Raw genomic sequence first — 57,671 nt, 5'->3', positions numbered from 1 at the left:
TTGTCTCAGGTAGCAACCATAGCGTATAAGTTGGGACCCGCACAGATCAGCCGTGAAGCGGGGAAACGCCGTATCGTAATCGGTTTCAATGTCGACGGACGTGACGTGCAGAGTGTGGTGACCGATATCCAGCAACAGTTGGCACAAAAGATCAAGCTGCCATCTGGCTACTACTTCACCTATGGTGGCCAGTTCGAAAACCTACAAAAGGCGAGCGCACGTTTGATGATCGCGGTACCAGTTTCATTACTTCTGATCTTTATGCTGCTCTATTTTACGTTTCGTTCGTTCAAACAGGCCATATTGATATTCACGGCTATTCCGATGAGTGCCATTGGAGGTGTCTTTGCGCTCATGTTGCGAGGTATGCCTTTTAGTATCAGTGCGGGGATCGGATTTATCGCGCTCTTTGGCGTAGCGGTACTCAACGGTATCGTATTGATAGGAACCTTTAACCAATTGAAAAAAGAGGGAATGGAAGATATATTAAAAAGGGTAAAAGAGGGGGCTATTACCCGTCTTCGCCCAGTGCTGATGACCGCCACGGTGGCCTCTCTTGGATTTTTGCCAATGGCCATCAGCTCCAGTGCAGGTGCCGAGGTACAAAGACCTTTGGCCACTGTAGTAATAGGTGGTCTGATCACCGCTACTTTCCTAACCCTATTCGTTCTGCCGTTGCTCTATATCATTTTTGATAGTGGTATGAAAATTAAGGGCAGATTGGGCAGGAAAACTGTTGTTGCGACAATGGTCTTGTTCTTGATCGGTGCGTCTTCAGCAAATGCCCAACAACGGATTTCGGTAGAAAATGCTGTTGGTACCGCTTTGAAGAGCAACCAACAGCTTGGTGTCAACGAGGCCGAGGTCAAAAGCGCAAGACTGAATACGAAAACAGCCTTTGAGATACCGAAGACGGGCATATTTGCAGAGAACGAAGATTATCGTCCTTCCGATAAAGTGGGTATCCTAAAGATCGGGGTTTCGCAGGCTATCGCATGGCCTGGTCTATATGCCGCCAGGAAGAACTATCTGAACGCACAGTTGAAATACGCGGAGCTTAATGGTGAGGTCATCAACGCCGCAATTAGGAGGGATGTCCGTACGGCCTATTACCAATTGTGGTTCCTACAGGATAGACAGATGCTCTATAAACGTCTGGACAGTGTTTACACCATGCTGTTCAAGACCACAGAAGTACGCGTAAAGACGGGAGATGTGGCACGTTTGGACAGGGTTGCCGCCGAAGCGAAGATGAGGGAGATACAGGCCCAGCTTTTGCAGAATACAAAGGAGATGACCATCCAGCAGCAGCAATTGATGATGTTGCTGAACCTCAACGAATGGATGTTGCCCGTTGCCCAACCGCTAGGTAAGGTTGGCGTGGAGACTACAGCTACTGCTGCCTCACATCCCTTATTGGCCCTACAGGAACAGAATGTGAATATCGCCAGTTCCAATGTTTCGGTTCAGAAGAATACCAACAGGCCCGAGTTTTCTGGAAGGTTCTTCAGCCAGCGCCTATGGGGTGCCAATGATCCCTTTACCGGATTTTCGGTAACTGCAGCAATTCCACTGTTTGGGGGAGGCGCCTATCGCAACAAGGTCAAGGTGGCCAATGCCGAAAGAGAGGTACAGGAAAAGACCTTGGCATACCAGACCCTACAGCTACAGACCCAACGCGCCAATGCGGTTGCCGATATAGAGAAGAGCCGTTCGCTGCTTGAATTTTATGAGACCTCTGGCCTGAAACAGGCCGAAGAGATCATTTCTGCGGCGACCCTCAGCTACAGGTCGGGCGAAATCAGTTTCGCTGAGCTAGGGCAGTTCCTTAGCCAGGCTATTGGTATCCGTCAGGGGTATCTTGACGTACTTAACCAATACAATCAATCAGCTATCCAATTCAATTACTACAATAATAAATAAGATGAAACTTGTTTTTAGAATATTATTCTTCGCCGTGACAGTAATCACACTGAACAGTTGTGGAGGAAAACAGACAGAAGGTGAAGGGAGCAAACCTGGCAAGGAAGCCGAAAAGCCCGCAGCTGCGAAAGAGGAAGGACATGGTGAAGAGGGGTCTTCGACGATTGCCTCCCTTACCCCGGAACAGATCAAATCGGTCGGTATCACAGTGGGGACCATTGAACTCAAGAACCTGACCGCTACCATCAAGGCAAACGGTGCCTTAAGGGTGCCGAATAACAACAAGGCCAATGCGACTTCGCTCTACGGTGGAGTGGTAAAAACCTTGAGGGTCCAACTGGGAGATTATGTCCGTAAGGGACAGGTGATTGCTACGATCGAGAATCCACAGTTTGTCCAATTGCAGGAAGAATATCTGACCATTGGCAGCAGGATTACATTGGCCGAACAGGAACTCCAACGCCAGCGTGAACTTAATGCAGGAAATGCGGGAGCTTTAAAGAACCTACAGAATGCTACGTCCGAACTTAACGCCCTAAAGGCGAGAAAGGCATCACTGTACAAACAGGTGCAGTTAATGGGGATCAACCCTACTTCGATCTCTGCAGCTACCCTGACCTCGGCGTTATCTGTAACCAGTCCGGTAAGCGGAACGGTAAGTGCGGAGTTTGCAAAGATCGGAAGCTACGTGGACGTTTCTTCGCCAGTAGTGGAAATCGTAGATAACGGTCTGATACATTTGGATCTGCAGGTGTTCGAAAGGGACCTTCCTTTCGTTAAGGTAGGCCAGCTGGTGAATTTTACGGTAACCAATAATCCACAGATAACCTACACGGCAAAGGTGTTCAATATCGGATCTTCCTTCGAGAATGAGAGCAAGACCATTGCGGTCCACTGTACGGTCACAGGAAATAAGGCCGGCCTTATTGATGGGATGAATATTACCGGTATGGTAAGCGTAGACAAGGCAATGACGCCAACTGTACCTAATGAGGCGATAGTGGAGGCAGATGGTAAGTTCTATATTTTCATACATACCGATAAACAGCCCGAAGCCGAAGGCGAAGGACAGGGAAAGACGGACGCGCATAAGGAAGGAGAGGAACATGACCATGTTGCGGAAAATAAAGGCCATAGTGCTAATATGAACTTTGAAAAAATTGAGGTTGCCAAAGGTGTTTCGGAGTTGGGCTATACTGCGATTACACCCGTCGTCCAATTGCCTAAAAATGTAAAGGTAGTAACCAAGGGCGCTTTCTTCATCAATGCCAAATTAAGCAATGCTGGGGGGCACGAACATTAGTGTTAGGTGCGAAGGGGGAAGGTGCCTTGTGCATCCTCCCCTAAATCGCTAATAAATTGATTTAATGGTGTGAACAGAACATGTATAATATAAAGTTGTTATCAGTAAGGTCTAGAAGTGGTAATCGGTAAATTGAAGATATAAAACTATAATTTATGTTATTGAACAAGAAAATATCGATCTGGTATTTCGTTAAAGGTATCGGCTCACAGCTAGCTCTGATCGTTGTATTTGCGGTCTCCATTGGCCTGTTGGATCTTCATCCAACATTCCAGAAAATAAGTCTTCCCCTTAGCATTCCCGCTTTGGTGGGGACAGCGGTTTCGCTTCTGCTCGCTTTCAGGACTGCGCAATCCTATGAACGCTGGTGGGAGGCCAGGACGGTATGGGGCGCGATAGTTAACGATTCACGCACGTTGATCAGGCAGGTACAACAGTTTGTTCCCGATAAACAGAAAGTAATCACAAAGGAATTTGTTCAGACACAGATTGTTTGGGTATATGCCCTTGGTGAGGCTTTGCGGAGACAGGAATTCTCTCCAAAAGTGAAAAGCTATCTGAATGCCCACCAGATCAGTGCCGTGAACATCCCCAATGCTTTATTGGACCAGCATTCCGAAAAGATCAGGGAGATGGCGGCCGAATCTATGATATCGGACTTCAAGCAGATACAACTCAATGAAACCGTGGCCAGGCTCTGTGATAGCATGGGGAAATGTGAACGTATCAAAAATACTGTATTTCCAAGGTCATATAGCGTGCTGGTACATACGCTGATCTATGTATTTGCTGCCATCTTGCCTTTTGGACTGGAAGATTCGCAACTCGCTGTTGAGATATTACTGACCATATTGGTGCCTTTGCTCTTTATCATGATCGAAAAGACAGCTATTATCATGCAGGATCCGTTCGAAAATACGCCGGTTGATACGCCCATGACCTCATTAGCACAGACCATAGAAATCAATCTGCTGGAAATGATCGGAGACAGGGACGTACCTGCGAAACCAAAGAATTACCAATATTTTGAAATGTAGTTAAAACTGGACCGATGGATATTGAATTTGAGCTGTTGCTTTCGGGCAAGATGTTTTTGGCCCTAATTCTTGGAGGGATTGTAGGTATTGAAAGGGAGAGGGAGCACCAGTATACAGGTATCAGGACATTTGCCTGTATCTGCGTGGCTGCCTGCCTTTTTGTTTCGGTAGCTGCCCATCTTACAGAGGATAAATCGGCCATTTCAAGGATGTTGGCGGCCATCGCCACAGGCTTGGGGTTTATCGGTGCAGGTATCATCTTTCGGGATGAGAGAAATACACCAAAGGGACTGACTACAGCTGCTGGACTTTGGTCCACTTCGGCAATAGGGGTGGCTATTGCATTGAATATGTTTGTCATTGCTGTCGCATCCACATTGATCATCCTGTTGATCTTTGCTATCAATAAATTTTCCTGGTACCAGCGCTTTCTGAAAGTCCTTTTCAAGAGTAAACAGAACGATGAAAACACTGAATTATAAATCAATAAAAACTAAATCACATGGAACATAAGCATAAGTATGATGCACAGGGCAAACAGCTCTGCTGCAACCAGACAGAGAAAATCTATGATAATGCGGGTGCAAAGGATTTGTTAAAAGATAAGCACCACGATGGTGATGGGCATGATCACGCTCATGAACATAGTGATGACGATGCTCACAACCACGATGTAACCGAAAAAAACACATTCCAACTTTTCCTGCCGTCCATCATTTCCTTAGTGTTGTTGCTGATCGGTATCGCCCTGGATAATTTTATTCCGCAGCCTTGGTTTACCGGGTGGGTGCGGGTTGCACTTTACGTAGCTGCCTACGCACCTGTAGGATTACCTGTCATCAAAGATGCTATTGGTAGTATCAGCAAGGGAGAAGTATTTTCGGAATTCTTTCTAATGAGTATTGCTACCTTAGGCGCATTTATCATCAAGGAATATCCTGAAGGCGTAGCGGTGATGTTGTTCTATGCCGTAGGGGAAGTTTTCCAGACGCTCGCTGTTTCTAGGGCAAAGAGTAACATCAAGGCCCTTTTGGATCAACGTCCGGATGAAGTGACAATATTGGAGGATGGAAAGCCCCGCCTGGTTAAAGCAGAGCAGGTCGAGATAGGAGCCATAATACAGCTTAAACCTGGGGAAAAGCTTGGATTGGACGGAGAGCTTATCTCAGAGTCCGCATCTTTCAATACAGCCGCCCTGACGGGGGAGAGTAAACCTGACACCAAAAATAAGGGTGAAACGGTACTTGCCGGTATGATCAATCTAAATACCGTTAGCCAGGTAAAGGTAGATACTGCCTACACAGACAGTAAGTTAAGCAAGATTCTTGAGCTGGTGCAGAATGCAACTGCACAAAAAGCTCCAACTGAACTTTTTATCCGCAAGTTTGCGAAAATCTATACCCCAATCGTGGTACTTCTTGCCATAGGGATCTGTGTGCTTCCCTATTTCTTTGTTGAAGGTTATGTGTTCAGGGATTGGCTATATAGGGCGTTGATATTCCTGGTAATTTCCTGTCCATGTGCACTGGTAATCTCTATACCTTTGGGATACTTTGGAGGAATTGGAGCTGCCAGTCGAAACGGTATTCTTTTCAAGGGCAGTAATTTCCTGGATATCCTTGCTACAGTAAAAAATGTGGTGATGGACAAGACCGGAACAATGACCGAGGGCGTTTTCAAGGTACAACAGGTAACCATTGAAGAGGGTTTTGATCAACAGGAAGTACTTAAGCTGGTGAATGCATTGGAAAGCCAAAGTACGCATCCCGTAGCCACGGCAATTCATAACCATGTTGGCGAAGTGGACAGTTCGGTAAAGCTGACCAATGTGGAGGAGATTGCCGGACATGGTCTTAAAGCCACAGTTGATGGAAAGGATCTTTTGGTCGGGAACTTCAAATTGATGGATAAATTCCAGATCAGGTACAGTTTAGATCCTTCTAAAATCGTGTATACCGTCATCGCCGTGGCCTACGGTGGGCAATTTGCGGGCTACATTACTATTGCCGACAGCATTAAGTCGGATTCTAAGCGGACTATAGAAAGACTGCATGAACTGGGTGTCAAGGCTACGATGCTGAGCGGGGATAAGAGTTCCGTAGTAGCCTACGTCGCTAAGCAGTTGGGCATAGATAATGCCTTCGGAGACCTTTTGCCCGAAGATAAGGTGAACAAGGTCAAGGAATTAAAAGCAAGAAACGAGAGCGTAGCTTTCGTAGGTGACGGAGTGAATGATGCACCGGTAGTCGCCCTGAGTGATGTTGGTATGGCGATGGGTGGTCTCGGTAGTGATGCGACGATAGAAACCGCTGACGTGGTTATACAGGATGATATGCCAAGCAAGATTCCAATGGCTATCAATATTGGCAAACAGACTAAAAAGATTGTCTGGCAGAATATTATACTTGCGTTTTCCGTGAAAGCTGTAGTTCTGGTACTCGGTGCTGGTGGACTAGCGACAATGTGGGAAGCGGTTTTTGCTGATGTTGGCGTAGCTCTGATTGCCATCCTAAATGCGGTGAGGATACAGAGGATGAAATTTGGATAGGTGGGATGAAGAAACGGAACAAGCGATATAAGGGAGGTTCAGAATTCGACCACCCACTGTTCAGGGCGCCAGGGACCAGAAATGAGAAAATGCCTGTCAAAAAATATCGGCTATGGAAAATCCTGTTAATGATGATAGCTGGACTGATTCTGCTTCTAGCGGTAATTTCAACAGCCAAACATTATTACGGGCACGTAAGTGGTGATTTGCAGCACAAGTCACATTGAGGCCGAGACTATGCTCAGGCAGTATATGTTAGGCTACTGCCTGAGCCTTTTATAGTGTTTGGGGTTAACCGTACAGGTGACAATGACTAAAGAAGAACTGAACCGATTGTTAGTCGGCATTGGAAAATTCTCTTCCAATGATGTCGATCTATTCAGAACAGAGGTGAGAACAAGGAATTTCAAAAAAGGGGACTGTCTTTTGGAAGTTGGGGATGTATGTCGGTCAATGTACTATGTCGTTTCCGGAAGTATCTGCGAATTTGGATTGTTGGAGGACAGAGAATTTATCCAAGGTTTTTATCTCGAAGGGGAATGGTGCCTGTGTCGTGCAAGCTTCAGTTTGACCAGTCCCTCCCTTACAACGATAAAGGCGCTTTCTGACCTGATAGTATGGGAACTTTCCAACGAATCCATTAGAAAGCTGATTGGCCTTTCTCCCGCTTTTTGTCAATTGGGGAAAATATTGCGAACCTAATCCTGTATGAAGAGAATACTCGTTGTAGATGATTATGAGGATATCCATTCGATATTTTCATTTATTTTCCAGGATGACAATGTCGAACTCAGGTTCCTGTCCGATCCTGCGGGGCTCGATGAACTGTTGATGGAATGGAATCCCGATCTACTAATGTTAGATGTCAGGCTTGGGAGTGTTGATGGCCGCGATATATGCAGACTGATCAAGGCTGACCAACGCTTTGTTCCCTTAAAGGTCGTTCTCATGTCGGCACTGTCCATCGATTGGAAAGATGATCTCAGCGGTGCAGATCTGATGATATGTAAGCCGTTTGATATTTTCGCTGTACGCAGGGATGTACTATATCTAATTAAAACCAATGGTAGTTTAGAAAAGTAGTGGAAGAAAATTTTAAATCAATTCGAAGAAATGAATTCTACAGCAAAAATCGTCAATGGTCTGAAAAGTGGTACCCGTTTGGGGATTTGTGGGGCGACTGCAGTCTGTAGTGGCCTTATCATCGGTATTACACAACCTGTCGCGGCAAGCAGCATGGCTGCGTGGGTTATATTTGCTATACTTTATTTGTCCCTATCTTGGATCACCGCCCTAACCTGCGAACCCCATGAAATCAATAAGATTGCCGACAAACAGGATGCCGGCAGGGCTACGGTCACCATCTTTATCCTTATTGCGGCGGCAGCAAGCCTGGTAGCTGTAGTGCTCCTGTATTCCTCGGCCAAAACCAAAACTGGACTGGACCTTATCCTACACATACTTTTCAGTCTACTCTCGGTTGCAGCCTCTTGGGTGCTGGTGCACACTACGCTGGCCTTCAAGTATGCACATCTGTATTATAGTAGACATGATACACCCCTGGAATTTCCCCGCACTGCCAAACCGGACTATATGGATTTTATGTACTTCTCTTTTGTGATTGGGTGCACCTTTCAGGTCTCGGATGTACAGATAGCTTCCAGACACGTCAGGAGGATCGCCATGTTGCACAGTGTTTTCTCATTTGCGTTCAATACATTGATCGTAGCACTTACGGTCAATATCGTATCTGGCCTGATCGACAACTAGCTATAGGTCTTTGTTTTGTCCGTCATTCATTTATTGGGACGGGAGTACAGTAGGAATAGGGCGACAAGTGCTAGGATTGTCCCTATTGCGGCTAATATATTTTTCAATAGTTTCATATGGGAACTTGCTGTATTAACTTCTGTTGTTGATATTTCATTTCGATAAAAATTCGCTTACGAAAATTAGATAGGCAATCCAAAGAAGACTTAAGAGGATGGCTTCAGTTCTATGTGAGAGGATAAATCCTTTCCAGGTTTTTTTATCTGGTCTATTATACGGTTCTTTGTTTTCTGACATTGTCAATAGTGATATTGCTGACATGGACGTGTTTGGATCTTGTTGCAAAATGAATGAGTACGATAATGCCAATGAAACCAAGGAGAAAAAACAAACCGTTAATATAATAACGGACTTTTTCTACTCGATGTCTTTGTTTTGCGGAATTTACCTTCTTAAGTCCGCTCCTTATTTTTTGCATATGTTCTGATGATCCCGCCAATGACAGGGATGGAATTTTGTCGGTTTAATAAAGTATTAAATGTATAGATCAGAAAAGGGCTTTCCATTCCGATTTATCATAGTCATTTATGGGAAATTTTGGCCAGGGGAACTTTTATGCCATTCCGCTTCATACCAGTGGACTTATAGATAGTTTTTCGTGGATATCGACGGTAAGTTGTATAGGAAGACGGTCTCCTCCTCCGATAAATTGGAAAAGAACGGTTCCAATGGGAACACAGAAATGGCTCGGCCTTTTATGAAATTGCGGGAGGGCCCCGGAGTTGATCTTGGTATCGGTAGTGATGATCGAATGGTCGTTTCTCACCGTTAGAATACTTGGCAGCGGATTTTCTGAATTGTTTGATGACCGATGATAGTGAGGGCATTACCGTAGGTAATGCATCAGCCTTCTTGATTAGGAGATTGCTGTTGTTTCCCGTACCTATATAGCTGTCAAGTCCCTGTCCATGGTCGAAATTGGAGAAAAGGAAATCTAAGATATCTTCCTCGAATTTTTGTTTCTGATTATCGTGATGATGGTTGTGGGCAAGGGCAGTCGCGGAACTGTGATTGTAGTGATGATGGTGATCGGCCAACGATGGTCCAAGTGTCAGTACCTTGGCCAGTAGTAGCAATATGGTTATGTAAATCCTCATCTGTTATCCAAAGATAGGGAAAGTTAGTATTGAGCGTAAATCCAGAGAGGTTTCAAGATTAGATTTAACAAAATGATAATATGAAAGGACAGGGTTTTATGCCCTGTCCTTTCATTAGACTACTTTTTGTTTTTGTCGTGATGTTCATTTTCATCGTGATGCTCAGACTCTGGATGATGTTCCTTTTCGTTATGGTGCTCCTTTTCATCATGATGTTCTTTTTCACGGTGATGCTCCATTTCATTAGCGTGGCCTGGACCTTCATGGTGCTCCTTATGTGGGTGGTGTTCCTGATGGTCATGGTGCTCCTTGTGCTGATGATGCTCTTTGTGCGGATGGTGTTCGTCGTGTTGATGGTTTTCTTTTTTTGAATTTTCAGTGTTCATAACATTAAAATTTAAGTAAATAATTGATTGTTTCCACGGAAATATTCCGTAGTATCTTAAGCTGAAAAGCAAAGCGATTTCATTTCATATCAGATAAACTGATATAAGGGATTAGAATTGGTCAGAATAGAATGTATTGTATCCTATATAAGGAAGGTGCGTGTTTGAAGATAGATCGGATTTGTTTTTACCAAAAGGTTTGGTTGGGGTAGATATGCTTCGGTCAACTTTTCTTTCGTAGGAACGGCAGAGTCTCTGATAATTAAAGTTGATGCTGCTAAGTGCTCGAAATGCAATAATGTATATGATACATTTTTATCGATCCTTGCCTGAACGTTTACAGACGAACAATCACAACATGGGACTTGACATCCATCGGACAGGCGTTCAACCAACAGCTCTGAAGATTGGTGGTCTGCTCCTCGCACATTATGGCTTTGCGACCCAATTTCCGCGACGAAAAGGAGTAGGTAGCTAAAGGCAAGAAGTGACGCAATAATTCTTCTCATGATTTTCCACGTTACCTATTTACTACAAATAAGTTTCGGTTTTGTTTTGGAATGTTTCGGAGAATGTTGTTCGCTGGTGCCAACCTGCAACAATTTTTGTGGGTGTCTCTGGTTCAGTGTAATTTCATCGGAGCGGTCAAGCCGTTATTTGTAAGGTAATTGTTCGGAATCCATCCGAGGTGTCACCAAAGCTGAGAGTTGCCGAAGAACTCCCCAAAGACCATGTTCGCTGTGTTTCGTTATCTTCTAGTTTCTTGAATTCTGTTACGTCTAATCTATTCTTGTAATCCTTGGGAAGGCCCAAAAGCTTGATGCATTTATTGAGTAAAAGATTGAACTCTGCGTACATCACGCCATGCCTGCGGCCCCTGGCAGACCGGAAAAGTAGCAAGTAGCTTTTTCCGGCATTGGAAATGGAAGACTGGAGACGATCAAAATAATTCAGTACCGGATACGGTAGCTTGATTACCTGTTGATTGCTCATAAGTGAATGATGTATAACAAATCCGTGCTTAAGGGAGTATTTGATTCCAGTAGCGAAAGAATTGAGGTCTTCTTCATTATTGAGCAAAAAGGGAGATTTAGCAACGAAGTCCTTCACCGTCAGGACTTGGGTGGCTATACCAAATATCTTATAGGTTATAAATGCTTTTGTCTGTACGCCTCTATCATCAGATACGAAATAATCTGTCATAGTTGCGAAGTAGGCATGAGCGGCATCTCTCTGCAGGTCCATGTAGCTATTTTTCTTTCTTTTGCCTCCCGATCGTTCTTCGGTGACGCCCAGAAATTCCAGCTGTACGTAGGTGTTGATAAATCGGTTGTAATCATCTTCGGGCCCAGCAGAAGTGCTTACGATGTCTACCAGTTCCGAAAAGCTTTTTCCGAAAGCGGTTTCCTTCATCCGCTCGTCAAAGTCAAAAGACCACACTTCATAACTGTATTCTTTTCGGTCAACGTATGACCTGAGGAACTGTTGGTGCTTTGCAAAGCTTTCCTTGTCGCTGATGAAACCACCAGCTTGGTTCAGGCCTTTTAAAGCATCTCTTATCGTACTTATCCCACTGAACTCTTGCCCCAGGCCCAAAGTCTCTAAGCTATTTGATAGTATTGGATCTTGCTTAGCTGTGTCAAAGAGAGGCATGTCCAGAAGTTGTTTAAACATGGGCTGCAGGGAACTTAGCTCTTCCATGCCAAAAGCTTCCTCGATAAAACCGTTCGGATCTTCCAAGATCTTTCTGGAAACTTCAAAATCTATGGAACTATAGGCTTCCCTGGGCGTTGCCAGGCTGATTTTGTCTGTTTTTTCGATATGGTCATGGTGGAAATAGTTGTTTTTGACATACTCCTCCATATGGGCAAGGTCTATTTGACGGTAGATATCCTCGGAATTCGATAGGTCGTTGAGATGGGCGTCGGAAAATATAAAAAGAAAAGCATCTTTCAATTTTTCTACCGCATTCAGCAGCTCTTGGTTCATGTGTTTGGAACCAGGCCTTATCTGCCTATAAATATTGCTGTCCAGGTATAGCCTCATCGATTGTATTCCCTTTCTCTAAAATTAATAATTTATTTTCAACGTTTGCCGAAGCACGCAAGGATTATTAACAGCCTGAACAAATTTATAGATAGCTTTAAGCCACTTTTCAATTTTACAAAATTAAGCTGTCCATTTTTGCTCTGGTGGAACCGATGAACTCCCAGACCTATTTAAAAGTTGTGAAGTGATAGTTAACACAATTGGTTAGCTGTGTTCCTAAGGGAAAGTAAAAACAAACCTGTGTTTAGGCAAGCGTCACGGTCGGAGCTAGTTGTAATAGACGTGCTGAATGCTATCAAAACTTGCCTTTTTGATCAGTCCCGATTTATACAGCACCCTTACGGCAGAATGGTTTTTTGGGTGTGCGACGGCACCTATCTTATCAATCCCCTTTTGTTTCAGCTTTTCTAAAAGACGTGGTAACAGTCTTCCCATGATGCCTTTTCCTGTGTGTTCTGATGATAGGCAGAATTCAATGAAATGTGGATAACAATCCAGTTGATAATGTTGTCTGGCAATTTTGGGCGTAATCAATTCGATCATGCCTATGGTGCGCTGTCCCTTTTTTTGGGTAATGAAATACCACTGGCCATTGCCGTTATGTTGATTGATCAAGGCTGTTTGTAGCAGTGTTTCGGCTTGCTGGATAGGGGAAAGTTTCTTATGGGGAAGAAAAGTTGTAGTGGAATGCTGTCCGAAGAGCTGGTGGATATCCCTAGTCAGGCTATCAAATCTTTTCATGTCTTCGGCTCGGAAAGAGTGGAGCAGGAGGTCTTCCGTTTCGATGAGTATCGGCTGGGTCATGTGGCGCTTGAAATTTAATGGTAAGGAATTAACGATGGAAACCAGAAAAAGTTCATATCGTCGGGCTATTTTAGAAATTGATGGAAAAGGTATAGTTTTTCCTGTAATGGTAATCCTCCAACCTGATATAGGTGGCCGCATGCACGAGATAGGAGGGATTATATCTGTTGTAATTATACACCGCCTGTTCTACGCGGCTCTCCAGCCCAAGTTTGTTCCAATGTTCGGTATAGGATTTAATATGCATGGAAATCTCGTTGTTTGCATCTATGTTGAATTCATAATCGTCAAACTTCTTGGCCAGGATGTGGATGAGATCCCTACGGTATTCGTTGAGATTGATGTGCTTGATGGCCTGCGCATTATTATAGGAGAAAATAAAGCCAAATTGTGACTTCTTATAGGCGTAGGCCATTGCCCTTCCGCAAAAGCGGATGAAAGAAGTGTAATACTTTTCTGGATCTGGTTCAATAAATTTCTCACAATAATTGAGATTGAGCTGTTCGATATTTACTACTATGTAATCCTTTTTTAGATAGACGAATTTGGTCATATCACCTATGGAAGCATGCATTTTGCTGCTCTGTAGGTTTTCCCTTAATGCCTTTACAAATTTTTCCAGTTCAGTCACGGAACAAAATTGCTAAAAATATTAGTAATTTGGAAATAATTTTTATTCTTTGAAATTGCCATAAGTGTTTAATTTGGTGTATAATTATTCGCTGTTGCAATAAGATCCAATGTTTATTTCTGCATAACATTCAAAATAAGCATTGTCAGTCTTTTAAACCTATAGGACAACTTTATAACTTTAAACCTAAATTAAGCTGCTTGATCATGGCCATTGATGATATCAATTTTTTGTCCCTAAAGCCCTTTAACGGGAAATCCACGCATTCCTTCGAACAATTAATTTACCAGTTGGCAAAAAGGAAATATGGACATTTGGGAACTTTCACACCGATTGATGGTTCGGGAGGGGATGGCGGGGTAGAATTTTATCTGACCTTGAAAAATGGAGATGTCTGGGGGTGGCAATGCAAATACTATGAGGATAGGGGGCGGTTATCGGATAGCGGACGTTTCAAAAAGATAGAACAGTCATTGGCTGTTTCATGTAGCAACTACCCCAGGTTGATCAAATGGATCCTTAGTCTGAAAACAGATCTGACAGTGGATGTAACGGTCAAAGGTGGCAAAGTAAAAACAGGAGAAAGAAGTTGGTTCGAGAATGAATTGAAATTTTCGGTTCCCAATGGTAGGTCTGTCGATTTAGGTTTTTGGGGCGAAACAGATATTCTTGAAGAACTACAAAAGCCCACTAACATAGGCATCACCAGTTTCTTTTTTGGGGGACTTGAATTGGATTCCGATTGGTTTCAGCGGAGGGGCAGACTCATATTGGAGAAGTTGAGGGACAAATATGATCCAGAGCTTCATACCATGGGGCTTTATGAGCAGTCTATTGTTGACTGTATGCTGCTAAATCCCCATTACATAGACATCATCAATAATTTTAAGGCCGAACTTCATGATCTGAAATCAAAAGTAAAGTCGAGTATTAATGAATATAGGGAAGAATCAAAAGAAGATCATAGAGCAACGACCTATCTTGCCTGTTTCGGTGAGCTTAAACCCTATCTGGATTACCCCGACGATATTTTAGATGAGATCATAATTTGCGTAAAGCGACTGGATGCCGAGCGGATAGGGCAGGTTTCAGATTGGCAAAAAGACCATCAATATCATAAGATCCTTCGGGATATGGATGAGTGCTATGCAGATCGGGTAAGCTATTCGGCGATAAAAAAATTCTTTAACAGATTTGAACAGATAGTTAGGAACTATGTCCATCCCGTAAGTCGGGACCTATATTTTGTAGGTGGTGCGGCAATTGGAAAAACACATCTTTGCTGCGACATCGTCCACCATAGGATGGCAAATGGACTTCCCTCGTTGTGCGTGACTGGAGATATGTTCAATAACTCAAATAACATTGAAGATACACTTAAGAATATTTTTGATGTTCCACCAGACTATTCTTTCGAAGTCTTTCTGTCTGCATTGGATACGTACGGCAAAATCAACAATACCTATGTTCCGATTATTATCGATGGTCTAAATGAAACAGTTTTTGACCGTTATTTCTCAACCTTATGGAACACGCATCTGCCCACCTTTGCCGCCAAAATTCGTAGTTATGATAATTTGCGTCTTATCTGTACGGTCAGGAAGTCCTATGTCGATGAGATTTGGGATAATCCTTCCAAGATCAACCTTCATCATCTCTCGGGATTTGACGATTTGGAGGTTACCAGGGAAGCTGTCGAAAAGTACTTTAAAAAATATAGGATCGTTACCCATTGGACTTTTGCGAATCTCTATAGGTTCAGCAGGCCGATATTCCTAAAGATATATTGTGAAATAAAAAATGCTGACTGGGAGTCTGGCAAGGAAGTAGAGGTGAATCTCTCCACTGATACAAATGATGATTTGTTTTCGACTTACTTTCAGCAGATCAATTCTAGGGTAACCAGAAAGGCCCATTTTTTAAGGGCGGAAAAACCTTTTATAGTTCCTTTGCTGGATAAACTGGCCATTTTCTTTTGGGCAAACAATCTACGGGAGATCGATGCAGACAGTTATTTCAGGATGATGGATGGGGATAATTATGACTCTGCCGAATCCAAAGGGGATATTTTGCTACATGAAGGCTTGATTATGAGCAGGGATATACGTTCCGGTAAGGAATTTATGTTCATTACGTATGAAATCATGGCAGCTTATCTTGTAGCTAAGCATTTGGTAAATACCAGACCTTTAGCGTTTTTCGCTCCTGATGGAGAATTTTATGATAAAATAGCCGAAGATTCAGGGCAGCAACATCCATTGTATGAGAACATCATCGAGGAGGTCGCTTTACTGTTTCCCACTGCTTTAGGTGCAAAGCTCCACATGCTGTATGCCTCTAATACTGATGATCTGGTCTATAGAAAGTCAGTAAAGGTGCTGTGGCATCTCGATGGTAAGCTGATCGATAATGATGATATAGCGCACGTGGAGCTGATGTTCGGAGACCAAGCCTTTAGAGAGAGGGTTATACCACAGTTCAGATATACGCTTGTGGATACCTATCATCCATTCAATGCGCTAAGTCTTTCGCGGTATCTATTCGGATTGAGCGTGGCCGAAAGGGATCTGTCCTGGACTGAGTATGTCAGGCATCGGGCACATGAGCTGGAGCTGTATATTGAGGAATTTAATGAAGGTGTGTTAAGGAGTTCAAAGGACAGAAATGTTTCTAGCCAGAAGTTCCATCTGGCTGCACATTATATACAATTCATTTTAACCAGTACGAATAGGAAACTCAGGGACACTGCTACAAAAGCACTTTACAGGTACGCCTGTAGCTATCTTGAGGAGTTTGCCGAGATGACCTATAAGTCCCTCCGATTAAATGATCCGTACGTTCCGGAAAGGATGCTGGCTGCGCTGTACGGCGCCTGCTTGGCTCGGGAAAGAGCATGCACGGATCCGAATTCCCGGCCAATTTTGATGGTGGTTGGGAGAAAAATATTTGATTTGATGTTTTCGGCAAACGCGGAATTCTTTACTACACACTGGCTGATGAGGGACTTTGCATTCAACATCGTGAAGCTTGCTGTCTCCAGTTTTCCCCAGATGCTTGAAAAGAATGAAAGGAAGTATATCGTTTCGCCATTTTTATTGGGAAAAAGAAAAAAATATAAAATATATAAGGGTAAGGACCCTCTCTATCAGGCACCTCTCAGCATGGATTTTTCCAATTATACTATAGGTTATATTGTTGAGGGCGGAACATCATACTCAAATCCTCCAGAGAAAACGAAGGTAAGAAAGCAGATCTACCAAAGGATACTTGATCTTGGTTGGAATGAAGAGGACTTTTTAGCACTGGATAAGTCTGTTTCAAATTCCAATCTCTATCAAAATAGATCTGAAAGGCCGAACGTTGAGCGCTATGGTAAGAAATACTCATGGATAGCCTATCACGAGGTCGCGGGCCATCGGGAAGATAAGGGTATGATCAAGAATGAGTGGGAAGATTACCGAAGCTCCGATATTGATATAGACCCAAGTTTTCCCGTTCCCATTATAACAGGCAGTATTGTTGAACACGATTTTTTGGGAGATAGATCTGAAACATTGGCGCAGTGGATAGCAGATAAGGAGGCACCAGATGTTGGTACATATTTATATCTGGACAAAGACGGTGAAAAATGGGTTTGTTTGGATGGTTATTTTGGGCAGAAGGATAAAGCTAATTTTCGGGAAATATTTATTTTTCCAAGGGGAATATTGGTTAAAAAAGAAGAGTATGGAGAGTTTATGGAATTTTTCCGAAAAAAGAGTATTGGATCGAGATGGATTCCCGAGATTAGACAGAACCATTACACCTTTGGAGCTGAAATATATCTCTTTCCGGAGGCAACAGTGTAGATTTCGTCAAAAGTAACCACCATCTTTCGTTCCAAACTGGCCACCAAACCGATTGTTCAGCCTTTGCGAACCTATCCCATCGGTAATACGATATTCATAATCTGGGATCCAGGGAATTTCCAGTAGCTACTCTTTCCAAACCTCTTTTGCTACGCAAAAGGCCACATCTACTCCGTTTATCAACAGAATATAGAACAAGAATTCAACTACATCGGAACAGGCAACAATCTTTCGATTTTAGATAAGTTTAAGAAGCTCTAAAGCATGTAAAACATAGTGACTACACATCAATCCAGAACAACAATCTCAATGCTTAAAACCCTTTAAAATCAGTCAAGTGGTCACTTTTAAGCGAAATCAGGTGGCTACTTTAGAGCGTAATAGGTGGCCACTTTGGAGAAAAAAAAGGTGGCCACTTTTGGAATATCCCCCAATATGACATACGAGGGCATTAACTTTCACTTATTACTAAAGATACAGTTTTGTCCCAAAATATTTTCTGCAGGCCATTAGAATTTATATCAAATGTGGAATTTTTGAGGCTACGAGATGAAACTTCAATCGAAATACTTCCTAACTTGTTTCTCGCCGTTTACTAATAGGTCTCGTAAAAGATTGGTAATGTTTCTAGTTTGTTAGATATGATTTCTTTATCTGTAAATAAATGACTATATTAGAGTAGCAGAATAAAAATGCCTCTTATGTTTTAAAAATGTTTTAGGTTTTTTAGATGTGATGGTTTAACTTACTGAAAATAAGAGTTTTGTATTTGGTGTCAAAAGGACTGAAAATCCTTGTGTCGCTGGTTCGATCCCGGCAGGCACCACTTCCCAAACCCCGAAGTAACTCTCGGGGTTTTTTATTGGCTTAATTTTCAGTTGCTATCTATAGTAGCTGTCATACCCAAGCCTTTGAATCACTGAACAACTAAAAAACCTATATTGTAACGGTGCAGTTGTTTAGGTAAGGCTTAACGCGACGATGCCGCATAGGATAAGTACACTGGCAATGATCCTTCTTTTGCCATCTGTTTCGTTGAGTGCCTTTGATCCCATAAATACGCCGATGAGTATGCTGGTTTCCCTTGCCGGAGCGATAATGGTAAGTGGGGCTAATTTTAGTGCTTCTAAAACTAGGATATAAGCAGCAGGGCTGAGTACGGCTATAGCCAATATACTCCACTTGTGTTCAATCCAATCGCTTTTTATTTCTTCGGTTTTACCAATAAGAAACGGGATTAGCAGTACGATGCTGAACGCGTTGGAAGAAAACGTAAGCTGTAGCGGTGATAGCTGGTAATTTTTAATGGCAATAGCATCATTAAGCGTATATAGCGCAATAAATAATCCAGTTAGGCTTCCCCAGAAAATTCCAGCTTGTATCTTTTTATCCCCCTTTTTAAAGCTTAATCCAGTAATTACAAGCACGCCTGCAAGAATTAACGCTAAACCTAGAGCGATATGATATCCAAATGTTTCTCTAAGTACTACGATAGCGGCCATTGAGGAGAGTAGGGGACCTGAACCACGAGCGAGTGGGTAAACTACCGAGAGGTCGGCTTTTCGGTAGCCCTTCTGCAAGATTAGGAAGTAGGCAATGTGCAGTATTGCGCTACTGACCGAAAACCATAGCAAAGGTTTGGAGAACTCGAATTTCTCGTTACGGGCAATGTGGTACACCAGCAATGGTAGGTAAACTACGGTGCTGCCAATGTACATTAGCCATACGAAAGGCGCTTTTCCGTTAGCTTTTTTAGAAATTAAATTCCAAACGGCATGCAAAACGGCGGCGCTTAAGACCAAAAAAAGCACATAGGGTGTCATATAGCAGGCAAAATAATCAAAATTGCTTGCATTTTGATGTGACTTGCTTAAGCAAATAGCAGTGATGGAGGCCAACTACATGCACTTGCAAAAGCGCTATTGTAGCTTGTCTCGGATTTAAGTCCCGATTGGTCTTTTCGCAGTGCGAAAAACCCATTGTCCTTATGGTCTGAAAAAAGAAATGGAGATACAACCGAAGTCATATCCCCATCATCTAAATTAACGCTCTCGCAACAAAGGTAATCAACATGTTCGAGTTTGCAAATAACGTATCGGTAATTTTATTTAATGTATCGACGAATTAGGAATTTAATTTCAATTTTTCATTCCTACGTCCAATTTTTTGGGCTAATAGATGATGTCTTCAGTCCGTTGTTCCAGTTGTGGATCTTTCGGAAACTGACGCAAATAAAATTCTTCGTAATACGCCTTGATGATTGCTGCCAGTGGCGTAGATAATAGTGCGCCCGTTAATCCAAATGCTGTGCCCATCGCCAGCAACAAGAAAAGTGATGACATGGGATGGATGTTCATCGTAGAAGACCTCAGCTTGGGCATCAAGAAATCTGAAATGAGCTCGTTAAGTAGTAGGAAGAAAATTAGGCACCAAAGTGCCGTAGCCGGACTTACAGAAAGAGCTACCAAAGTAGGGGGAATAGCCATAATGTAAAAACCTATTTTAGGAATAAGCTCGGAAAAAAAGGCTAAGGCCGCCCATACCAATGCGCCAGGAACATTCATCAACGTAAGGAAAGCGTAAACTAGCACGGCTTCAATAGCGCCTCCAATCAGGTTGGATTTCATCCAGCCAACTAGCATTACAGAAGTGTGTTTCATCGCATTTTCTGCTTTTTCTCGCTGTTTTATGGGGAATACAGTAAGATACAGTTCGATGATAGGTTTTGGGTTTGCGACGAAAAATACCACCATACATACAAATACGATGAACACGAAAATGCCACCTAAAATAGAAAATGAAAAGTTGCCAATGCCCATCACGGTATTGCCAAGGGAAGGAATTGCAGAGGAAATTGCATTTCCGCCTTCGCTGATTTCTTTCCTAAGCTCTGGGAATTTCTTCAGCAACTTATCTAGATATTCAGATATACTGGCGTAGTATTTTGGGATGTTGCCAATCAGCACATCTAGTTGGTTGCTCATGTGGGGAACCACCATCCATCCGAGCAGTGCTATGATTCCAAAAATGACTAAAAAAACAATCAGGCAGGCTAGCCACCGCTTCATTCCTTTCCTTTCAAGACGGCTTACTGGCGCATTGATGATAAGTCCTAAAACAATAGCGAAAATGCCGAGTAGTACAACACTTAAAATTTTCAATAGAAACCAAAGTAGGATGATTAGTCCAGCTGTGTATAGAATAATTGAGGTTGCAGTCCTAAAAATACTGTGGGTTGATTTAATGTTCATTTCCAAAGTAACTTCTGAAATACAAAAATGTTTGCGGTAGTCTGGAGGTTTGTTCGGGCTAGCTGCGTTAAAGTAAAGAAGATAATTGATGCAAATACTATTTCAATACTTAATATCATCTAAGAAAATCATAAGTTTATATATCATTTTACAATTGAATTAAAGATGGAACAGTCAACTGATCGTGAGGTCTTAAGCAGTCGGGTTATTGATGCCCCAATAAACGTAGTCTATAATTTTTTCGCTAATGCGGAACTACTAAAAACTTGGTGGGGTCCCGAAGGTTTTACCAATACCATCCATGAATTTGATTTGAAGCCCGGCGGTAAGTGGATCTTAACCATGCATGGTCCCGAGAAAGGAAATTACGAAAATTCCGCTATTTTTACTAAAGTGGTTCCTAACCGGTTAGTTGCGTGGACGAGGCTTTCGCAGCCACTTTTTGATATGGAAGTTGGCTTTGAAGCGTTAGACGATGATCAGACACTTATCTCATTCAAGATGATTTTTGCTAGCGTAGAGGAGGGTGAGAAAATGCGAAAGTTTGTAGCACCTAAAAACGAAGAGAATTTTGACCGGCTTCAACGCGTTATTAAGGAGGGTAGCTAATTTAGCGCTTGTTTTATCGCTAAATTTCTATCGCACATTTTATCTTGGTAAATAACTTACAAATGGAATTTTCCCCTTTTAATCCGATAGTTAAATTGTGCCTAAAAGGTATGGAACTGGAACAGCAAGGAGAGCCTGAAAAAGCGAAAGATTTGTTCATGCAAGCCTGGGACGAAGCTACCGCTGATTTCGAGAAGTTTTTAGCAGCCCATTACTTAGCTCGTTTGGAGCAGCAGGCCGCTGAAAAACTGAATTGGCTTGAACAAGCATTGCAGCATGCCTCAAATGTAAATGATGTTGCTGTTAAAAGTGCCTTGCCATCCTTATATTTAAACTTGAGTAAATGTCATCAAGCATTGAAAAATGAAATTGAGGCTGAACAATTTGCAACATTAGCCAGTCAACATCAAAATAACCCCTCAGATCAAGGTCCTTTTTATCATGGTACAAAGGCAGACTTAAAAGTGGGAGATTTGTTGAATCCTGGAGGAAACTCCAATTACCAGCAGTCGCTGAAAATGAACCATATTTACTTTACGGCGATGGCAAACGGAGCGGGTTTGGCTGCAGCCTTAGCTAAAGGCAATGGCGTAGAGCGTGTGTACGTCGTAGAGCCTACTGGGGATTTCGAAAATGATCCTAACCTCACAGATCAAAAGTTTCCTGGAAACCCAACGCGTTCTTACCGCTCTGCAGCGCCACTTCGAATTGTAGGAGAGGTAACCGATTGGGAAAGGCAAGCTCCGGAAGTGATCCAGAAATTTCGAGAAAGGGTAGCAAACAACCAAGGGAAAATTATCAATTGATGTAAATGAACCGAAACTTAACCATTGCCGCTCGACTTAGCGAGGTGTTATTGGATGGTACTTGGATTGCCAACACAAATTTTAAAATGCAGTTGCAAGATTTGAGTTGGTTGCAAGCCACCCAAAAAGTAGGTAGCTTAAACACCATCGCTATGCTAACTTTCCATATTAATTATTACCTGAAAGGATTATTATGGGCATTTGAAACGGGTAAACTGGAAATTAGCGATCGCTACAGTTTCGATATGCCTGAAATAAAGTCGGGAGATGATTGGGATGGGTTAAGAACCGATTTTTTGCATCAGGCGACACAGTTTGTTTTAAAAGTGGAACAATTGGAAGATGTTGTTTTTGATCAACATTTTATAGATGAAAAGTATGGTACTTGGCTTAGGAATATCGAAGGAGTAATTGAACATTGTTACTATCACTTAGGGCAAATTTCTTTGATTAAAAAGTTAATTGTTGAAACTTAGTCGGTAATCCATAAGAATAACATTTCAGCAATAAAATTCGTTTATGCTATTTTGTATTTTAAAGATCAGCCTAACCTCATTCAATCAGTAACATATAAGTTAAGGATGCAATTTCGCATAAATCCATTGGCCAAATGTGTAGCCGTTCTGGTAAATTCCTATCGCAATAAAGATGATAATAATAGGCAGTAAGATTTTGAGCCACTTGGATTGCATTAATTCTTCTTTATTCATGATTTAGTTGTTTGGTTGTTCTTAGAACGAAAAGATATTGTATTTGTTACAGTAGCTTTCAACTGTAAGTTGTTTTTATGTATAAATAACACTAAGCTGTTATTTAATTCGCCGCTTTCTTTTATCTTTAGGCGATTTTATCAAACCAGTCCGTATTTGGACAATTTATTCGTACATCATAAATAAAAAAACATGTCAAATTCATCAAAAATTATCTATACCAAAACAGATGAGGCTCCATTGTTGGCAACCTATTCATTCTTACCCATTGTTCAAGCTTTTACAGCATCAGCGGGTATTGATGTTGAAACAAGGGATATCTCTTTAGCGGGAAGGATTTTAGCTAACTTTCCTGAGTTTTTAAAAGATGATCAAAAAATTGGAGATGCATTGACAGAGCTTGGTCAATTGGCAACTACGCCAGAGGCTAATATCATCAAATTGCCAAATATTTCTGCATCAATCCCTCAGTTAAAAGCGGCCATTGCCGAGTTGCAAAAACAAGGTTATGCTTTGCCAAATTACCCGGAAGATGCTCAAACTGAAGAAGAAAAGGCAATCAAGGCTAAATATGCAAAAGTATTAGGTTCTGCAGTAAATCCTGTATTGCGTGAAGGAAACTCCGATCGTAGAGCGCCTAAAGCGGTGAAGAACTACGCAAAAGCCAATCCGCATTCAATGGGAGCTTGGTCGGCAGATTCAAAAACTAACGTAGCTAGCATGAGCGAAGGAGATTTTTACGGTTCTGAAAAGTCAACAACTGTTGAAAATGATTCGCAATTCAAAATAGAATTTGTAGATGCTAACGGAGCGGTTACTGAATTGAAGGGCTTGGCTAAGCTAAAAGCTGGCGAAGTGATCGATAGTTCGGTAATGAGTCTTTCGAAATTAAAAACATTTGTTGCTGAGGCGATTAAAGAGGCTAAAGCGGCTGGAGTATTGCTTTCTGCACACTTGAAGGCAACGATGATGAAGGTGTCAGATCCTATCATTTTCGGTGCTATTGTAGAGGTTTATTTCGCTGACGTTTTCGAAAAATATGCTGAGCTTTTCAGAAATTTAGGTGTTGATACACGCAACGGTTTAGGTGATGTATATGCTAAAATTGCGGGCAATGCACAGGAAGCTGAAGTGAAAGCGGCTATTGATGCGGCAATTGCAAACGGACCAGCTTTGGCGATGGTAAACTCTGATAAAGGAATTACTAATTTACACGTTCCTTCGGACGTAATTGTTGATGCTTCTATGCCTGCAATGATCCGTACATCGGGCCAAATGTGGAACAAAGAAGGTAAACAGCAAGACACTTTAGCCTTGATTCCTGATAGAAATTACGCAGGTGTTTACACAGCAACAATTGACGATTGTAAAAAGCATGGTGCTTTTGATCCAACCACAATGGGTTCTGTTCCTAATGTGGGTTTAATGGCTCAAAAAGCAGAAGAATATGGTTCCCACGATAAAACTTTCCAAGCTTCGGCTAATGGAACTATCCGTGTAACTGATGCCGATGGAAATGTTTTCTTCGAGCAATCGGTAGAAAAAGGTGATATTTTCCGTATGTGCCAAACTAAGGATGCGCCAATTCAAGATTGGGTAAAATTAGCAGTAAACAGAGCTCGTTTATCTAATACGCCAGCTGTTTTTTGGTTAGATGAAAATAGAGCACACGATGCTGAAATCATTAAAAAAGTAAATAAATATTTGCCAAACTTTGATACTAACGGGTTAGATATTCGCATTTTATCTCCAATTGAAGCTACTAAGTTTACCTTGGAGCGTATCCGTAAAGGTGAAGATACCATTTCAGTTACCGGTAACGTATTACGTGATTACCTAACAGATTTATTCCCGATTTTAGAATTGGGTACTTCTGCAAAAATGTTATCTATTGTACCTTTAATGAATGGAGGTGGTTTGTTCGAAACTGGCGCTGGAGGTTCGGCTCCTAAACACGTAGAGCAGTTTGTTCAAGAGGGTTACTTGCGTTGGGATTCATTAGGAGAATTCTTGGCTTTACAAGCATCGTTAGAGCACTTGGCTCAAACGCAAAACAATGCAAAAGCTCAAGTGTTGGCGGATGCTTTAGATGAGGCTAACGCTAAATTCTTAGCTACTGATAAATCTCCAGGCAGAAAATTGGGTACAATTGACAACCGCGGTTCACACTATTATTTGGCTTTGTACTGGGCAGAGGCTTTGGCAGCTCAAACTAAAGATGCTGAGTTGAAAGCTAAATTTGAACCTTTGGCAAAAGCATTAGCTGAAAATGAATCAAAAATTACTGCTGAGCTAATTGAAGCTCAGGGTAAAGCACAGGAAATTGGCGGTTACTACAACCCTAATGATGAGTTAGCTTCAAAAGTAATGCGTCCAAGTGCTACTTTAAATGATGCTTTGGCAAGTTTGTAAGTAGTATTTAATTACTAGATATGAATAATAGAAATCCCTCGGTAGTTTTATCGAGGGATTTTTTTGTTGGAGTGATGTTCGTCATTGCGAGGAACGAAGCAATCTTACAATTATAATCAGGTCAACTAAACTTGCGCTTTAAGATTGCTTCGTTCCTCGCAATGACGACACCTATTGAGTTAAAAAAATATTAAACCGCAAAGGACACAAAGTGCGCCAAGCTTCCGCAAAGAATAGGTTGAGTTATAGCTCAAAGTAAGATTTTGGACTTAGATTTTAAGATAAATTTTTCACTAAGGGTGGCTTGTGATATTTTTAAAGCGATATGCCAACTTTGCGCTCTTTGCGAAACTTTAAAAACTTTGCGTTAAAAAAATATTAAACCGCAAAGGACACAAAGTGCGCCAAGTTTCCGCAAAGAATAGGTTGAGATATAGCTCAAAGTAAGATTTTGGACTTAGATTTTAAGATAAATTTTCACTAAGGGTGGCTTGTGATATTTTTAAAGCGGTATGCCAACTTTGCGCTCTTTGCGAAACTTTAAAAACTTTGCGTTAAAAAAATATTAAACCGCAAAGGATACAAAGTGCGCCAAGCTTCCGCAAAGAATAGGTCGAGTTATAGCTCAAAGTAAGATTTTGGACTTACGCTTTAATACTACCTTTCTGAACTATGGCAGGCAGTTACTCATTATAATTTACTCCTTTTAAGCTTCCGCCAATTCTTTTACTTTTTCAAGCGCCTTCGGCCAAGTTTCTTCAAAATAGGATTTATACTCTTGTGTGCTGTCCATTTCTACGCTCAAAATTGATTTGCCATCTAGTGTGCTTAATTTATAATTTTCATGTGCGCCATTCCACTTTTTCACCTCTTCACTTTCCAAATCTTCCACACCATTATTGTAAAAGCCCAAATGTTTGATAGATAGGTACTCGTTGGTGATGCGATCGGCAATTTCCGAAACCATTCCGTTGCCTTCAGTATTTAAAAACAAGGCTTTACTTCCTTTTTGCCAATCGGTTACCGCTCTTGAACCTTCTGAAAACACGCTTGTCCATTGCGGATAGCTTTTTTCGTCAAAAAGAATATCCCAAACTTTTTCTTTACTGGCATTGATTTCGGTTTTGAAATACAGTCTTTCCATATTTTGAAGTTTAATGCAAGCGATTAAATACCGCTGCCGTTTTTAGGTAATTTACAGAGGAATGCTTGAATATCAATGAGATAATTTAAAACTTTTATACTATTGCTGTTTAAACTTACTAAAGTCCATAAATAATACGTTCCATTTGTGGCCATCTAAATCGGTGAAGCCACCACCATACATCCAGCCGTCTTTTTCGCCGCCTTTTGCGTAAATTATAGCACCTGCCTCCGCGGCTCTATCTAAAATTTCATCAACTTCGTTTCTGCTTTCAGCATCAATAGAAATTAGACAGGAAGTAGCATTATCTAATTCGGCAATTTTGAAACTAGTAAAGCTTTTAAATACCTCCATGGTGAAAAAATTCACAATAAAATCTTTTTGACCTATTTTGAATGATACCATTGTATCGCTTTGCGGCGCATTTTTGTTCACTGCAAACCCAAGTGCATTGAAAAAATCTGTGGTACTTTTAACATCTTTTACGGGTAAGTTTAGCCAAATCTCTTTAGTCATAGTTTTAGGTTTTAAAGTATGTAAATCAAAATTCCGAATATTAAATTTCTAAAAGAGGGCTAAATACGACAATATTCAGGGGGATTTTGTCTTGTTGTTTGATGGAATCAGAATATGTACCTTAGCTTAACACTAAAAGGTTATGAAAAAACTCTACTTTCTTTTGGTTTTGGTATTCGTGTTATTTGCTTTTAATAACGCTGAGCAGCCTAAAAAACAACTCAAGTTTACACTTCCAAAAGGAGTTAGTAAAGCTGATTACCTTCCAAATACCATAATCGTTAAATATAAAGATGGTACTAGACTTAATGCTATAACCGAGAGTGTGTCAAGCGAATTAAAAGATGTCGGTATAATTTTGTCGGCGCTTGAGCCCATTTTCAAAACTAATAAAAATGCAGTTGAGAGTGTGTCTGGGAATTTCCATTTCGAAAACTACTTTGAAGCGAAATACACAGGTAATGCACCGATAGAAACAGTAATTAATGCGCTACTGCAAAATGATCAAATTGCTTACGCCGAGCCAAGTTATATTCACACTACTTGGTACACACCAAATGACGCGGCGTATGGAACACAATTTTATTTGTCGCAAGTAAAAGCACCGCAGGCCTGGGATGTATTGAGAAACGCCTCAAACGTAATTATTGGTATTGTCGATTCGGGGTCTGAACTTACCCATCAAGATTTAGCCGCTAACATCTATTACAACACGGCCGATCCAGTCAACGGAATTGATGACGATGGCGACGGTTACATAGATAACTATGCAGGCTGGGATTTTTGTGGTGCTTCTGTTACTACGATGATTGGCGATAATGACCCCAACGTAAAAAGCGCAGGAGCAGATCATGGTGTGCATGTGAGTGGAATTGCTGGTGCGGTAACAAATAATGGAATTGGTGTGGCTAGTGTAGCAACCAACGCCAAATTGTTAATTGTTAAAGCGGGTGCCGATGACAATGGACGAACGATCTTTAAAGGTTACGAAGGAATTAAATACGCTGCCGACAAAGGTGCACAGATTATCAATTGCTCATGGGGTGGCGAAGGTGGCGGTCAATTTGGTCAAGAAATGGTTAATTATGCCATTAGTAAAGGTTGTTTGGTAGTGGCGGCGGCAGGTAACGCTGGCAATGATACTCCCATTTTCCCTGCGGCTTTTGATGGTGTGTTAGCAGTGGCGAATTTGAATTCCAATGATACCAAAGGCTCAGCTTCCAATTACGGTACTTATGTAGATATTTCTGCTCCAGGGGAAGGCATTTACAATACGGTTTTCAATAATAGTTATGCTTATTATTCGGGCACGTCAATGGCGGCTCCGCTGGTATCCAGCGCTGCGGCATTATTAAAAGCGAAATATCCAAATTACACTGGCATGCAAATAGGCGAGTTGTTAAAAGCAACTGCAGACAATATCAATGCTCAAAACCCAAATTATGTGAATTTACTGGGCAAAGGCAGGTTGAATGTCTTCCGAGCGCTTACTGAAAACGCTACTGCCGTTAGGTATCAAAACATTAGTATTACTGATCAAGGTTTTGGCAATAGGGCACCAGGAACCGAAATTACAATGAAAATTGCGCTCAAAAATTTCCTCAGCCCCGTCGCTGGACTAAAACTAAATGTCACTAGTAGCAGTCCATATGTTCAGGTTCTTGATCAAAATGTTGATGTTGGTGATTTCAGCACCGCTGAATTAAAGAGTAATATTGCGCCTGTTAGAGTCAAGATATTAGCTGATGCTCCGGAAAATCATGAAGTCGTTTTTAACCTTCGCTACACAGGAAATAGTGGCACTTACACTGATTTTGAAGTCTTTAAAACGGCGGTTGCTCTTGATTATATTAACATCACTGTAAATAAGATAAAGACTACATTAACTTCAAATGGTAGAGTGGGATTTAGCAAAGCCAACGCTACTGCAGGCTTGGGGTTCATTTACAACAATGAAAATATGCTCTTTGAGGCTGCATTGTTAGTGGCTAAATCAAGTACCCAAGTGATGAATAATGCTAGGGTTTCATCTACTTCTAACGAAGATTTTAAGCGTACTAAAACTGCAGCAATGTCTGTTTCCAACATTGCCGCTTTTGAAGGTACCAGCGTATTTACCGACGAGGCTGCTGCCAATCCCATCGGTTTGCGAATAACCGCCAGAGCTTTAGCCTTTGATAGTTTTGCTGATGACAAGTACGTAATTATGGAGTATGAGCTGACCAATACCAGTGGTGCAGATTTGCACAATATTTATACCGGTTTATTTACAGATTGGGATTTGGATGAATCGTCGGCTAATGCGACAGCCTACAATGCTGCAACAGAAATGGCTTATGTTTATGCGAAAAAGAATGCTTCCCACCCGTATGCAGGTGTTAAATTACTCAACTTATCTGCAGCGCCAGCTTATTATCCTTTGGCTTACGACTCGCCCAATAGTTTAATAGCTGACAACAGTTTTTCCATCGCCGAAAAATATCAGACGCTAACGTCGGGGATTCAAGCTCAAGGTTTAGGGCAAGATATTGCAAACGGGTACGATGTGATGTTCACGTTGGGAAGTGGTCCGTATAATATATCGAAAGGCGGTTCCATTAAGGTGGCCTATGCTTTTTTAGTTGCTGATGATAAGAATGAATTGATTGCAGTAAGTGAAGCGGCAAAAACGAAGTATGACGTGGTGAACATTAAGCCAATTAGCGAATTGCCAAAAGATTACGCTTTGAAACAAAACTATCCAAATTCGGCAAATAAATTCACTTACATTCCTGTGGATTTGCCTGAAAATATTGATATGGAATTAAGCATTTATGATATTCAGGGTAGGAAAATGGCCACAGTGGCATCTGGTGCTTTCGGTGCTGGTGCCTATCGTTTCTATGTTGATTTAAGCAGGTTAGCAAAAGGGACTTACGTGTATCGGTTAAGTACCGCAAAATTCAAGCAAAGTAAAAAAATGGTAGTGAGGTAGGGGGAAATGTTTAACAATCAATTACCAATATTCAATAATCAAAAACCAAATGTTGATACTAATGAACCAATGGCCAATAAACCAATGAACCAATGACCAATGAACTAACTAATGATCCTTATTAAAACAAGCTCTGCATCTCGGTTCGTAGCTGTCTTTTTCACCTAGTAGTACCCTTGCTTCGCTAGCTGCGGTGCGGTAAGAGTAAACAGCTGGGCTACCACACTGCATGCAAACGGCATTTACTTTGGTGACATGTTCGGCAATGGCCATTAATGCTGGCATTGGTCCAAATGGCTTGCCTAAAAAGTCCATATCCAAGCCTGCAATAATTACTCTAATTCCTTTTTGTGCCAAAGTGTTGCAAACCTCGGGCAGTCCGTCGTCAAAAAACTGGGCCTCATCAATGCCTACTACTTGCGTATTTGCGCCTAATAATAAAATTGCAGAGGAATGGTCTACCGGAGTGGATTGTATAGAATTTGAATCGTGTGACACTACGGCGGTATCGTCGTAACGAGTGTCTGTTTTAGGTTTAAAAATCTCTACATTTAATTTAGCGATTTGCGCTCTTTTTAATCTTCTGATCAGTTCTTCGGTTTTGCCAGAAAACATCGAGCCACAAACTACTTCAATACTGCCACTAATTTCTCCCCGTCTAAAGTTTTGTTCGCTAAATAACATTGTAAAGGTATTTTTAGCCAAACTTAGATAAATTTGCTCTGATATGCAATATCATCGATAGGCATATCAAATTAAATTATCGTTCTCTCCTCAACTATAAGAAGATATAATTATTAGAGGGAATATAACGGATTTTTATAGTATTTTTGATTTAGTTTATTAACATAAAAAGCCAAAACTTTCGTTAAAAGAATGTGTTAAACTGTACGTCAGGCAAATAATACATTCAAGAACTTTCTCTTCGGAAGAAGTTTATTTTACACTTAGAAATATAGCACAGATGAAACAAGAAGCTCTTTTCAAAAAACTAGGGAACATACTTGCCGAATTGAACGATCAATATCAGTTTTTAGCACAAAATCCAGATCAGTTGAGTGAGTTAGAACTAGAATTGTTTCTGGCTAATGCTAATTTCTTGGCAGATCATATCCAAATTATCAAGAAATTAAACTTAGTGCCTCAAGCATTACCTCATTTGCCTGCAGCTGCCGAGCCAATTACCGATGAAATGGTGGTTGATAACGAAGTAAGCGATGAACTGCATGATGTGCAGCAAGTTGAAGCTATTACTTTTGCTGATGTGCAGGATGTTGAACCCGAGCCTGCTATAATACTTGATGTGAAAGAACCAGCACCATTGGACGTTGAACATGAGAAGGAGATTTTTCGGTTAGACGAAGAGCCTACACAAACTTTTGAGTTTATTCTTAACAGCAACAGCTATTCTGAGGACGATAGGTTTGATTTTGAGGAAAAAGGCGCCGATGAACTATTTGATAGGCCGTTAAGCGAGGAAGAAGAATTAATTTTAGCGCAGAAGCGTAGAGTTAAGGAGAACCTGATTAGAAATCCGGAGGAATTGGAAGAGGATGAGATAGGCCCTGAGCCTTTTTTGGTACACAAAGAGGAACTTCCAATTGTTGCGCCTATAGTTCAAGAACCTGTAGTTATAGAGGCACCAAAGCCAGCGGTTGAGGTTAATCAGCCGGTAGTACCAGTGGCTAAAGTTGAAGAAAATGCCGCCAAACCTACTTTGAATGATATTCTGGCAGGTAAAAATACAAGCACTCGCCTGAACGAAACCTCTGGAAGTGTGATTACTGATTTAAAGGCTGCTATCAATTTAAATGATAAGTTATTATACATTAAAGATTTGTTCAACGGTTATAACTTAGCTTATGCAGAAGCTATCGATATTGCCAATAAAATGCCAAATTTTGATGCTGCGGATAACTTCTTTCAAAAAAACTACGCTGTTAAAAACAATTGGGCTGAAAAGCAAGCCACTGTAGACAAATTTTATTTGTTGCTAAACAGAAGGTTTAAAGACTAGCTTGGTGTAGGTACTGGAAGTTGGGTAATAGTCTGGATGTTCGTCTAAGATGATTTTTACCGAATACTGTCAACTAGTTCCTAATCCCTAACTCCTAGACACTATCTTAAATAAATCCCATCCTGTTGGAATCTAATTTCAAGAAGATAAATAGCAATATGGTAAAACTCCACAGAGAGGATCCACCATAACTAATAAACGGCAATGGTATCCCAATTACTGGCATAATGCCAATCGTCATTCCAATATTGATAAACACGTGGAAGAAAAGAATGCAAGCAATACTGTATCCATACACTCGGGAAAAAACGGATCGCTGTCGTTCGGCCATGTTAATTATACGCAATAGTAAAAAGCAATAAAGGCCTATAACGACAAAGCAGCCAACAAATCCCCATTCCTCTCCAATAGTGGAGAATATAAAGTCAGTACTTTGAGCGGGCACATATCCAAACTTAGTTTGCGTACCCTCTAAAAAGCCACGCCCAGTGAGCTGTCCTGCGCCAATTGCAATCTTGGATTGTCTTACGTTATAGCCTGCACCTTTATTATCTGTCGTAAGTCCCAAAATTAGCTCTATACGGGTGCGCTGGTGAGGTTTCAATACATTTTCGAAAACGAATTTGGCGACAAATAAATACGCCACAGCAGCCAAGGTGATAATTCCTATGTTAACGATTCGCCTGATTTTTTTTCTCGAGTTGTACGCAAATAAGGCACCTATAACTAAAATTGCAAAAATTAGTAGGCTAGGGGCAACAAAGAGATTCAAAATAAATAACAACACTGCTCCCCAAAAAATAATCAATAGGTTGCCAGGTAATCCTTCTCTGTATAATGGAAACATAAATGACAGGAAAACTAACATCGATCCCGCATCGGGCTGAAGCATAATTAACGCCATCGGTAACATAATGATGGCTGCACAAATAGCGATAGGTTTTAAAGTATTCAGTTTGATATTGAACGAACTGATATATCTCGCCAACAATAAAGCTGTGCCAAATTTAGCAAATTCAGAAGGTTGTAGCCTGAATGATCCAATAGGTATCCATGCTTGGTTACCGCCCACGTTTCTGCCCACCACCAATACCGCTACCAAAAGTAAAATGGTTATTCCATAAACAATAGGCGCAAACACACTGAAAAACTTCGCATCTAACAATAAAATAGATAAGCCTAAAACCAGTGCAGAAATAATGAAAATCAATTGCTTTCCGTATTCGTCGCTAAAGTTAAATGCGGTTGAAGTATCTGGGTCAAAACGCACAGAAAAAATATTAACGAAACCAATAGCACACAAAGCCATATAAATTAATATGGTGATCCAATCAACGTTAAAAAAGAATCTGCTATTTTGCTGTTGCATTTTTTCTTGTTAAGATAGCACTTTTGTTAATTTTTTTTAATGGAGCTGGTCTAATAGGCGCTTTTTGCTTTGTAGAATCTACTTTGCTGGTGTCCACTTTTAATTTAGGTTTAGCAGGAAGTTTATCTTTTAAAATTGGGAGTAGGTTATCTGCTTTATATTGTTCTATTGTTGCGCCATTTATTCTTCTGCCTTTCAAACTATCGGTTAAGTATTTTTCGGTGATGAAACTTGCGATAGGAGCTGCGTACGCACCGCCGTAGCCGCCATTTTCTATAATCACTGCGATGGCGATCTTCGGATTTTCACGAGGGGCAAAGCCAATAAACACCGAGTGGTTTTTACCGTGTACGTTTTGTACCGTTCCCGTTTTGCCGCACATCAAAATGCCGGGTATACGAGATTCTGTAGCTGTACCGATAGACGTATTGACTGCGTCCTGCATTCCATCTATAACAGGGTCAAAATATTTAGCATCAATATCTACATAGTGCTTTTCTTTATATTTAGGGTCAATATGTTTATCGTTACCAATACCTTTAACTAGGTGCGGTTTAATATAGTAGCCCCTGTTTGCAATAATAGCCATAATATTCGCCATTTGTAGCGGAGTAGTGGTTACTTCACCCTGTCCAATACCTACTGATAAAATGGTGGTATAACCCCAATATTTGCTATAACGTTTGGTGTAGTCGTCGGCAGTAAATAGTTTATACGCACTTTCTCCAGGGAAATCGATTCCCAGCGTATCGCCGATACCAAATTTGCGAACTTTTTCCTGCCATTCATCGTAAGCTTTGTGCTGACTTTGGCTTTTCAGTCCTTTTTTGACCATCATTTTTGCGAAAATAGTCCAAAAATAGGTGTTGCAAGATCTAGCTATACCTTTTCGCAGGGCGATATTTCCATCTACGTGTTCACATTTAAATCTCCTGTTTCCAGCTTGGTAATACCCGGGACAGTTGAACGTGGTGTTCGGGTCAATAACGCCATCCTGTAGTGCAATTAATGCATCTAAAGGTTTAAAAGCAGAACCTGGAGAGTAACGTCCTTTTATAGGACGCACAAACAATGGACGATAAGGATTAGCAGAAATTTGCTGATAGTTTTTTCCAGTTTCTCGGCCTACCATTTTATTTGGATCGTAACCCGGGCTGCTTACAAAAGCCAAGATTTCGCCAGTGTTGGGTTCAATGGCCACAATACTTCCCAACTTATTAGCCAATAGCTGTTCTCCAAGTTTTTGCAATTCCACGTCAATGGTGGTCGTAAGTTGTTCCCCTGCAACAGCTAGGGAGTCAAAGCGGCCTTCAGCATAGCTTCCCTGAGCTACATTGTGCACATTATATAGAATTCGTTTAATTCCTTTTTGCCCTCTTAAATCAACTTCGTATTGCTTTTCTAAACCCGATTTTCCAATGTAATCGCCGGGACGGTAATAACCTTGAAATCTATCAATCTCTCTTTGGTTCACCTCCTTGATATAGCCTAAAAGCTGTCCGCTAATACTATCCGGATAATACCTGATAGTTCTTTTTTGCACGTCGAAACCTTTATAATTTGCCATGCGCTCCTGCAAGGTGGCATAAGTTTCTATGGAGAGTAGTTTTTGAAAAATTGATGCCTGATATCGGGAATAAACCTTTGCCTTTCTGAACTTTTCCCGAAATTCGGTGATATCAATCCCGATAATGCGACAAAGTGAAAGGGTGTCAAATGGCTTCACCTCATTTGGCGTTACCATTAAATCGTAAGTAGGCTGGTTTTGTGCCAAAACTTTACCTTTCCTGTCTACAATTACTCCTCGGGCTGGATAAATAAACTGTTTCTTTAAGGCGTTATTATTTGCATCCAGAAAATACTTGTCGCTGGCCACTTGAATATAGAACAACCTGCCTAGCAGTACAAGTGCTAGCAAAACAAAAAGTCCCTGAATAATGTATTTTCTGTTAAACAGTTGATCCATTTATGCCGATTTTCTATTGTGGAAAATAAACTCCACAAGTAATACAGTAAATAGCGTAAAAACAACACTTAATAAAGTTCTACTCAAAGTGTAACTCCACGAGCTGAATTTAAAAGCTTCTAGAAAAAATAAAATTAAGTGGTGTACAAAAATACACAATACTGCATACAAAGAAAACCACCTAAGCCCCATATTGCCCAATGTTGGTTCAGGCTCGTCGGTTGCATCGCGGTTTAAGCTAATTGAAATAAATAAAGTACGCACAAATGCCATGGCAATACAGGCGCTGGTATGTACTCCCAAGGTATCATAGAACGCATCAAGCGTAATGCCTGTGGCAAATGCCAAAATATAAAGTAAAAGGTTGGGCGTTTGAAAAGGTAGAATTAGTATAAAAAGAACATAAACAAATGGTGTCGAAAGATTGTAAAATGCCAGGTTACGGAGCAAGAAAATTTGCACAAATAAAAGTGTCATCCATCTTAGTAAGTTGATGATTAATAGTCTTCCGCTCATCGTTTAACCTCCTGCTGTAGTTCCTTTATTTCGTTGGCTAACTTATCTTTTATCACATACACATATTGTAACGTACTAAAGTTGTTAAATAGTGAAATTTCTAAAGTCATAAAATTATCGCCCGTACTCACACCAGTATTCGTTACTTTACCAACTTCAACCCCTCTAGGGAAACCTCCTGATCCAGATGTGATGATGGTATCGCCAACTTTTACTATATAATGGTTGGGGATCTCTTTCACGTAAGCTTTACGGTAATCAAAGTTATTATCACCCCAAACTAAGCTTCCAAAAGCATTATCCTTTTTTAGTACCACGCTAACAGCTGTTTCTTGATTCAGTAAAGGCCTAATTGTAGCAAAATTTTCTGATACATTCTGTACGAAACCCACCACACCTTTTCCCGGAGATATCACAGCTAAATCCTTTTCGATTCCATCCTTAGCGCCTTTATTAATTGTGATGATATTATTGGTTAGCGTTACCGAATTTTTGATCACCTTAGCCGCTATTAATGTATATTGCACTTGATTAACGCTATCTTTAATCCTGGTAAGTTTGGTACTGTCGGCATTTAAAATTGCCATTAACTGGGTTTTCAACAGCGCATTTTCGGTTGCGAGACTATCATTTACTTGACCCAAATTAAGATAACGTTTGATAACGTTCAGTCGTTTATAAGCAGTGCCCACAACTTCATTGGTGGAATTGAGCACAGTGCTGCGCTGATAAGCATTGTTACGTATGGCTAAGATAATGCCAATAGTAAAAAATATGATGAAAAAGAAAAATGCGTTGTATCTGCTAAGAAAAATCCAAAGGTTACGCATTCTGATTTACGATTTTAGAGTTACGATTTACGATTAATTTACAACTTTTGATCTTTCTTGCGAATGGTAACTATCGAAGATACCACAATGGACAGTAATTCGTTTGCTTCTCGCCAATTTTCTTGGATAACTTGCTTTCTATCCGCGTTAAACTCTGCTAATAATTCGAGAAAGAACATCGTCTCATCTAGTTCTTCTTCAACAATTTTAAGTTTATTCAAAAAATCAGCTGTAGATTTAGCTCTGCAGGCGGCTCGATAGTTTGCACCAACAGAGCTCGAGCATCTTATCAACTGATTTGAATAATTCTTATTTATCACATTATTGGGAAGTTCGATTATTAATTTTGCAATTGATATCGAATATGCTTTAGTTCTTGCTTTTAAAGTTTCGCTATTCATCAATCGTAAATCTAATATCTACGTTCGTAAATCCCCTTATTGCATTAAAAATTTAAAGTTGCCGATGTTCTTTAGCGCAATGCCTGTGCCGCGTACAACAGCACGTAAAGGATCTTCAGCAACGTGAACAGGCAATTTAGTTTTAGCTGCCACACGTTTATCTAGTCCTCTTAACAAAGCACCTCCACCAGTTAAGTAAATACCAGTTTGGTAAATATCAGCAGAAAGTTCAGGAGGCGTAATCTCCAAAGCTTTTAAAATAGCTTCCTCAATTTTAGAGATCGATTTATCCAAACAATGCGCAATTTCGGTGTACGAAACTGTGATTTGCTTAGGCACGCCAGTCATTAAATCACGTCCTTGAACTGCAAAATCAGCAGGCGGATCGCTCAATTCTGGAAGTGCAGCACCAACTTCAATCTTAATCTTTTCCGCAGTACGGTCGCCAATCATAATATTGTGCTGTCTGCGGATGTAGTTTACAATATCCGAGTCAAAGTTATCACCAGCTACACGAATAGATTGATCGCAAACAATACCCGAAAGTGCAATAACGGCAATCTCGGTAGTTCCGCCACCAATATCGATGATCATATTTCCCATCGGTTCTTCCACATCAATGCCAATACCTACAGCAGCAGCCATCGGTTCGTGGATCAAATAAACTTCTTTGGCTCCGGCAATTTCAGCGCTATCACGTACGGCTCGTTTTTCAACTTCGGTAATACCAGAAGGGATACAGATTACCATTCTCAATGAAGGGAACATCCAACCTTTGCCTCCGTTTAGCATACGGATCATTCCTTTAATCATGGCTTCAGCAGCATTAAAATCTGCAATCACACCATCTTTCAAAGGTCTAACCGTTCTAATATTATCGTGGGTTTTGCCCTCCATTTGCATGGCTTGGCGGCCTATGGCTATAATTTTGTTGGTTTGTCTGTCGAAAGCCACTATCGAAGGCTCATCAACAACAACTTTGTCATTATGTATAATTAGGGTATTCGCTGTGCCAAGGTCAATGGCAACTTCTTGCGTAAACCAGTTAAATAATCCCATGTAAAAGGTATGTTATCGTTTGTATTAACAAATATGTCTAATATCCTAAATGTAAAATTAGGTAAATTATTATATTAAGTGTGTTTTTTCTCCTTGAAAATCACAACCAGTATGTTTTTTAAAGTTAGTCCCGCTTTCCGCTTCAATCTTTTTGTTTGCTCCCTGCTGTCATTCCGAGTTTCGAGGAATCTATTTTTGACATTGCTTGTCGATAGATCCTTCTCCCGAAAATTCGGGATCCGGATGACAGGTAAACAAAAAGTATTTCCGCTTCAATCGGGTTTAATTAACTTCCGTTCTTGCTAAAAAACTCACAACTTAACAATCGCTTTAAGATTGCTTCGTCGTTCCTCCTCGCAATGACGGGACGTTTAATCCCTCTCTGCCTGTTGGCATCTCTCCCCGAGGGAGAGAAAAGCTTTTGGGTAAGTTTGTACTCTTTAAACTAATTCCTAACTCCTGATCCCTAATCCCTAATCCCTAATCCCTAACACCTAACACCTAATCCCTAACTAGTGCTTAAAATGTCTTACACCTGTAGTTACCATTGCAATGCCTTTTTCATTGGCTTTAGCTACTGAATCAGCATCTTTAATAGAACCACCTGGTTGCAATACAGAAGTAATACCAGCATCAGCGGCAATTTCCACGCAGTCAGGGAACGGGAAGAAAGCATCAGAAGCCATAGCGGCGCCTTTTACGCTAAATCCAAATGATACTGCTTTTTCGATAGCCTGTCTTAATGCATCTACCCTTGAAGTTTGACCAACGCCACTTGCAATTAAAACATCATCCTTAACCAAAACAATAGTGTTAGATTTGGTGTGTTTCACTATTTTGTTAGCGAAATGTAGGTCTTTTAATTCTTGTGCAGTTGGCGCTTTTTCAGTAACGGTTGTCATTTGATCAGGACCTTCAATAATTAAATCTTTGTCCTGCTCAATTACGCCGTTTAATAAAGTTTTGAATTGTTTTTTGTTCAATTCAACATAGTTACGTTTTAAAATAACTCGATTTTTCTTAGTTTTAAATAGCTCGACAGCAGCTGCCTCGTAACTTGGGGCAATCAATACCTCAAAAAACAAGTTGTTTATTTCTTGAGCCGTAGCTAAATCAATTTCTCTGTTGGCAATCAATACACCGCCAAATGCCGAAACTGGATCGCAAGCCAAAGCATCAATCCAAGCTTGCTTAATACTGCTTCTAGAAGCTACGCCACAAGCGTTGGTGTGTTTTAAAATAGCAAAAGTAGGTTCTTCGAATTCATCAATTAAACTCACCGCTGCATCTACGTCTACCAAGTTGTTGTAGCTAAGTTCTTTTCCGTTTAGTTTGGTGAACATCTCATCTAAATTGCCGTAAAATGTTCCTTTTTGATGCGGATTTTCACCATAACGCAAAGTTTGTGCGCTAGCAATACTTTCTTTGAATACGTTTAAAGGTTCTTCGTTATTGAAGTAGTTGAAGATGGCAGTATCGTAGTGAGAAGAAGTATGGAACGCTTTTTTGGCGTAGGACTTACGTTGTGTCAGTGTAGTTGCGCCATCTTGTGCTTGCAATTGTTCTAACAAAGTAGAATAATCATCTTTTGAAGCGATAATTACAACATCGTTAAAGTTTTTTGCTGCAGCTCTAATTAAAGAAATACCACCGATATCAATTTTTTCAATGATTTCTTCATCAGTGCCGCCATTTTTTACTGTTTCCTCAAACGGATATAAATCAACGATTACCAAGTCAATTTCTGGAATTTCGTATTGTGCAATCTGCTCTTGATCACCCGCCAAACTTCTGCGGTTTAAAATGCCTCCAAAAACTTTTGGGTGTAACGTTTTTACACGTCCACCTAAAATAGATGGGTAGCTAGTTAAGTCTTCCACAGCGGTAACCGGAACGTTTAGGTCTTTAATAAACTGTTCTGTTCCGCCGGTGCTAAATAAGGTTACACCTTGTTGGCCTAAATACTCAACCAATGGTGCTAAACCATCTTTGTAATAAACTGAAATTAAGGCATTTTTGATCTTTACTGATTGGCTCATTTTGATGGTATTGTTTTGAGCCGCAAAGGTATGAAAATCAGACGATTTTTAGAGTAGCTTTTTGAAATAAAATTAGATGGTGTGGCTTACTAAAATTGAAATGAAATTTTCTGGTATGCCGTGTTTAAAAAAGTCCCTGCTAAACAAGCAGGGACTAAATTGAGTATTAAAAACCTAAGCCAACGGTAAAAGCTCTTACAGGGGTGGCTATGATAGCTAATTGTGTTGCTGCACCAGTGTTTAAGTTCACCGTGTAAATGCGTTGCGTTGTTCCTACGGTGAAAATGCCGTAAGCTATGCCTGTTGCGCCGCCAATATCAAAGCCGTTACTGCCTTCCACGTCAATTCCCAATGGACCAACATCAACCAAGGTTCCGTTGTTAGGTGGGTCTTGTTTATATAAGCGGTTGGCAGTAGCATCAATATCAAACAGTACAGTTGTTGTGGCGCCAGCAAAATTGTTGGTGTATGCAGCGCCGGTTACAGCGGTATTGGCTAAGGTTATTGCACCATCCACGGTTAAGGTTGCGTCCATAGGATTCACTCTCAAGTTCTGACCCAAATGGCTTACAATCCTTATTCTGTCAACAGTAGGGTTGAAATCGAAACCAAAATGTGTTCCTGATAGCAAAGTGCTTAGCGGATTAGCGCTTATAGCCGTAGCTGCACCCGATGATGCGTTGATGGTATAAATTCTGCTAGTGCTGCCCAATGCGTACAGTTGTCCGTTCAGTGGACGCATGTCTAAGCCAACAATACTTTCGCCGGTTTGTATACCTGTAATAGTTTTAACTACAATGCTAGGATTTGCACTCGTGTGGTTGAAAATCAAAAGCTCATTGTTGTTTGATACTGCATAAGCTACTGGAGCTGTTGGTATGGCAAGTCCTATTATTTGCTGGCCAAAATCGCCAATTTTGCCTGCTTTTCCGGTAGTTACATCAATAGTAAATAAGCCGTATTTTCCATTGTTTAATAAGGCAGCAAGTGCAACACCTTCTGAGCTGATATCAAAGCCACCAGCTTCATCAATGTCGTAGCCTAAATCGCCAACTTCTACTAATTTTCCATCATTTGGTGGATCTTGTTTGTACAGTTTGTTGGTGGTTGCATCAATATCGAAAAGTACGGTGGTAGCTGCCCCAGCTTTGTTTTCTGTGTAGGCTACGCTTCCGATTTTCACATTGCTTACGCCGTTGATGTTCATATCAGTAGCGGCTACTGTTCCAGTCTCTGGATTTAAGCGTAAATTTTGGCCGTTAGAGCTTACCAATCTGATTCTGTCTACCGTTGGGTTGAAATCAAAACCAAAAGCTGTACCTGTTATAGCGGGGCTAAAAGGTGTGCTATTTATTGCTCTCGCTGCTCCAGTTTTAGGATCAATCACATAAACCCTACTGCTATTGCCCAGTCCGTAAAGTTGTCCTGTAGCTGGTCTGAAATCGATGCCAACAATTTGTTCGCTGGTTTGTAGACCGGTGATGCTCACTTGGGCATTAACAATTTGAGGGTTTTGTGCATTAACCATCAACAATTTATTGTCGTTTGTTAATAGGTAAACATTAACGTTTGGCCCCATTACCAAACTTTCGCCAGATTTGTCTTTTTTGCAAGAGGTTAGGGCGAATAAAATAGAAAGTAGCAGTGTCGCTATAAGCGATACCTTTTTGTCATTCATCATGATTTTAAGAGTTAAGATTAATTAAATTGGTGAGTGTTTTACCAGGCGATGTTTTTGCTTATACAAGCGGTGGTCGTTGGGGGATTTCTAAGAAAGTGTCGCAAAGCGAAGGTGTTACTGATCTAAAAACTTGTGCTAGCATTGTTTTAAAGAATAGTACGCTAATGGAGGCAACCATGAAATCTTGAGTTTTGCCAAGCTTAATGGATGGGTAAATTTCGTCGATGTCGCAAGCGTCAACGCTCATGGCATACGCTGAGCTGATACTAGCTGCGGGTACTCGCTTGCTTTGTGGTTTTGCGCTTTCTTCAATGTGGCGTACAAAACCCAATAGCAAAAAGAAAAATACGAAATAGGTAATGGTTCTTCCCATAAGCTTGAGCCTCCGTTCGTTTTATTGAACTAAGCTCATTTACGAGACAGAAAGAAATTTGGTTTTAACTTTTTTGAAGTTTTGTGTGAACGATTTATCTTCGGTCAAAATCATTCAAAAAGCTAAATAGGTGGATGGTGTGATGACTTACTTTTTTATTTTCCTAATCAGCATTTCTACCACTCGGGGGTAATGTAGATGCTCCAATTGCTGGCCTTTAAATTTGATCATCTCTAAATTGTCGTCTTTTTCTATGCGGTATTTAGCCTGATAGATGAACTCACCTTCATCATAATGTTCGTTGACGTAATGGATGGTGATGCCGCCTTCAGTTTCGCCTGCCGCTATCACTGCTTTGTGTACGTTGTCGCCATACATTCCCTTTCCGCCAAATTTAGGCAGCAAAGCTGGATGGATGTTGATGATGCGGCCGGGGTATTCTTTTAATAAATTTTGTGGGATAAGCCATAAAAATCCCGCTAGTACAATTAGATCGATGTCTAAATTTTTTAGCAGGTCTAATACTTCATCAGTTTGGTAAAACTCCTGTCGGTCAAAAATATGGGATGGAATTTCAAAGCTGTCTGCTCTTTGTAGCACATACGATTCGGGATTATTGGTAAGCACTAGTGCAACTTCGGCTTCGGTACTACGTTTGAAATGCTCCATTATCTTTTGGGCGTTTGAGCCTGAACCTGAAGCAAAAATGGCTATACGTTTCTTCAAAATTATATGTTTTTTTCAAAAATAACATTTTAGCTGTTTTTGAACTAATTTCGAACCAAAAAACCTAAATTTGCATCGCTGGAATTAAAAGGTATAAGTAATTACTGGCCAAAACCTTCAGGCCAAAACCGTTATAAGAAAAATTTTTTTAAAAGCATTTTGCAATTAAAAATATTACCTCTATATTTGCAGTCCGAAAATAAAAACAGAGAAGAAATAAAAGGCTAAACAATGGCAAATCATAAATCAGCATTAAAAAGAATTAGAGCAAACGCTGCAAAACGTTTACGTAACAGATATCAAGCTAAAACTACACGTACTTTCATTAAAAGATTGCGTGCTGCTGAAGATAAAAAAACAGGATTAGAATTGCTTCCGAAAGTAATTTCTATGTTAGATCGTTTAGCTAAGAAAAACGTAATCCACAAAAACAAAGCTTCTAACAATAAAGCTAAGTTGACGAAATTCGTTAACAACTTGAAATAGTCGCTTTTTTTAACGATATTAGAAACGGTGTCATCGAAAGATGATGCCGTTTTTTGTTCTAAAAAAAATGCGATGAAAAAAATAACTCTCTTTTTGGCTGTTTTCTTGTTAAGCGATCTTGCTTTCGGTCAATCCAAATTTGAAATTTTTGGTAAATACAAAACTCCCGTAGATGGAATGATGAAGGTTTCTTATGGAGATGGCAAATCGGATTCTATAGCTATCACAAATGGAAGCTTTAAATATAATGGCAAAGTAGAAGCTCCATACGTTATAACGCTATTTGCTGAGTTGAAAAATGTCCCATCGGAATTAAGAGCTGTAGGTGTAGTTTTTTTTGTTGATAGTAAACCTACAATTGTAGAGTTGGATACCCTGACAAGAAAAACATCCAGATTTAATTATATAGATACTAAAGTAACATTTCTTCAGAAAAGTATCTTCCAAGAAAAACTTGATCTGCTTAGAAATGAATTAAGTGATTTAAACGTTTCCAAAGAAGAGGATAAGAAGAAAGGTGAGGAAATTGTATTGGCCAATATAGCTAAAAATAAATCTGAAAAAGAGCGAAGTATCCTTATTAACTGGAATTCAAGATTTTTATCGAATGAGAAGATTTTAGAGTTATATAATGGTTTTAGCGATAAAACCAAAGCATCTTCTCACGGCATTCAAATCAAAAATGCGGCACTGACAAAGTACATTCTCAAGGTTGGAGACATGCTGCCGTCCTTTTCTCAAAAGGATACTAAGGGCAAGATGCTAAATATTTCCGATTTAAAAGGTAAATATGTTTTGATCGATTTTTGGGCGTCTTGGTGTGTTCCGTGCAGAAAAGAAAACCCAAATTTGGTAAATGCGTTCGCTAAATTTAAAGATAAAAACTTTGATATTTTGGGTGTTTCCCTGGATACCAAAAAAAGTAATTGGTTAGAGGCAATTACTACAGATGCCTTAGCTTGGAAGCATGTTTCCGACCTTAATGGTTGGGATAATGAGGTTTCTCAGATATTCAACATCAAATCGGTTCCTTCAAATATTCTCATTGATAAAGAAGGAAAGATAATTGCAATAAATTTAAGAGGTGAGGCTTTAAACAAAAAGCTCGAAGAAATCCTCCTCTAAATAAAAACCAACACCTATGTCTATCTATGAAAACAAACTCGGCATTAAAGCTTGGGCGGAGGCCGATCGTCCACGAGAAAAATTATTACAGCAGGGTAGGCGACAGCTTACCGATGCAGAACTCATTGCCATCTTAATCGGCTCGGGCAGTAGAAACGAAACTGCCGTTGACCTGAGCAAGCGTATCCTAAGTTCTTGCCAAAACGATTTACATAAGCTGGCGCAATTCAGCGTGAAGGAACTTTCTAAATTTAAGGGCATTGGTGAAGCTAAAGCCATTACTATCGTGGCGGCCTTGGAACTCGGACGCCGAAGAAAGGATGTTGAACCAGCTGAAGTGCAAAAAGTAACTTCCTCTATTGACGTACATGAAATGTTGAAGGCCGACTTAGCCGATCTCCCACATGAAGAGTTTTGGATGCTTTTAATGAATAGGGCCAATATCGTTATCGGAAAATACTTTGTGAGCAAAGGTGGGCAAGCGGGCACAGTAGTAGATCCCAAAATTGTTTTCAAGATTGCACTGGAACATGGCGCTGCTTCAATTGTGCTCGCTCATAATCATCCGTCAGGTAGTTTAAAGCCTAGCAGTGCCGATATCAATATCACCAAAAAACTAATGGAATTAGGTAAAATGATGGAAATTGCGGTACATGATCATATCATCGTTTATAATGATACGTTTTTAAGTTTGGCCGATGAAGGTTACGTTTAAGCGCTCAGATACTATACTCAATCGTTTCAAATCTTTACATTTGAAACAAAAAAATAGAAAATGAAAAATATCGTCGTCATCTTTTTGCTTTTCGTTGCTGGCTTTCAAGCGCAGGCCCAAAAAAATCAATCTATCAATATCATTACTTACAATATCAGGTATGCAACCGAAAAAGATGGTATTAATGCATGGAGTAATCGAAAAGATAATGTAAAGGCTTTGGTAAAATTTCATGAAGCCGATATCCTTTGCACTCAGGAAGCCTTAGCTGAACAGTACGATTTTTTGTTGGAGAATTCAGATTTTGAAGCGGTTGGAGCTGGCAGAGATGACGGTAAACGTAAAGGTGAATTCTCCCCAATATATTATAACAAAAACAGGTTCAGCAAAAAAGATGGTGGTGTTTTTTGGCTGTCGCAAACGCCAAACGTGCCTAGCAAAGGCTGGGATGCCATGTTCAATAGGGTTTGTACCTGGGTGCGGTTGTATGACAAGCTAAATAAAAAAGAGTTTTTAGTTTTTAATACACATTATGATCATGTTGGTGTGCAGGCCAGAATAGAGTCGGCTAAGCTGATTAAGCAAAAGATCCAGGAAATTGCCCCTAAGCTGCCAGTTGTTTATACAGGAGATTTAAACGTGACTCCAGAAACAGAAGCCATCGCAACAATCAAGTCTTTTTTGAGCGATAGTAAGGAAATCAGCATGCAAGCCCCTTATGGTCCAGAGGGTACATTTAACGGTTTTAAGTTTGACAGCCCTTTAAAAGATCGCATCGATTATATTTTCGTAAATAAAGGTTTTAAAGTTCAAAAATATGCGGTGCTGTCTGACAGTAAAGATCAGCGCTACTTTTCGGATCATCTCCCTGTTTTTGCAACGCTAGAATTGTAATCCTTGGATTTTCCTTTACAATTTCGTTTTGCTGGGCAGCAGTACCATTGGCATTTTTTGCTGGAAACATTGGCTTTTTTGGTAGGGGTGCGCTTGTATTATTTCATGCGCAAGGGGGTTGATGATCCAATATCTAGCCAAAACCGACTTTGGATTATGTTGGGAGCAATGCTTGGGGCATTAATTGGTTCAAGGTTATTCGCTATTTTAGAAGATCCTGCCCATTTAAGTCAGCTCAACTTTCAGGTGCTCTATGCAAGCAAAACTATTGCAGGAGGTTTGTTGGGCGGCTTGTTCGGGGTCGAACTCATTAAGAAAATAATAGGAGTTCGTATTGCTTCCGGAGATATTTATGTGATCCCTATCTTGGTAGCTTTAATTATCGGCAGGTGGGGCTGTTTTTTGATGGGGGTGGCGGAACCTACCTATGGAAAGCCCACAGATTTCTTATTGGGAATGGATTTGGGCGATGGTATAAAACGTCATCCAGTTATGCTTTATGAAATACTGTTTGCCTCCTTTCTATTGGTGTTTTTTATCCTGATAAGGTCGAAGAAATTGCCTAATGGCGAAAAATTCAAACTTTTTATGGTGCTATATTTCCTGTTTAGGTTTTTAATGGAGTTCTTAAAGCCGTACCAGTCGCTATTTTTAAATTTAAGTAGCATTCATTGGTCGGCGATCATTATATTTATCTATTACTATAAATTTTTGTGGCGATTGCTAAGCGGCAAGCTTTTTCGTCAAACAGCTTATGAAAACTAGAGATTACGTTTATTACGATTATACGAAGAGCCTTTGTCCGGAATGTTTGATGCTTTGCGATGCGAAGATTGTTTTTCAGGATGCCAAAGTTTGGATGCTGAAACGTTGTGCTTCGCATGGTGAGAGCAAAGTAATGATTGCCGATGATGTAGAATATTACAAGCAAATCAGGAACTACAACAAACAATCAGAAATGCCACTGAAGTTTAATACAAAAGTGCATTATGGTTGTCCTTACGATTGTGGCTTGTGTACCGACCACGAACAGCACTCGTGCCTTACGGTAGTTGAAGTAACCGATCGTTGTAACTTAGCTTGCCCAACCTGCTACGCAATGTCATCGCCGCATTATGGTAGGCACCGCACTTTGGAGGAAATCAATAAAATGCTGGATACCGTGGTAACTAACGAAGGGGAGCCCGATGTAGTTCAACTTTCGGGTGGAGAGCCAACAGTACACCCTGATTTTTTTGCTATACTGGATCTGGCAAAGCAGAAACCTATCAAGCATTTGATGGTCAACACCAATGGTATTCGTATTGCGAAGGATGTTGCTTTTGTAGAGCGATTAGCATCGTACATGCCTGATTTCGAAATTTACTTGCAGTTTGATAGTTTTAGTCCGGAGGTGCTCACGAAGATGAGGGGAGAAGATCTGACTGAAGTGAGAAAGAAAGCCATCGCAAACCTAAATCAATTTAATCTATCTACTACGTTGGTGGTTACCTTACAAAAGGATTTAAACGATCATGAAATCGGGGATATCATTGATTATGCGTTGAAGCAAAAATGTGTGAGAGGAGTCACTTTTCAGCCTACGCAGGTTGCTGGAAGAAACGATAACTACAGTGATCAGCAGGGGAGGATCACGCTAACGGAAGTAAGACGTAAAATTTACGAGCAATCTATATTTACGCCGCAAGATTTAATTCCAGTGCCTTGCAATCCGGATGCGCTTTGTATGGCTTACGCATTAAAGGTAGATGATGAGGTGATTCCCATGACCAACTTGATTAATCCGGAAGACTTGCTGAACAACTCCAAAAATACCATTGTTTTTGAGCATGATGAAAGGCTAAAACAACACATGCTCAACCTTTTTAGTACAGGTGTTTCTGTAGACTGTGCTGAAGGAACTTTTGGCGAGTTGATGTGTTGTTTGCCACGGGTGCAGTCGGACGGATTAAAATACGATAACCTATTTCGAATCATCATCATGAACTTTATGGATCCATTGGATTTTGATGTACGTGCCGTTAAAAAATCTTGCGTACATATCGTGAGCGATAAGATGAAGATGATTCCATTTGAGACGATGAACATCTTTTATCGAGATAATAAAATTGATAAAATAAGAGAAAAAATAAGTCCAATTAATTAATTTTAAATATGGAAATAGTTGCTTTATCTGTGTTGTACTGGATTGTAGTGGGAATTATGCTGTTAGTAGGCTTAATTAAACTTATTTTTGGTAAACGAACGGAGCAAAATCAAAATCCAGGGCTGAAGTTGGTCATTGCCTCAGTAATTATGTTTGTGATTGGCGGCGGCGCCTGTGCGCTCATCCTTAGTGGTCTAGGTAGCATGCGCTAATTTTATTCATCAAACTCTTCCGCTCGTTTTTTGCTTTCCGCATTAAATAATATCTTTGCGTTTTAAAATCGTAATGCGTGTAGAAATATGCGTAGTGAAACTATCGCCATACGCAATACGTCCTACTCAATACCCAAAATGAAAATATCATATAGCTGGCTGAAGCAAATACTAAAAACAGATAAAACTCCGCAAGAACTTTCGTTGATTTTAACCAATATTGGTTTAGAAGTAGAAAGTTTGGAGAAGGTGCAAACTATTCCGGGTGGATTAGAAGGCTTAGTAATTGGTTTTGTAGAGGAGCGAACTCAACATCCAAATGCCGACAGATTAAGCGTAACAAAAGTAAATGTTGGCGGTCCTGAACTGTTGCAAATTGTTTGCGGTGCGCCAAATGTGGCAGCTGGTCAAAAAGTAGTAGTAGCCACGGTTGGTACAACGGTACATCCTAACGAGGGCGAACCTTTTAAGATCAACAAATCTAAAATTAGGGGAGAAGTTTCTGAAGGAATGATTTGTGCTGAAGATGAAATTGGCTTGGGTAATTCGCATGCTGGTATTATGGTGTTGGCCGAAGATGCACCTATTGGCTTAGAGGCAAAAAAATACTTTAACGTTGATGATGATTATCTATTCGAAATTGGTTTAACTCCAAATCGTGCTGATGCTGCCTCACATTTAGGTGTAGCTAGAGATTTAGCTGCTTATTTGCGTACTAGCTATGACTTGCCAGATGTTAGTGCTTTCAAAACCGATAATGAACAGCTGAACATAACGGTAGAAGTAGAAGCTAAAGATGCTTGTCCACGCTATAGCAGTGTGAGCATTAGTGGTGTAACCGTGAAGTCATCGCCAGAATGGTTAAAAGATAAGTTGAAAGTAATTGGCGTTCGTCCAATTAACAACGTGGTTGATGTGACCAACTATGTATTGCACGAGCTTGGACAACCTTTACATGCTTTTGATGCCGATCAAATTGCAGGTAAGAAAATCATTGTTAAGAAATGTGCTGAAGGTACGGCTTTCGTTACTTTAGACGAAGTAGAACGTAAGCTTTCTTCTGAAGACTTGATGATTTGCGATGCAGAGAAACCATTGTGTATTGCTGGTGTTTTCGGCGGCATTGGTTCAGGCGTAACCGATCAAACTACCAATATATTTTTAGAAAGTGCTTATTTCAATGCAGTTTCGGTACGTAAAACTTCAAAAAGACATGGTTTAAAAACCGATGCATCTTTCAGGTTTGAACGCGGTACTGATCCAGAAATTACAGTATTGGCCTTACAAAGAGCCGCTTTGTTGATTAAAGAGGTAGCCGGTGGAGAAATTTCTTCTGCGGTATCAGATATTTACCCAGTTAAAGCAAATCCATTTAGCGTATCAGTTAAATACCAAAACATTGTTGATTTAATTGGTAAGAATATTCCATTAATTGAAATCAAAGAAATCATCACTTCTTTAGGGATTGAAGTTGCAAAAGAAGATGCAGCAGGATTAGATTTGCTAGTGCCTGCCTATAAAGTGGATGTAACCCGCGAATGCGATATCACAGAAGAAGTTTTACGTATTTACGGATACGATAACATCGAAATTCCTTCGAAAGTTAATGCTTCCTTAGCATATACGGTTAAACCAAACAAAGAGAACATCCAAAATTTAACAGCCGATATGCTTACTGCAAATGGTTTTACAGAGATTTGGTGTAATTCGTTAACCAGTTTGGCAAATTCAAAAAACGAAGCCGAAGCGGTACAAATCTTGAATCCATTAAGTTCTGATTTGAATGCAATGCGACAAAGTTTATTGCAGCCAGCTTTGGAGAGTGTAGCGTATAATGTCAACAGAAAAAATAGTGATATTAAGTTTTATGAGTTTGGCAAAACCTATCACTTCATTGACGGCAAATATGTGGAACGTCCGCGTTTGCTATTGCTGCTAAGTGGCGCTAAACAAAGTGAACAATGGAATCAACAATCAACACCGGCAACGTTTTATAATTTGAAATCGGCAGTAGATGCCATTATGAAACGTCTGGGATTAGCGGGTTTCCAAACAGATGAGCTGAGCAACGAGAGTTTTGCTTATGGATTAAAGTATTTTAGAGGCGATAAAACTTTGGTGAGTTTTGGAGCGGTAACTAATGCTAATAAAAAAGCTGCAGGCCTCAAACAAGATATCTTTTATGCGGATTTTGATTGGACTTTTGTATTGGATGCGTTGAAGAAAAACAAAATCATTAATAAAGAAGTACCTAAATATCCTTCCGTAAGAAGAGATTTATCTTTGCTGATAGATCAAGCAGTAACCTTTGAGCAATTAAAGTCAGTGGTATTTAAAACTGAAAAGAAGTTGGTTAAAAATGTACAGGTATTTGATGTGTACCAGGGCGATAAATTGCCAGAAGGTAAAAAATCATATGCCTTAAGTTTTACTTTGCAAGATGAAGAGCAGACACTAACAGACAAACAGATAGATGCAATAATGCAAAAGATTATTGCTAACTTAGCGCAGACTGCAAAGGCAGAAATAAGATAAAAAAAGTTTAAAGTAAAAAGTCAAAAGTGCCAGGTTATCAAGGTTGAAAAACTTAAAACCTATAACCTTAAACTTATAACCTGTTAAAAAAAATGGCTGCAGTAGCTGAACAATTGAATCATATTCTTCAAAAAACCAATCGTTTAATCGATTTGTGTAATGCTTTGCAAGAAGAAAATCAGTTGCTGCAAGCTGAAAATAAACAGCAAAAACTGGCCTTAGAACAAGCGAAAGCTACGCAGGGCGAGTTAGATGAAAAGATTAGAGTACTCAAGCTAGCCAAGAGTATTGAAGGAACAAGTGAAAAGACACTTGATATAAAGCAAAAAATTAACGAATTTGTGCGGGAAATTGATAAGTGTGTGGTATTGCTTAAAAAGTAGGCAATCAGGATTAATTGAAACAAAGCTAAAATGGGAGAAATCTCGATTAAAATAACTATCGCCGACCGTATTTACCCACTAAAGGTGAGTATGGAAGAAGAGGAGATTGTGAGACGAGCGGCAAAAATTATCAACGAGCGTATAAAAGACTATCAGGAAAATTATGCGGTTAGAGATAAGCAGGACTTGTTATCGATGGCTGTATTACATTATGCTACTGCGGTTTTAAAAACCGAGCATAAAGTACAACATCAAGATACAGCTGTTGCCGATAAAGTGGAAGAATTAGATAGTTTGTTAAACGGATTTTTCGCAAAATAATACGTTCTTTATTACCTCATCAGTTACGATAGGTATACCTAGCTATAAATTTGGCCGTGGCTAAATTTTTATGTTTCAGTTAATGGATTGTGGCAACACACATGACGCATAAAGATTTAGTTACGGTTTTTTTATACAACAAACAATGGAGATACTAGGAATAGTAGGATGCGTACTTGCCAGCTTAGTAGTTGGTATAGTAATTGGCAGATACCTGCTGCGAAACCTGTTAAAACAACAGGAAATAGCGGCTCAAGCAAAAGCAAAGAAGATTTTAAAGGATGCTGAAAATAATGCGGAAATTCTAAAAAAGAATAAGCTACTAGAAGCCAAAGAGAAATTTTTACAGCTTAAAGCGGAGCACGAACAACAAGTTCAAACAAGAAATAGCGAAGTAGCTCAACGCGAAAATAGCATTAAACAAAAAGAGCAGTCGTTAAATGCTAAACTAGAGAACGCAAATAGAAAAGAGCAGGAGTTAGATAAACATAAAGACAATTTAGAAAAGCAAACCGCTTTAGCTGTTAAAAAGCAAGAAGAGGTTGAAGTGCTTAAAAACCAACATGTAAAGCAGTTGGAGACTATTGCGGGCTTAAGTGCCGAAGAAGCAAAAGCACAATTAGTGGAAAACATGAAATCAGAAGCTCGTTCGCAGGCGTTGATGCAAGTGAAAGATATTGTGGATGAAGCTAAGCTAACTGCAAGCAAAGAAGCTAAGAAAGTAGTGATCCAAACCATTCAACGCACAGCTGCCGAAGCTGCCATTGAAAACTCGGTTTCTATTTTTCACATTGATAACGACGAAATTAAAGGTCGTGTAATTGGTAGGGAAGGCCGTAACATTCGTGCTTTAGAAGCTGCAACTGGCATCGAAATTATTGTTGATGATACACCTGAAGCAATTATTTTATCTGGCTTTGATCCTGTAAGAAGAGAAATTGCCCGTTTAGCGCTACACCGTTTAGTAACCGATGGTCGTATTCACCCAGCACGTATTGAGGAAATCGTAGCGAAAACCAAAAAGCAGATCGAAGACGAAATCATCGAGATTGGCGAGCGTACGGTGATCGATTTAGGAATTCACGGCTTGCATCCAGAATTGATCAGAATGGTAGGCCGTATGCGTTACCGTTCATCTTATGGACAAAACTTATTGCACCACTCCCGTGAGGTAGCAAACTTCTGCGCTACTATGGCTGCAGAATTGGGCTTAAATGCAAAACTGGCTAAACGTGCCGGCTTGTTACACGATATCGGTAAAGTGCCTGATGATAATCCAGAATTGCCACACGCTATTTTGGGTATGCAGTTGGCCGAAAAATATAAAGAACATCCTGATGTTTGCAATGCGATAGGTGCCCACCATGATGAAATTGAAATGACTTCGTTAATTGCACCAATTGTTCAAGCTTGCGACTCTATTTCAGGAGCTCGTCCAGGTGCTCGTAGGGAAGTGGTAGAAAGCTATATCAAGCGCTTGAAAGAGTTGGAAGAGTTAGCGATGTCATACCCTGGTGTAGAGAAAACTTTTGCTATACAGGCAGGTAGAGAACTACGTGTAGTGGTAGAAAGCGAAAGAGTGACTGACCAACAGGCGGAGTTACTAGCTGCTGATATCTCTAACCGTATCCAAACTGAGATGACCTATCCAGGCCAAATTAAGGTTACCGTAATTAGAGAAACCCGCTCAGTAGCATTTGCGAAATAATGTTATTTGTCATTCTGAGCATAGCGAAGAATCTGTAATTAGGTCGCATTAAGCTAGTAGATTTCTCCTAACGTCGGAATGACAGGAAGTTTAAGATTGCTTGGTGCCTCACAATGATGATTTCAAATAATACTAAGACTAAAAAGCGATAGAATTTCTATCGCTTTTCTTATTTTTACAAACCAAATAGCCAGCTATGAGCAAAACAGTTAAAACCCCAGAAAGAAAGCCTGTAGATATCTTGTTTGATAAATATGCAGAAAGCCATCAAAATGGAACTAATAAATTGATTCATTGGATTTGTGTGCCGTTAATCGTTTTCAGTTTGCTGGGTTTAGTTTGGTTAATTCCATTTCCTCAGTTGTCATTTTTAGGGCAGTATCAAAGCTACTTTAATTGGGCGTCGTTTTTATTGGCATTTGCACTTTACTACTATTTTACCTTATCTCCAACTTTGTTCTTTATCATGGTTTGGGTAGTTGCAGGGATGAGTTATTGTATTGTGCAGCTAGAGATGTGGGAAAAATATCATGATGGTCCGGCAGCTTGGATGATCTTCTTAAGCATCTTTGTACTTGCTTGGGTTGGTCAGTTCATTGGCCATAAAATAGAAGGGAAAAAACCTTCATTTTTAGAAGATGTTAAGTTTTTGTTAATTGGCCCAATTTGGTTATTACACTTTATCTGTAAAAAAATCGGCTTAAAATATTAATTTAAAAGCCGTTTATACACGCTTTAACAATTTGTTAACCTGCGGGTAAACAAATGGTAATTTCAAGCTAACATCAAGCTAACATTGTGGTAATAGTTTTGCCCTAATTAAAAATAAGGCAAATTGAAATCACAATTAACTCTAAAAAAAGCACTACTAACTTTCATCTTCGTATTAGGAAGTGTATTTGTTTTCGCTCAGGGAACTGGTAAAATCGCAGGAACTGTAACCGATAAAAAGACTGGCGAAACATTAATCGGTGTATCGGTGCGGATTGCCGGTACTACAAAAGGTGTAGGTACTGATGTGGATGGTAAATATGTATTGCCAGGACTTACGCCAGGTAAGCACGTCATCGAAATTTCTTACGTAAGTTACGCCACAAAAAAAATCACCGATGTTGAGGTTAAAGCAGGTGCTGTGACTACGCTAAATGTGGTGATGGAAGAAGCCTCTTCGCAAACCCTAAATCAGGTAGTAATTACAGGAAGTTATAAGCAGGAATCAGTAAATGCGCTATATGCACGTCAAAAAAATAGTGCGGTAATTTCTGATGGTGTATCGTCAGAGTCGATCAAAAAATCTCCAGATAGAAATACTTCTGATGTATTAAAAAGAGTAAGTGGTGCTACAATTCAAGACAACAAGTTTGTTGTAATTAGAGGGTTAAGTGACCGATATAATAATGCCACCTTGGACGGCGCTTCATTGCCTAGTACAGAGCCTAACCGTAAGGCGTTTTCTTTCGATATTGTTCCGTCAAACTTAGTAGATAACCTAATGGTTAGCAAAACAGCTACGCCAGATTTGCCTGCAGATTTTACGGGAGGTTCAATACAAATCATTACCAAGGACATTCCAGATAATAATTTTGTTTCCTTTGGTATTGGTGCTGGTTACAATACAGCATCAACGTTTAAAGATTTTAATACCGGAGTTAGAAACGCAACAGACTATCTGGGTTTCGATAATGGCGATAAGGCGTTGCCTGCCAATTTTCCGTCACGTAATAAAATTATTAGCGGTAACTTAACTAATGAGCAGGGTATTTCGGCAATGAAAAGCTTGTCGTCTGATTGGAAAATATACAACAATACGGCATTACCAACTCAAAATTATCAGTTTACTTTAGGCAGGGTTAAAAATTTAAAAGATAGCGGTAATAAACTAGGCGCTTTATTTTCTTTAACTTATAGAAACGCACAAAACATACAGCAAGATGTAATTCGCGATTATAAAGATTTCGACTATCATGATGACATTTATAAGTTTTCAACTAGTGTAGGTGCCTTAGCAAATTTCGCTTACAGCTATGGTAAAAGTAAGATCACGTTTAAAAATATTTACAATAGAAATTACGATGATCTATTCCTTAGTAGAAGTGGTTTTAATATCGATAGAAATCGTGATATCAGATTTTATGCATTTGATTTGATGCAAAAAAGTTTATTCAAGTCTACGCTTGAAGGTACGCATCCATTGGGTGAGAATAATTCTAAAATCAATTGGTCGGTAAGTTATGCCAATATTGTTAATGACCAGCCGGATCAAAAGAAGATCTCTTACCAAAGAAACCCTTCTGATGCTGGTACTGCCGATTACGTTTTTGTAGGAAGTACAGGGACTGTAAGCAAAGAAAACTCACGATTGTTTTCTAAATTAAACGAAGACAACTTTAGTGGAGGGTTAAATTATACGCTGCCTGTTAAAATGTTCAGTCAAACATCTACTTTTAAAGCGGGTTTAAGCTCAATTTATCGCAACCGTACTTTCGATGCGAGGTTCATCGGTTTCAAAGCGAATAATAGTTCACCCAATGCAGATGAAATTAACAGACGCCCATTAAGTACGATTTATGGAAGAGATGCCATTAATAGTGGAGCTTACTTTTTGGAAGATATTTCTGATGATGCAGATAGTTATTTAGCGCACTCCTTTACCAACGCTGGATATGCAATGTTAGATAATAAGATCGGTAAAGAATCTAGGTTGGTTTGGGGTGTTAGGGTAGAGCAATTCAATGTAGTTTTAGATTCTAAAGTTCCGTCGCCGCGTACTTCGGTGGATGATAACTATGTTGATATTTTGCCTTCAGTAAATTATACATACAGCTTGACGCCAAAAATAAATTTAAGAGCGTCATATTACCGTACTTTAGCAAGGCCAGAATTCCGTGAGTTGTCATCTGCTGCTATTTACGACTATGAACTATTGGCGTTGCAACAAGGTAATCCGAATTTAAAGGAAGCAAAAATTGATAATGCTGATATTCGCTTTGAGTTTTATCCACAGGCAGGACAAATAATTTCTGCATCGGCTTTTTACAAAAAATTCCATAATGCCATTGAGTCGTTTAATGCCGATGGAGGCTCTTCTAGAATTATTTCATTTATCAATTCAGATAATGTGAATGTTTATGGTGTGGAATTTGAATTTCGTAAAACATTAGACTTTATTTCAGAAACAGATTTCTTTAAAAGAACCACTTTCTACACCAACCTTTCTTTCATCAAGTCTAATGTAGAAACCTTAAATACTGGCTTGAATTTAATTGATACGAAACGACCTATGGTTGGACAAGCACCTTATATCATTAATGCTGGTTTGCAACATAGTTTCTTGGGAGATAAATTAAGTTTCAATGCGTTGTATAATAGAGTAGGTAGAAAGCTTAATGTTGCGTCCGGCGCATTGTTTCCTTCGGTTTGGGAAGCACCACGAAATGTTGTCGACTTGCAATTAGCGTTGAAAGTAATTAAAAACAGAGGTGAATTGAAATTCAATGCAGGCGATATCTTAAATAACCGTATCACACAATACTACGATAACAATCGCAACAAAAAGTATGATACAGCAAATGGCGATGAAACAATCAGCAGCTTCAAGCCAGGCAGCAATTACGGACTGTCGTTCTCTTACACTTTTTAATGTTAAATAATTGTAACTGTAAGTAGGTGATTTTTAACAATAAGTTAAAGCTTTTTTAATAGCCAAATTATATCCGTATTACACCTTTGTGGTAAGTAAAAAACAAAAAAATAAAGATGAAAAAACATTTATTGCTTTACGCTCTTAGCGTACTAGTTTTCTTGGCAAGTTGTTCTAAAAACACTGTTGACGAGGATTTAAATCCAACAACGCCAGCAAACACTGTTGAGGTTTCTGGAGATGTAACTGCAAATACTACCTGGTCAGCAGATAAAATATATTTGTTAAAAGGAAACATTTTCGTTACCAATAATGCTACACTAACTATTCAGCCAGGTACCATTATTAAGGGCGATAAAGCTACTAAAGGTGCATTAATTATCACTAGAGGTGCTAAAATTATGGCTGTAGGTACGGTGGAGAAACCAATTGTATTTACTTCAAGCATTGCTGCTGGTGCCCGTAAAGAAGGCGACTGGGGCGGTGTGATTTTATTAGGTAAAGCACAAAATAACATCGGTACTTCGGTAGCTATCGAAGGTATTTCTGATGCGACTGATAAAGGTAAACATGGTGGTAATGATAACACAGATAACTCTGGTACAATGAAATATGTACGTATTGAGTATGCTGGTATCGCTTTAAGTCCTG

The 57,671-nt window shown here is 40.1% G+C and carries 50 protein-coding genes and 1 tRNA gene (2 of these 51 only partly in view); 31 read left to right on the top strand and 20 right to left on the bottom strand.

Going from position 1 to position 57,671, the window contains the following annotated elements:
* From ACY2A0_RS03665 to ACY2A0_RS03625, 9 genes are all read left to right on the top strand, one after another.
* Positions 1–1,923, top strand: partial view of a CusA/CzcA family heavy metal efflux RND transporter gene (locus tag ACY2A0_RS03665; RefSeq protein WP_461791257.1) — the 3' portion only. The gene continues 2,394 nt to the left of window position 1, outside the view; the window shows 1,923 of its 4,317 coding nt (coding positions 2,395–4,317); its start codon lies off the left edge, out of view; the stop codon is at positions 1,921–1,923.
* 208 nt (positions 1,924–2,131) lie between these two features.
* Positions 2,132–3,226 carry an efflux RND transporter periplasmic adaptor subunit gene (locus ACY2A0_RS03660; protein ID WP_461791256.1) on the top strand — a complete coding sequence of 365 codons (1,095 nt, stop codon included), beginning with the start codon at positions 2,132–2,134 and terminating at the stop codon, positions 3,224–3,226.
* Between the two features lie 155 nt (positions 3,227–3,381).
* Positions 3,382–4,263, top strand: a complete 882-nt coding sequence (locus ACY2A0_RS03655; RefSeq protein ID WP_113663869.1) for a bestrophin family protein — start codon at positions 3,382–3,384, stop codon at positions 4,261–4,263.
* A gap of 14 nt (positions 4,264–4,277) precedes the next feature.
* Positions 4,278–4,745 carry an MgtC/SapB family protein gene (locus tag ACY2A0_RS03650; protein WP_113663868.1) on the top strand — a complete coding sequence of 156 codons (468 nt, stop codon included), beginning with the start codon at positions 4,278–4,280 and terminating at the stop codon, positions 4,743–4,745.
* 20 nt (positions 4,746–4,765) lie between these two features.
* The gene (locus ACY2A0_RS03645; RefSeq protein WP_461791255.1) at positions 4,766–6,811 is read left to right on the top strand and encodes a heavy metal translocating P-type ATPase; all 2,046 of its coding nucleotides are present in this window, start codon (positions 4,766–4,768) and stop codon (positions 6,809–6,811) included.
* A 5-nt stretch (positions 6,812–6,816) separates the two neighbouring features.
* Positions 6,817–7,038: a hypothetical protein gene (locus tag ACY2A0_RS03640; protein ID WP_461791254.1), complete on the top strand. Its 222-nt coding sequence runs from the start codon at positions 6,817–6,819 to the stop codon at positions 7,036–7,038.
* Positions 7,039–7,120: 82 nt separating this feature from the next.
* Positions 7,121–7,513 carry a Crp/Fnr family transcriptional regulator gene (locus tag ACY2A0_RS03635; protein ID WP_461791253.1) on the top strand — a complete coding sequence of 131 codons (393 nt, stop codon included), beginning with the start codon at positions 7,121–7,123 and terminating at the stop codon, positions 7,511–7,513.
* A gap of 6 nt (positions 7,514–7,519) precedes the next feature.
* Positions 7,520–7,894 carry a response regulator transcription factor gene (locus tag ACY2A0_RS03630; RefSeq protein WP_461791252.1) on the top strand — a complete coding sequence of 125 codons (375 nt, stop codon included), beginning with the start codon at positions 7,520–7,522 and terminating at the stop codon, positions 7,892–7,894.
* Positions 7,895–7,924: 30 nt separating this feature from the next.
* Positions 7,925–8,581, top strand: coding sequence for a DUF1345 domain-containing protein (locus tag ACY2A0_RS03625; RefSeq protein WP_461791251.1), 657 nt, complete (start codon positions 7,925–7,927; stop codon positions 8,579–8,581).
* Between the two features lie 755 nt (positions 8,582–9,336).
* On the opposite strand, the gene ACY2A0_RS03620 is transcribed toward ACY2A0_RS03625, so the two are convergent.
* From ACY2A0_RS03620 to ACY2A0_RS03600, 5 genes are all read right to left on the bottom strand, one after another.
* Positions 9,337–9,738, bottom strand: a complete 402-nt coding sequence (locus ACY2A0_RS03620) for a hypothetical protein (RefSeq protein ID WP_461791250.1) — start codon at positions 9,736–9,738, stop codon at positions 9,337–9,339.
* Positions 9,739–9,857: 119 nt separating this feature from the next.
* On the bottom strand, positions 9,858–10,124 hold the full coding sequence (locus tag ACY2A0_RS03615) for a hypothetical protein (protein WP_427531791.1): 267 nt from the start codon (positions 10,122–10,124) through the stop codon (positions 9,858–9,860).
* 645 nt (positions 10,125–10,769) lie between these two features.
* On the bottom strand, positions 10,770–12,170 hold the full coding sequence (locus tag ACY2A0_RS03610) for a hypothetical protein (RefSeq protein ID WP_461791249.1): 1,401 nt from the start codon (positions 12,168–12,170) through the stop codon (positions 10,770–10,772).
* A gap of 270 nt (positions 12,171–12,440) precedes the next feature.
* A complete protein-coding gene (locus ACY2A0_RS03605) occupies positions 12,441–13,118 on the bottom strand; it encodes a GNAT family N-acetyltransferase (protein WP_461791248.1) in 678 nt (225 codons plus the stop codon).
* Positions 13,048–13,608: a hypothetical protein gene (locus ACY2A0_RS03600; protein ID WP_461791247.1), complete on the bottom strand. Its 561-nt coding sequence runs from the start codon at positions 13,606–13,608 to the stop codon at positions 13,048–13,050. Before ACY2A0_RS03600 ends, ACY2A0_RS03605 begins: the two co-directional genes overlap by 71 nt.
* Before the next feature lie 206 nt (positions 13,609–13,814).
* Here ACY2A0_RS03600 and ACY2A0_RS03595 point away from each other — a divergent pair, with 206 nt between their 5' ends.
* Positions 13,815–17,456 carry a hypothetical protein gene (locus ACY2A0_RS03595; RefSeq protein WP_461791246.1) on the top strand — a complete coding sequence of 1,214 codons (3,642 nt, stop codon included), beginning with the start codon at positions 13,815–13,817 and terminating at the stop codon, positions 17,454–17,456.
* Between the two features lie 759 nt (positions 17,457–18,215).
* Positions 18,216–18,282: transfer RNA gene (locus ACY2A0_RS03590), tRNA-OTHER, on the top strand.
* A gap of 133 nt (positions 18,283–18,415) precedes the next feature.
* Here the strand turns inward: ACY2A0_RS03590 and ACY2A0_RS03585 are convergent.
* Positions 18,416–19,267 carry a DMT family transporter gene (locus tag ACY2A0_RS03585; protein WP_461791245.1) on the bottom strand — a complete coding sequence of 284 codons (852 nt, stop codon included), beginning with the start codon at positions 19,265–19,267 and terminating at the stop codon, positions 18,416–18,418.
* A gap of 360 nt (positions 19,268–19,627) precedes the next feature.
* A complete protein-coding gene (locus tag ACY2A0_RS03580; RefSeq protein WP_461788227.1) occupies positions 19,628–20,707 on the bottom strand; it encodes an AI-2E family transporter in 1,080 nt (359 codons plus the stop codon).
* 165 nt (positions 20,708–20,872) lie between these two features.
* On the opposite strand from ACY2A0_RS03580, the gene ACY2A0_RS03575 reads away from it, so the two are divergent.
* The 4 genes from ACY2A0_RS03575 (at position 20,873) to ACY2A0_RS03560 (ending at position 25,244) form a co-directional block, all read left to right on the top strand.
* Positions 20,873–21,316, top strand: coding sequence for an SRPBCC domain-containing protein (locus ACY2A0_RS03575; protein ID WP_461788226.1), 444 nt, complete (start codon positions 20,873–20,875; stop codon positions 21,314–21,316).
* Positions 21,317–21,684: 368 nt separating this feature from the next.
* Positions 21,685–22,122 (top strand): NAD(+)--rifampin ADP-ribosyltransferase, encoded by a 438-nt coding sequence (arr, locus tag ACY2A0_RS03570; protein ID WP_461791029.1) that lies wholly within the window; start codon positions 21,685–21,687, stop codon positions 22,120–22,122.
* 5 nt (positions 22,123–22,127) lie between these two features.
* Positions 22,128–22,598, top strand: coding sequence for a DUF1572 domain-containing protein (locus ACY2A0_RS03565; RefSeq protein ID WP_461788225.1), 471 nt, complete (start codon positions 22,128–22,130; stop codon positions 22,596–22,598).
* A gap of 426 nt (positions 22,599–23,024) precedes the next feature.
* A complete protein-coding gene (locus tag ACY2A0_RS03560) occupies positions 23,025–25,244 on the top strand; it encodes an NADP-dependent isocitrate dehydrogenase (protein ID WP_461788223.1) in 2,220 nt (739 codons plus the stop codon).
* A gap of 706 nt (positions 25,245–25,950) precedes the next feature.
* Here the strand turns inward: ACY2A0_RS03560 and ACY2A0_RS03555 are convergent.
* Positions 25,951–26,388 (bottom strand): SRPBCC family protein, encoded by a 438-nt coding sequence (locus tag ACY2A0_RS03555; RefSeq protein ID WP_461788222.1) that lies wholly within the window; start codon positions 26,386–26,388, stop codon positions 25,951–25,953.
* Positions 26,389–26,487: 99 nt separating this feature from the next.
* Positions 26,488–26,904: a VOC family protein gene (locus ACY2A0_RS03550; RefSeq protein ID WP_461788221.1), complete on the bottom strand. Its 417-nt coding sequence runs from the start codon at positions 26,902–26,904 to the stop codon at positions 26,488–26,490.
* A 142-nt stretch (positions 26,905–27,046) separates the two neighbouring features.
* Between ACY2A0_RS03550 and ACY2A0_RS03545 the strand changes: the two genes are divergently transcribed.
* Positions 27,047–29,878, top strand: a complete 2,832-nt coding sequence (locus ACY2A0_RS03545) for a S8 family serine peptidase (RefSeq protein WP_461788220.1) — start codon at positions 27,047–27,049, stop codon at positions 29,876–29,878.
* A 108-nt stretch (positions 29,879–29,986) separates the two neighbouring features.
* Here ACY2A0_RS03545 and ACY2A0_RS03540 read toward each other — a convergent pair whose 3' ends face one another.
* Positions 29,987–30,562, bottom strand: coding sequence for a thymidine kinase (locus ACY2A0_RS03540; RefSeq protein WP_461788219.1), 576 nt, complete (start codon positions 30,560–30,562; stop codon positions 29,987–29,989).
* A 280-nt stretch (positions 30,563–30,842) separates the two neighbouring features.
* Between ACY2A0_RS03540 and ACY2A0_RS03535 the strand changes: the two genes are divergently transcribed.
* Positions 30,843–31,895 (top strand): hypothetical protein, encoded by a 1,053-nt coding sequence (locus tag ACY2A0_RS03535; protein ID WP_461788218.1) that lies wholly within the window; start codon positions 30,843–30,845, stop codon positions 31,893–31,895.
* A 106-nt stretch (positions 31,896–32,001) separates the two neighbouring features.
* Here ACY2A0_RS03535 and rodA read toward each other — a convergent pair whose 3' ends face one another.
* From rodA to purN, 10 genes are all read right to left on the bottom strand, one after another.
* Positions 32,002–33,264, bottom strand: a complete 1,263-nt coding sequence (gene rodA, locus ACY2A0_RS03530; protein WP_461788217.1) for a rod shape-determining protein RodA — start codon at positions 33,262–33,264, stop codon at positions 32,002–32,004.
* The gene (gene mrdA / locus ACY2A0_RS03525; protein WP_461788216.1) at positions 33,248–35,230 is read right to left on the bottom strand and encodes a penicillin-binding protein 2; all 1,983 of its coding nucleotides are present in this window, start codon (positions 35,228–35,230) and stop codon (positions 33,248–33,250) included. Before mrdA ends, rodA begins: the two co-directional genes overlap by 17 nt.
* The gene (locus ACY2A0_RS03520; RefSeq protein WP_461788215.1) at positions 35,231–35,746 is read right to left on the bottom strand and encodes a rod shape-determining protein MreD; all 516 of its coding nucleotides are present in this window, start codon (positions 35,744–35,746) and stop codon (positions 35,231–35,233) included. It lies immediately after the preceding gene.
* Positions 35,743–36,576, bottom strand: a complete 834-nt coding sequence (mreC, locus tag ACY2A0_RS03515; protein ID WP_461788214.1) for a rod shape-determining protein MreC — start codon at positions 36,574–36,576, stop codon at positions 35,743–35,745. Before mreC ends, ACY2A0_RS03520 begins: the two co-directional genes overlap by 4 nt.
* A gap of 38 nt (positions 36,577–36,614) precedes the next feature.
* Entirely contained in the window at positions 36,615–36,977 is a 363-nt protein-coding gene (locus ACY2A0_RS03510; protein WP_461788213.1) for a four helix bundle protein, read from the bottom strand.
* 36 nt (positions 36,978–37,013) lie between these two features.
* Complete coding sequence (locus tag ACY2A0_RS03505; RefSeq protein WP_055132282.1) at positions 37,014–38,036, bottom strand: rod shape-determining protein; 1,023 nt, start codon at positions 38,034–38,036, stop codon at positions 37,014–37,016.
* Positions 38,037–38,548: 512 nt separating this feature from the next.
* Entirely contained in the window at positions 38,549–40,075 is a 1,527-nt protein-coding gene (gene purH, locus ACY2A0_RS03500; RefSeq protein ID WP_461788212.1) for a bifunctional phosphoribosylaminoimidazolecarboxamide formyltransferase/IMP cyclohydrolase, read from the bottom strand.
* A 166-nt stretch (positions 40,076–40,241) separates the two neighbouring features.
* Positions 40,242–41,756, bottom strand: coding sequence for a DUF4394 domain-containing protein (locus ACY2A0_RS03495; RefSeq protein WP_461788211.1), 1,515 nt, complete (start codon positions 41,754–41,756; stop codon positions 40,242–40,244).
* 58 nt (positions 41,757–41,814) lie between these two features.
* Positions 41,815–42,129, bottom strand: a complete 315-nt coding sequence (locus ACY2A0_RS03490; RefSeq protein WP_461788210.1) for a hypothetical protein — start codon at positions 42,127–42,129, stop codon at positions 41,815–41,817.
* Between the two features lie 147 nt (positions 42,130–42,276).
* Positions 42,277–42,855: a phosphoribosylglycinamide formyltransferase gene (gene purN, locus ACY2A0_RS03485; RefSeq protein WP_113638734.1), complete on the bottom strand. Its 579-nt coding sequence runs from the start codon at positions 42,853–42,855 to the stop codon at positions 42,277–42,279.
* A 231-nt stretch (positions 42,856–43,086) separates the two neighbouring features.
* Between purN and rpsT the strand changes: the two genes are divergently transcribed.
* The 14 genes from rpsT to ACY2A0_RS03415 all read left to right on the top strand — a co-directional run.
* Entirely contained in the window at positions 43,087–43,341 is a 255-nt protein-coding gene (gene rpsT / locus ACY2A0_RS03480; RefSeq protein WP_113638735.1) for a 30S ribosomal protein S20, read from the top strand.
* Between the two features lie 72 nt (positions 43,342–43,413).
* Complete coding sequence (locus tag ACY2A0_RS03475) at positions 43,414–44,466, top strand: redoxin domain-containing protein (protein WP_461788209.1); 1,053 nt, start codon at positions 43,414–43,416, stop codon at positions 44,464–44,466.
* Positions 44,467–44,482: 16 nt separating this feature from the next.
* Positions 44,483–45,181 (top strand): RadC family protein, encoded by a 699-nt coding sequence (gene radC, locus ACY2A0_RS03470; RefSeq protein WP_461788208.1) that lies wholly within the window; start codon positions 44,483–44,485, stop codon positions 45,179–45,181.
* A 60-nt stretch (positions 45,182–45,241) separates the two neighbouring features.
* Complete coding sequence (locus tag ACY2A0_RS03465; protein ID WP_461788207.1) at positions 45,242–46,075, top strand: endonuclease/exonuclease/phosphatase family protein; 834 nt, start codon at positions 45,242–45,244, stop codon at positions 46,073–46,075.
* Between the two features lie 3 nt (positions 46,076–46,078).
* Positions 46,079–46,840 carry a prolipoprotein diacylglyceryl transferase gene (locus tag ACY2A0_RS03460; RefSeq protein ID WP_461788206.1) on the top strand — a complete coding sequence of 254 codons (762 nt, stop codon included), beginning with the start codon at positions 46,079–46,081 and terminating at the stop codon, positions 46,838–46,840.
* The gene (locus tag ACY2A0_RS03455; protein WP_461788205.1) at positions 46,830–48,221 is read left to right on the top strand and encodes a radical SAM protein; all 1,392 of its coding nucleotides are present in this window, start codon (positions 46,830–46,832) and stop codon (positions 48,219–48,221) included. The genes ACY2A0_RS03460 and ACY2A0_RS03455 overlap by 11 nt, the downstream gene beginning before the upstream one ends.
* 8 nt (positions 48,222–48,229) lie before the next feature.
* Positions 48,230–48,433, top strand: coding sequence for a hypothetical protein (locus ACY2A0_RS03450; protein ID WP_461788204.1), 204 nt, complete (start codon positions 48,230–48,232; stop codon positions 48,431–48,433).
* Positions 48,434–48,571: 138 nt separating this feature from the next.
* Positions 48,572–50,968: a phenylalanine--tRNA ligase subunit beta gene (pheT, locus tag ACY2A0_RS03445; RefSeq protein ID WP_461788203.1), complete on the top strand. Its 2,397-nt coding sequence runs from the start codon at positions 48,572–48,574 to the stop codon at positions 50,966–50,968.
* A gap of 92 nt (positions 50,969–51,060) precedes the next feature.
* Positions 51,061–51,351, top strand: a complete 291-nt coding sequence (locus tag ACY2A0_RS03440) for a hypothetical protein (RefSeq protein WP_461788202.1) — start codon at positions 51,061–51,063, stop codon at positions 51,349–51,351.
* Between the two features lie 30 nt (positions 51,352–51,381).
* On the top strand, positions 51,382–51,672 hold the full coding sequence (locus ACY2A0_RS03435) for a cell division protein ZapA (protein WP_461788201.1): 291 nt from the start codon (positions 51,382–51,384) through the stop codon (positions 51,670–51,672).
* A 145-nt stretch (positions 51,673–51,817) separates the two neighbouring features.
* Positions 51,818–53,380: a ribonuclease Y gene (gene rny / locus ACY2A0_RS03430; protein ID WP_461788200.1), complete on the top strand. Its 1,563-nt coding sequence runs from the start codon at positions 51,818–51,820 to the stop codon at positions 53,378–53,380.
* A gap of 196 nt (positions 53,381–53,576) precedes the next feature.
* Complete coding sequence (locus ACY2A0_RS03425) at positions 53,577–54,092, top strand: Mpo1 family 2-hydroxy fatty acid dioxygenase (protein ID WP_461788199.1); 516 nt, start codon at positions 53,577–53,579, stop codon at positions 54,090–54,092.
* A 123-nt stretch (positions 54,093–54,215) separates the two neighbouring features.
* A complete protein-coding gene (locus tag ACY2A0_RS03420) occupies positions 54,216–57,020 on the top strand; it encodes a TonB-dependent receptor (protein WP_461788198.1) in 2,805 nt (934 codons plus the stop codon).
* A 116-nt stretch (positions 57,021–57,136) separates the two neighbouring features.
* Positions 57,137–57,671: the 5' portion of a hypothetical protein gene (locus tag ACY2A0_RS03415; RefSeq protein ID WP_461788197.1), read on the top strand. It continues 908 nt past the right edge of the window; the window shows 535 of its 1,443 coding nt (coding positions 1–535); the start codon lies at positions 57,137–57,139; its stop codon lies beyond the right edge, outside the window.

This window comes from Pedobacter sp., from assembly GCF_965249885.1.
Taxonomy (GTDB): domain Bacteria; phylum Bacteroidota; class Bacteroidia; order Sphingobacteriales; family Sphingobacteriaceae; genus Pedobacter.
Note: the sequence above shows the minus strand (reverse complement) of the source record. Positions and strands in the feature narration are given on the sequence as shown.

Coding starts and splice junctions, on each gene's coding strand:
- ACY2A0_RS03635 (WP_461791253.1), top strand. CDS start 7,121: ATGACTAAAGAAGAACTGAACCGATTGTTAGTCGGCATTGGAAAATTC.
- ACY2A0_RS03595 (WP_461791246.1), top strand. CDS start 13,815: ATGGCCATTGATGATATCAATTTTTTGTCCCTAAAGCCCTTTAACGGG.
- radC (WP_461788208.1), top strand. CDS start 44,483: ATGTCTATCTATGAAAACAAACTCGGCATTAAAGCTTGGGCGGAGGCC.
- pheT (WP_461788203.1), top strand. CDS start 48,572: ATGAAAATATCATATAGCTGGCTGAAGCAAATACTAAAAACAGATAAA.
- ACY2A0_RS03440 (WP_461788202.1), top strand. CDS start 51,061: ATGGCTGCAGTAGCTGAACAATTGAATCATATTCTTCAAAAAACCAAT.
- ACY2A0_RS03555 (WP_461788222.1), bottom strand. CDS start 26,388: ATGGAAAGACTGTATTTCAAAACCGAAATCAATGCCAGTAAAGAAAAA.
- mrdA (WP_461788216.1), bottom strand. CDS start 35,230: ATGGATCAACTGTTTAACAGAAAATACATTATTCAGGGACTTTTTGTT.
- ACY2A0_RS03495 (WP_461788211.1), bottom strand. CDS start 41,756: ATGATGAATGACAAAAAGGTATCGCTTATAGCGACACTGCTACTTTCT.
- ACY2A0_RS03545 (WP_461788220.1), top strand. CDS start 27,047: ATGAAAAAACTCTACTTTCTTTTGGTTTTGGTATTCGTGTTATTTGCT.
- ACY2A0_RS03620 (WP_461791250.1), bottom strand. CDS start 9,738: ATGAGGATTTACATAACCATATTGCTACTACTGGCCAAGGTACTGACA.
- purH (WP_461788212.1), bottom strand. CDS start 40,075: ATGAGCCAATCAGTAAAGATCAAAAATGCCTTAATTTCAGTTTATTAC.
- mreC (WP_461788214.1), bottom strand. CDS start 36,576: ATGCGTAACCTTTGGATTTTTCTTAGCAGATACAACGCATTTTTCTTT.
- ACY2A0_RS03425 (WP_461788199.1), top strand. CDS start 53,577: ATGAGCAAAACAGTTAAAACCCCAGAAAGAAAGCCTGTAGATATCTTG.
- ACY2A0_RS03625 (WP_461791251.1), top strand. CDS start 7,925: ATGAATTCTACAGCAAAAATCGTCAATGGTCTGAAAAGTGGTACCCGT.
- ACY2A0_RS03575 (WP_461788226.1), top strand. CDS start 20,873: ATGGAACAGTCAACTGATCGTGAGGTCTTAAGCAGTCGGGTTATTGAT.
- ACY2A0_RS03645 (WP_461791255.1), top strand. CDS start 4,766: ATGGAACATAAGCATAAGTATGATGCACAGGGCAAACAGCTCTGCTGC.
- rpsT (WP_113638735.1), top strand. CDS start 43,087: ATGGCAAATCATAAATCAGCATTAAAAAGAATTAGAGCAAACGCTGCA.
- ACY2A0_RS03610 (WP_461791249.1), bottom strand. CDS start 12,170: ATGAGGCTATACCTGGACAGCAATATTTATAGGCAGATAAGGCCTGGT.
- ACY2A0_RS03655 (WP_113663869.1), top strand. CDS start 3,382: ATGTTATTGAACAAGAAAATATCGATCTGGTATTTCGTTAAAGGTATC.
- ACY2A0_RS03615 (WP_427531791.1), bottom strand. CDS start 10,124: ATGAACACTGAAAATTCAAAAAAAGAAAACCATCAACACGACGAACAC.
- ACY2A0_RS03560 (WP_461788223.1), top strand. CDS start 23,025: ATGTCAAATTCATCAAAAATTATCTATACCAAAACAGATGAGGCTCCA.
- ACY2A0_RS03435 (WP_461788201.1), top strand. CDS start 51,382: ATGGGAGAAATCTCGATTAAAATAACTATCGCCGACCGTATTTACCCA.
- ACY2A0_RS03605 (WP_461791248.1), bottom strand. CDS start 13,118: ATGCGGCCACCTATATCAGGTTGGAGGATTACCATTACAGGAAAAACT.
- ACY2A0_RS03580 (WP_461788227.1), bottom strand. CDS start 20,707: ATGAACATTAAATCAACCCACAGTATTTTTAGGACTGCAACCTCAATT.
- ACY2A0_RS03475 (WP_461788209.1), top strand. CDS start 43,414: ATGAAAAAAATAACTCTCTTTTTGGCTGTTTTCTTGTTAAGCGATCTT.
- ACY2A0_RS03465 (WP_461788207.1), top strand. CDS start 45,242: ATGAAAAATATCGTCGTCATCTTTTTGCTTTTCGTTGCTGGCTTTCAA.
- rny (WP_461788200.1), top strand. CDS start 51,818: ATGGAGATACTAGGAATAGTAGGATGCGTACTTGCCAGCTTAGTAGTT.
- rodA (WP_461788217.1), bottom strand. CDS start 33,264: ATGCAACAGCAAAATAGCAGATTCTTTTTTAACGTTGATTGGATCACC.
- ACY2A0_RS03630 (WP_461791252.1), top strand. CDS start 7,520: ATGAAGAGAATACTCGTTGTAGATGATTATGAGGATATCCATTCGATA.
- ACY2A0_RS03505 (WP_055132282.1), bottom strand. CDS start 38,036: ATGGGATTATTTAACTGGTTTACGCAAGAAGTTGCCATTGACCTTGGC.
- ACY2A0_RS03490 (WP_461788210.1), bottom strand. CDS start 42,129: ATGGGAAGAACCATTACCTATTTCGTATTTTTCTTTTTGCTATTGGGT.
- ACY2A0_RS03455 (WP_461788205.1), top strand. CDS start 46,830: ATGAAAACTAGAGATTACGTTTATTACGATTATACGAAGAGCCTTTGT.
- ACY2A0_RS03520 (WP_461788215.1), bottom strand. CDS start 35,746: ATGAGCGGAAGACTATTAATCATCAACTTACTAAGATGGATGACACTT.
- ACY2A0_RS03535 (WP_461788218.1), top strand. CDS start 30,843: ATGAAACAAGAAGCTCTTTTCAAAAAACTAGGGAACATACTTGCCGAA.
- ACY2A0_RS03650 (WP_113663868.1), top strand. CDS start 4,278: ATGGATATTGAATTTGAGCTGTTGCTTTCGGGCAAGATGTTTTTGGCC.
- ACY2A0_RS03450 (WP_461788204.1), top strand. CDS start 48,230: ATGGAAATAGTTGCTTTATCTGTGTTGTACTGGATTGTAGTGGGAATT.
- ACY2A0_RS03640 (WP_461791254.1), top strand. CDS start 6,817: ATGAAGAAACGGAACAAGCGATATAAGGGAGGTTCAGAATTCGACCAC.
- ACY2A0_RS03550 (WP_461788221.1), bottom strand. CDS start 26,904: ATGACTAAAGAGATTTGGCTAAACTTACCCGTAAAAGATGTTAAAAGT.
- ACY2A0_RS03510 (WP_461788213.1), bottom strand. CDS start 36,977: ATGAATAGCGAAACTTTAAAAGCAAGAACTAAAGCATATTCGATATCA.
- ACY2A0_RS03565 (WP_461788225.1), top strand. CDS start 22,128: ATGAACCGAAACTTAACCATTGCCGCTCGACTTAGCGAGGTGTTATTG.
- ACY2A0_RS03540 (WP_461788219.1), bottom strand. CDS start 30,562: ATGTTATTTAGCGAACAAAACTTTAGACGGGGAGAAATTAGTGGCAGT.